This is a genomic window from Halomonas sp. WWR20, assembly GCF_054602495.1.
On sequence record NZ_JBTRHR010000002.1, the window covers coordinates 1 to 57403 of the forward strand.

A 57403-nucleotide genomic window follows, 5' to 3' on the forward strand; every position below is an offset into this window, starting at 1 on the left:
CTTGAAGGTCTTGGTGACTTCTCACCCCTTCGCAGACAAGCGCCCACATGAATTACCTGATCGATTGTTAAAGAGCGTCTCGCTGAAGCGTCTGTCGACATCTTCCGGCCCTGAGGGCCTCGCCGCGAGAGAGGCGTATTCTACCGGGACGGCCGTGTTTGTCAATCCCTTGTGCGCGCTGCGATTCGCGTTCGAATCGTTTGCGGCCCGGGCTGACGGCCGTTCGAGTGGGGCGCATTCTACCGTTTCCGGCGGGCCTGTCAAGGCTTTCGTCGCCTCGCCAACGCTCGGCGAGAAACCCAAAACCCCAACGGCAACAAGGACTTGCCTCACTCTCCACCGCCTGCGACGTGTGCTCGTCGCTGGCAGCGGAGGCGTACTTTACGATCTGGCGGACGCGAACACAAGCCCTGGCGGTGAAAAAAGTTGCCAAGTTTCAGCGCGCCGGTCGGAAGCGCCCGTGGCCCGCCCATCGCCCCGGCGCAATGCAGGCCCTGAAGCCCCGTGGCAATAACGCCAACGCCCGCGCAGGGCGGGCGTTGGCGTTATTGCCTTCCTACTTATGGAAGTATCAGGTCAGTGTGACACGGGCAAAGCGTTTCTTGCCTGCCTGGATCACATAGCTTTTACCGGTTTCGAGCATAAGATCGCGAGCCACCGCCTCGCCGTCGACCTTGACCCGCCCGTTGCCGAGCATATCCTTGGCCTGAGCGCTATTGTTAACCAGATTAGCGCGGTTGAGTACTGCGGCAATCGGGGCCTGGGCGTTGCCTTCGAAATCTACCGTGACTTCAGGCAGGTCCGCGGGTAGCTCCCCTTCGGCCAGTTGATTACCGCTGGCCTTATGTGCATTAGCCGCCGCCGCCTCGTCGTGGTAGCGGGCAATCAGCTCACGGGCCAGGACCATCTTGATGTCACGCGGGTTGGCGCCCTGCTCTACGTCGCGCTTGAGGTTGTTGATCTCCTCGTTGGGCTTGAGCGACAAAAGCTCGAAGTAACGCCACATCATGCTGTCGGGCATCGATACCAACTTGTTGAACATGGCCCCCGGCGCTTCATCCACCCCAACATAGTTGCCCAGCGACTTGGACATCTTCTGCACGCCATCCAGCCCTTCGAGCAGCGGCATGGTAATCACCACCTGCGGCTCCTGACCGAAGTGCTTCTGGATCTCGCGCCCCATCAACAGGTTGAACTTCTGGTCAGTGCCGCCCAGCTCGATATCGGCTTTCAGAGCGACCGAGTCGTAACCCTGCACCAGCGGATAGAGGAACTCATGAATGGAGATCGACTGATTGGCTGCATAGCGCTTCTCGAAATCGTCGCGCTCCAGCATGCGTGCCACGGTACTTTGCGCCGCCAGCTCGATCATATCGGCGGCACTCATCTCGCCGAACCATTCGGCATTGAAGCGCACCTCGGTCAGTTGCGGGTCGAGGATCTTGAATACCTGTTGCCGATAGGTTTCGGCATTGGCCTTGACCTGCTCCTCGGTCAGCGGCTTGCGGGTCACATTCTTGCCGGTGGGGTCGCCGATACGCCCGGTAAAGTCACCGATCAGGAAGATGACCTCATGGCCTAACTCCTGGAACTGACGCATCTTGGTCAGCAACACGCTGTGGCCCAGGTGCAGATCCGGGGCGGTGGGATCGAACCCGGCCTTGATGCGCAGCTTGCGCCCGGATTCGAGCTTCTTGACGAGCTCGTCCTCCACCAGAATCTCGTGCGCCCCGCGTTTGATCAGCGCCAGCGCGCTAGAGATATCGGTCATCGTATCGATCTCCACTGAAACAGTTACCTTGGCCAATGGCCCGGAATGTTAGCATGTCTTGACCTGACGGTTGAGCGCCGTATCGCACGACGAGTTGGAGGAACAATGCCACTATTCATCGGATTGATGTCCGGAACCAGCCTGGACGGAATCGATGCAGCCTTGGTGCGCTGCGGAGAAGGCCGTTCGCAGTTGCTCGAAACGGCGGGAATCGGGATGCCCGAGACGCTGCGCGAGGCGTTACTGACCCTTTGCCAGGCATCGTCCGTCACCTTCGATGAATTGGCCAACGCAGAAATGGCCTTCTGCCAACTCCAAGCCGAGGCGGTCGAGCAGTTGCTGCTCAAGGCCCGCGTCGCACGTCAGGATATCGTCGCGATCGGCAGTCACGGTCAAACCATCGAGCATCAGCCCGAGGCGGCCTCGCCCTATACCTGCCAGCTCGACAACCCCAGCCTGCTTGCCGAGCTGACCGGCTGCCAGGTCGTCGCCGACTTTCGCCGTCGGGATCTCGCCGCGGGTGGCCAGGCCGCCCCTCTGGCACCAGCATTTCATGCGGCCCTGTTCAGTATGCCCAGCGAGTGGCGCATCATTCTCAATCTGGGCGGTTTCGCCAATCTCACATTATTGCCGCCGACCGGACATGAGCAACCGGTGCTGGGTTTCGATACCGGCCCTGCCAACGTGCTGCTCGATGCCTGGCATGCCCGCCATCGCAGCGGACGCTTCGACGAGGACGGCAAGTGGGCCGCCAGCGGCCGAGTCGATGAAGCCTTGTTGGCCCGTCTGTTGGCCGACGACTTTTTCCAGCGTCCCCCACCCAAGAGCACCGGGCGCGAGTATTTCCATTCAGCCTGGCTAGAGGCTCACCTAAGCGGGCATGAAGCGCCGGGGAATGTCCAGGCGACACTGGCCGAGCTGACCGCCGCGAGTATCGCCTTGGGCATCACCCAGGCACTCGCCACGCGCCATGATGCCATGCCCGTCACGCTGATTCCCTGCGGCGGCGGGGCCCGCAACCATGATTTGATGGCACGTCTGGCCCGGCGCCTGCCGGGCGTACAAACCGTCAGTTGCGAATCGCAGGGCTGGCCCGCCGACTGGCTGGAAGCCGGTGCCTTCGCCTGGCTGGCCTGGCGACGCCTCGAAGGCCTGTGGGGCAATCTGCCGGCCGTCACCGGGGCGCGAGGGCCACGAGTTCTGGGCGGCGTCTACGCGCCCTGAGCCGACGCGCCAAACCGCGTTCCAGGCGGGACTAGAAATCGTCCTCGTCGCGCAGGCTCAAGCGCTCGGCGGCACCGTTCGTCTGATCGAGGCCCGGCGCCTGAGCTTCACCGTATTTGATCAACATGCGCAGGTCATTGGCCGAGTCGGCATGCACCAGCGCCACTTCTTCGCTGATGCACCCGGCCTGGAACAACCCATACAGCGCCTGATCGAAGGTCTGCATGCCCAAGTCACGCGAGCGGCGCATGACATCCTTGATTTCGCCGACCTCGCCCTTGCGGATCAGTTCGCTGATTAGCGGCGACTTGAGCAGGATCTCGATAGCCGCACAACGTGTCTTGCCGTTCTGGTGGGGGACCAACTGCTGGGCGATGATGGCGCGCAGATTCAACGAAAGGTCCATCCATACCTGCTCGTGACGCTCCCCCGGAAAGAAATGAATGATGCGCTCCAGCGCCTGGTTGGCATTGTTGGCGTGCAGCGTGGCCAGGCATAGGTGCCCCGTCTCGGCGAAGGTCAGGGCATGCTCCATGGTTTCGCGGCTGCGAATCTCGCCGATCATGATCACGTCCGGCGCCTGACGCAGGGTGTTCTTCAGCGCCACCTCGAAGGACTCGGTATCGATGCCCACCTCGCGCTGGTTGATAATCGCCCGACGGTGGGGATGGATGTACTCGATGGGGTCCTCGATACAGATGATGTGGCCGCCGCTGGTCTGGTTGCGGTACTGGATCATCGACGCGAGCGTCGTCGACTTGCCGGTACCGGTGCCGCCCACCACGAACACCAGACCGCGCTTGAGCGAGGCTAGCTCACCTACCGTCGCGGGCAGTTCGAGTGCGGCGATATCGGGAATGTCGAAGGCGATGCGCCGCACGACCATGGCCGTCTGGCTACGCTGATAGAAAGCACTGACCCGAAAACGCCCCTTGCCCTGCAGGCTCAAGGCGAAGTTGGCCTCGCGTTCGGCCTCGAATCGCGCATGCTGGCCTTCGGGCACCGTGGCCAGGACCAGCTCGCGGACTTGAGCAACCGACAGCGCCTTTTCCCCCAGCGTGACCAGTTGCCCGTTGACCTTCATGCTCGGCGGTGCGCCGGTGGAGATCAGCAGGTCGGAGGCCTGCTTGTCGACCATGATGTCGAGCAACTGCTCCAGCCACTGCGCCGGTGTCATGGTGTCGCCCCTCGGTGCATGTCACCCCGCAGTCCCGTCATGCGCCGAGCCCCATACCATTGCGGGTTCTGGACTGCGCCTCCTGGCGTGCCACGACGCCTTCAGCCACCAGCCGCGACAAGGCGGCATCGAGTGTCTGCATCCCCAGATTGCCGCCGGTCTGAATGGCGGAATACATCTGCGCCACCTTGCCTTCCCGAATCAGGTTGCGGATGGCCGAGTTGGCCACCATGATTTCGTGAGCCGCCACCCGGCCGCCGCCCTCGCGCTTGAGCAGCGTCTGGGAGATCACCCCCTGCAAGGATTCCGAGAGCATCGAGCGGACCATGTCCTTCTCGTCGCCGGGGAAGACATCGATGATGCGATCGATGGTTTTCGCCGCCGAAGTGGTATGCAACGTGCCGAACACCAGATGCCCGGTTTCCGCCGCGGTCAATGCCAGACGGATGGTTTCCAGATCGCGCAGTTCGCCGACCAGAATCACGTCGGGGTCCTCGCGCAGCGCACTGCGCAGCGCCGGGGCGAACCCGCGAGTATCGCGGTGGACTTCACGCTGATTGATCAGGCAGCGCTTGCTGCGATGCACGAACTCGATCGGATCCTCGATGGTAAGGATATGATCGTAACGATGCTCGTTGATGTAGTCGATCATCGCCGCCAGTGTCGTGCTCTTGCCCGACCCGGTGGGCCCAGTCACCAGTACCAGCCCTCGTGGCAGCAGGGCCAGACGCCGGAAGGCTTCGCCCAGGTCCAGGTCCTCCATGCTCAGTACCGTGCTGGGAATGGTCCGGAACACGGCTCCGGCTCCGCGCCCCTGATGGAAGGCGTTGACACGAAAGCGCGATACGCCGGGAATTTCGAACGAGAAATCGGTTTCCAGCGCTTCTTCATAATCACGGCGCTGCTTGTCGTTCATGATGTCGTAGATCAGCTTGCGGACCTCACGATCCTCCATGGCCGGCACATTGAGTCGGCGAACATCACCGTCAACGCGTATCATCGGCGGCAATCCGGCAGAAAGATGCAGATCGGACGCCTTCTGTTTTGCCGAGAACGTCAGCAGTTCGGTAATATCCATGCGTTACTCTCGCTCCGAATAAGGTTGGCCCAGTATGCCAGATGCCCAGGTTTCCGAGTCTCTTCACCACGCGCGTCGTCGCCTGGCGTTGGCGCTCGAGGATGCCGGACGCGCGCCAGACGCCGCGCGCCTGCTCGCCGTCAGCAAGACCAAGCCCGCCACTGCGTTGCGCCAGGCTTATGCCGAAGGGCAGCGAGAGTTCGGCGAGAGCTATCTGCAGGAAGCTCTCGACAAGCAGACCACGCTGGCCGATCTCGAGGACATCGTCTGGCATTTCATCGGTCCGCTGCAATCCAACAAGACGCGCGCCGTCGCCGAGCATTTCCAGTGGGTGCATGGCCTCGACCGTGCCAAGGTGGCACATCGCCTCGCGGAACAGCGCCCCGCGGCCTTGGGGCCTCTGGACGTTTGCCTGCAGGTCAACGTCAGCGGCGAAGCCAGCAAATCCGGCGTCGCCCCCGAACAGCTCTGGTCACTGGCGGATGAGGTCATACAGCTGCCCAACCTGCGCCTGCGCGGGCTGATGGCGATTCCCGCCCCGGCCGACACGCGCGAGGCGCAGCGGCGTCCTTTCGCCACGTTGCGTACGCTCTTTACGCAGTTGCAGCGGCGCCATCCTGATGCCGCGCTGGACACCCTGTCGATGGGCATGAGCGATGATCTCGAGGCCGCCGTGCTGGAAGGCGCCACGCTGCTCCGCCTGGGCAGCGCCATTTTCGGTGCCCGTGAGCCGCGGCCATGAATATGCGCCAACCGCGTCCCACACGCCGATGCGCCCTGAAACTCTTTATCGGCGTGAACTTCGGAGAATTTACCGTATGACAAGCCACGTGACGTTTATCGGCGCCGGCAACATGGCCAGTGCCATTTTCGGCGGCATGATCGAAAGCGGCTACCCGGCCGCGGCGATTACCGCCACCGCTCCTGATGAACCGCATCTTGCGGCGCTGCAAGAGCGCTACGCGATCCATACCACGACGGACAATCACGCAGGGGTGAATCAGGCCGACGTGGTGGTACTCGCGGTCAAGCCGCAGATCATGCGCAGCGTGTGCGAGGACCTGCGCGAGGTCGTGCAGGCGCGCAGACCGCTGATCGTCTCGGTCGCCGCCGGACTCACGGCACAAACCCTCGATAGCTGGCTGGGCGGCGAGCTCGCGGTGATCCGCTGCATGCCCAACACCCCATCATTGGTCGGTGAGGGCGCCGCGGGGCTGTACGCCAATGCGCGGGTCAACGCCGAGCAAAAGCAACTGGCGACCACGCTGCTCGAAGCCGTAGGCTTGGTGGAGTGGGTCGATGACGAGATGTTGCTCGAGGCGGTGACGGCCATCTCCGGCAGCGGTCCGGCCTACTTCTTTCTGATGCTGGAAGCGCTCGAGGATGCCGGAAAACAGCTGGGGCTGCCGGCGGACAGCGCCCGGCGCCTGGCCCTGCAGACGGCCTTCGGTGCCGCCAAGATGGCGCGTCAGAGCGAATTCGAGCCCGCCGAGTTGCGCCAGCGCGTCACTTCGCCCGGCGGCACCACCGAGCGCGCCATCCAGAGCTTCGAGGATGGCGGGCTGCGCCAGCTGGTGGAAGAGGCGACGCAGGCCTGCGCCCTGCGTGCACGCCAATTGGCCGCCGAACTCGGCGACAATTAAGCCATAACACTTATTCGATACGGAGATGCCCATGGGCAGCCAATTGGGAAATGCCGGCCTGATGCTGGTGAACACACTGGTCAGCATTTATTTGTTCGTGCTGATGCTGCGCTTCTTGCTGCAGCTCTCGCGAGCGGACTACTACAACCCGATGAGCCAGTCGATCGTCAAGGTCACGCAGCCGGTCGTGGCACCGCTACAGAAACTGATCCCGCCCATGGGGCGTTTCGATATCGCCACGCTGGTTGCCGGCCTGCTGCTCAAGGCCATCGCCATCATTGTCGTGCTGCAGATCGCCGGTTACGGCATGCCGCCGATCGTGCATGTGGTGCTCGCCGCCCTGGCCGGCGTCGCCAACGCCATCTTAAAGATTTACTTCTTTGCATTGATCGTCATGATCATCCTGAGCTGGGTCGCGCCTCAGGCCAGCCATCCCGGAGCGATCCTGGTGCAGCAGATCGTCGAACCCATCATGGCGCCAGTACGGCGGGTGATTCCTCCGCTGGGCATGATCGACCTGTCGCCGATCGTGGTGTTTATCGCCATCAATCTGGTCGATGGTCTGGTGGTCGGCTCGCTGGCGCGCTCCGCGGGGATCGCCGGGGCCCTGGTCGGCTTTTGACGACGCGTGCCCCGGAACCGGTACAATGACATACCGAGAGCCGCTTATGCGGCTCTCTTTGCTGGATACGAGGAAAAGACACCCCACGATGCCCGAGACGCTTCCTCATGATTCGGTCGGTCTGGTCACTCCCCGGACGGCGCACTTTGATGACCCTCTGGCGCTGGCCTGCGGCAAGACATTGCCGGCCTATCGGCTGATCTACGAAACCTACGGCACGCTCAATGCGGCACGCGACAATGCCATCCTGGTCTGCCACGCCCTGTCCGGCCATCATCATGCCGCCGGTTACCATGCTCCCGAGGAGCGCAAGCCTGGCTGGTGGGATGCCTATATCGGTCCCGGCAAGACGCTCGACACCAACCGCTTCTTCGTCATCTCTCTCAACAACCTCGGCGGCTGTCACGGCAGCACCGGCCCATGCAGCACGAACCCGGCCACCGGCCGTGCCTGGGGACCGGAATTCCCGGTACTGACGGTGGGCGACTGGGTGCATAGCCAGGCGCGGCTGGCCGATCGTCTGGGGATCGAACGCTTCGCCGCCGTGGTCGGCGGCAGCCTGGGCGGCATGCAGGTACTGCAGTGGTCGATGGATTACCCGGAACGTATCGCCAATGCCGTGGTCATCGCCGCCACGCCACGCCTGTCGGCGCAGAACATCGCCTTCAACGAGGTCGCTCGCCAGGCCATCCGCTCCGACCCCGACTTTCAGGACGGCTGGTACGCCGCGCACGGCACGGTGCCCAAGCGTGGCCTCAAGCTTGCACGTATGGTGGGTCACATTACCTACCTGTCGGAGCACTCCATGGGCGCCAAGTTCGGCCGCGACCTGCGTACCGATGAGCTCAATTTCGGCTATGACGTGGAGTTTCAGGTCGAATCCTATCTGCGTCACCAGGGCGATACCTTCTCCACGTCCTTCGACGCCAACACCTATCTGCTGATGACCAAGGCCCTGGATTACTTCGACCCTGCCGCCGTACACGGTGGCGACCTGGCCGCGGCACTGGCCCCGGCGCAATGCCCTTTCCTGGTGGTCAGTTTCACCACCGACTGGCGCTTCGCGCCGGCACGCTCGTGGGAGCTCGTCGATGCACTGATGCGCGCCAACAAGGCGGTCAGTTATGCCAATATCGATTCGCCGCACGGCCATGACGCCTTCCTGCTGCCTCATGCCCGTTATGAGGCCGTATTCGGCGGTTTCATGCAGCGCGTGGCGCGTGAGCTGAACCTCGAGGAGAACGCCTGATGCGTGCCGACCTCAAACTGATTTACGACTGGGTTCCCGACGGTGCCCGCGTGCTCGACCTGGGTTGTGGCGACGGTACCCTGCTCGCCGCCCTGGCGCGCGACAAGCAGGTCAGCGGCTATGGCTTGGAGATCGATCCCGCCGGCATCACCGCCTGTTTGGAAAAGGGCGTCAACGTCATCGAACAGGACATCGATGAGGGGCTCGACAACTTCGTCGACGACGCCTGCGACCTGGTGATCATGACCCAGGCGCTGCAGGCCCTGCGCCGTCCCGACCGCGTGCTCGATGACATGCTGCGTGTCGCCAGCGAGTGCATCATCGCCTTTCCCAACTTCGCCTACTGGCGTCATCGGCTGTATCTGGGGTTCGAGGGGCGCATGCCGGTCTCAAAATCGCTGCCCCACGCCTGGTACGACACGCCCAACATTCACCTGTCGACGTTTCGTGACTTTGAACGCTTATGCCGCGACAAGGGTCTGACGATTACCGATCAAGCGGTAGGCAACGGCGATCACGAAGGCCACTGGAGTTCACGGTTGTGGCCCAACCTGTTTGGCGAAACCGCTATTTTCCGGGTGCGTCGCGGCTCGCAGCGCTGATCGGTCATCGCGATAGCATCTTCTCGTTCACTCATCAGGAGAAACCCCATGTACCCGCGAGCCTCGAAGGGAAAACGCCTGGGATGCTGGGCCGCGTTGCTGTTGCTTCTGGCAATGGTGGGTTCGGCACGTGCCGAGCAAATGGAGCGCGTCGGCGATTATGAGATACACTATAGCGCGGTCAATACTCGCTTTCTGACACCGGAAGTGGCTGCCGCCTACGACATCACCCGCAGCCAGGTGCAAGCGCTGCTGACCGTCAGCGTCCTCAAGCGGCTCGCCGACGGCAGCACGCGCCCGGTCAACGCCATGATCAGCGGTAAGGCGGGCAATCTCGCCGGCCAGACGGCACCGCTGGCGTTTCGCACGGTGCGTGAGGACGAGGCGATCTATCAACTGGCCACCTTTCGCATCATGGAAGGCGAGCCGATGCGCTTCTCGCTGGCGGTGACCTACGATTCCAACCAGCCTCCTGCCGACGTGGCGTTCATTCAGCGCTTCTACAGCGACTGATGAGCGCCTGAGCGGGAGAAGCGCTTGCGCAGGGCGGCGCACATATCGCCGCGTGGATGCGCCGAGGTGAACCATGCCAGGTCGAAAGGCGGTAGTTCATCCACGCTCGTCGGCAAACTATCACGCCAATCGCGCGTCGATGGCGTCACTTCGACCAGCCCCAGCGTCAGAACGGGGCGCTGAGTATAGCGAGCCACGCCCAGATTACGTCGTGCATGACCGCTGCCGCAGATCAGCAGCGCCGTGGCCGGCAAGGCGCCCAACGCCTGGGCCATGGCGCGATCACGGGCGACCTGAGCCGCCAGCATACCGTCGAGCAGCGCCTCGGGCAGCATGCCGCAGTGTCCCGCCATCAATGCCTTGCGCTGAGCGGCGTCAATCGCGAGCGGCAACTCAGGAGCCTGGTTGGCCGCGACGAGTTGCTGAATGGCGGCGCGTGGCAGATTGGCAGCCCGCAGCGGCAGCCCACGTTTCAATACCGTCCTGATCAGCGGGGCGTAGGCGGCCCAGTCCCAGCCACGGTTCCAGTCCAGGGCCGCCGCCAGCGCCGCGTCATCCAGTTCGGCGAGTTGCATCGGAGAAACCGTCAGTCGTGACTGCTGCGATGCGTCGAGCATTTCCATGGCGACGCCCCCCAAGCGGCCCCGTTCCGCCAATTGCGTGATGATCCAGGACTCCAGGCGATGGTGTTCGGGGTTGTCGTGGCGTTCACCGACGATGACCGCCGAGGCCGACTGAAGGCGCTCGAGAAGCTCGGCGGAACTCAACCAGCGATGCTGGTGCAGATCGTATACCCTGCCGACGCTCGACTCCGGCGCGAACGCCCATACGGCAGGCGCCTCAAGCGCGCCCAGTACCGCCCATGCCGCCAGCCCTTTCAAACAATCGCGTCGCTGCATGAGCGTGCTTCTCCATGATCTTGTGGCGCTGCTGTCCGTCGGCTCTCGCCCACGATTCCCGTTGCGTACCTGCGGCGCGCCATTCAGTCGACGTGCCAGGGTATCCCCACCTGACGCGAGAGTGAGACCGGCAGACGCTGCGTCAGGCGAATCTCGCGTGGCATACCTTCATGACAGGACCACTGGCAGCCATAGGCGAGCAGCTCCACGCCTTGATCTGCGGCCTGCCGCAACATCGCGGTATAAGCCGGATCGATATGGCCCGCCGGTGCTACATCGCCGAGCCCCTCATGCGCTGCACAGAATAGCAGCACGGCTCGGTGACCCTCGGCGGCCAGACGTGCCAGGACTTCGAGATGCCGGCGTCCGCGCTCGCTGACGGCGTCCGGAAAATAGCCGTGGCCGTCGACCTCCTTGAGCGTAACCTGCTTAACCTCGACGAAGGCGGTGGCCCGCGGCGGCGCCTCGAGGCGGAAATCCAGCCGCGCATTGTCGACCCGCGCTTCGCGCTTGATCAGGGCATAGCCGCTCAGCTCAGGAATCGCGCCTGCGCGCAGCGCCTCCTCGACGATCGCATTAGTGCGCCCGGTATGCACCGACGCCCGCTCGAAGCCGCCGCGGCCGTCGGGCAGCTCGATCAACTCCCAGGTCCAGGCCAGCTTGCGGGCCGGGTTGGTGCTGGGCGCCAGCCATACGCGGGCGCCCGGCACGTTGACTGCACGCATCGAACCGGTGTTGGGACAGTGGGCCACCACCCTCTCCCCGGTGTCGAGGCGCACATCGGCCAGAAAGCGTTTGTAGCGGCGTTGCAATACGCCGGCGACCAGCGCGGGATATTCCATGATTGGCCTTACTGACGAGAGAGGAAGCGTTCGAGACGTGACATGGCCTCTTCCAGGCGTGCCACGCCGGTGGTGAAAGCGATACGCACATGCGTCTCGCCGCCGTGCACGGCAAAGTCGATGCCCGGCGTGATGGCGACGTTCTCCTCTTCCAGCAGCCGACGGCAGAAATCCTGACTATCCCGGGTATAGCGCGATACGTCCAACCACACATAGAACGCGCCCTGCGGCGGCTGGGAAGGCGCCAGTCCCAGTCGTGCCAACCCGGTCAGCAAGGCATCACGGCGGACATGCAGCTCCCGCCGGCGCCGCTCCAGTTCATCGCGGCATTCGGGAGTGAACGCCGCCAATGCCGCATGCTGGGATAACGTCGGAGCCGCCAGGAACACATTCTGGGCCAACCGCGACAAGGGCTCTATCGCCGCCTCGGGGGCCACCAACCAACCCAACCGCCAGCCGGTCATGCCGAAGTATTTCGAGAAACTGTTGACCACGAAGGCCTCCGGCGCCACGGCGACGGCCGAGAGGGGAGCCTGATCGAAGGTCAAGCCCTGATAAATCTCGTCGACCAACAGATAACCTTCGCGTCTGCGCACCGTGTCGGCGACCGCCGCCAGCCCGGCGGCATCCAGCATATGACCGGTGGGATTGGAGGGCGTCGCCAGCATTGCCATGCGGGTTTGCGCGCGCCAGTGCTGCGCGATCAACGCCGCGTCCAATTGCCAGCCGCTCTCGGGGCCGACCGGGACGACATCCACCTCGGCCTCGGCCAGAGCCATGAAGTGGCGGTTGCACGGGTAGGTCGGGTCGGCCATGAGCACCCGTCGCCCGCGCTCGGCGAGGAGCTGACTGGCCAGCAGCAAGGCGCCGGAGGCGCCTGGCGTCACCAGAATGCGCGCGGGATCGACTGGAGCGTTGAAATGCTCGGCATAGTGATCGGCGATGGCTTCGCGCAGGCGCGGCAAGCCTCCCGCCGGGGTATAGCGCGTCTCACCATTGGCCAATGCCTGTTGCCCGGCACGCATGACCGGTTCGGGAGTCGGGAAATCGGGCTCGCCAACTTCCAGGTGGATCACGTCATGGCCCATGGCCTCGCGCGCCTGGGCCGCTTCCAGCAGCCCCATGACGCGAAAGGGATGTACATGATCGAGGCGGGAAGTCCAGGCCATCCACGGCTCCTGTGGCATGAGTGAGAAACGCGGCAATGCGAAAAAGCGCATTCTAACCGAGACGACAGCCCGCGACAGCGCGTCATCGCGAACAATAGTTGCAATGTGGGGACTTTTTCGCTAAATAAGCAAGGCTTCGGGCGGGCGACCCCTTGCCCCACCCCGGCCGGGCATCGGCCCAAGTCACTTGCGTAACATGAGGCAGCCCCATGCCAGTAGCGGAAAAGAAAGCGGAAGCGCCAAAGAAATTCATCCCGTACGAGCCAGCGCCGGGTGAAGAGTACATGAACGAGAAGCAGCTGGAGCACTTCCGACAGATCCTGCTCGGCTGGAAACAGGATCTCATGGAGGAAGTGGACCGCACGGTGCGCCACCTGCAGGAAGAAGCGAACAACTTCGCCGACCCCGCCGACCGTGCCACGCAGGAAGAGGGATTCAGCCTGGAGCTGAGGACCCGCGATCGCGAGCGCAAGCTGCTCAAGAAGATCAACGAGACCATCGAGAATATCGACGAGGAAGATTACGGTTACTGCGAAGCCTGCGGCGTCGAGATCGGTATCCGTCGCCTCGAGGCGCGCCCCACCGCGACCCTGTGCGTTGACTGCAAGACGCTTGCGGAACTCAAGGAAAAACAGCTCGGCGGCTAAGGCTGCCGGCAGGTCGCAAACGGGCACCCTGGGGTGCCCGTTTGCATTTGTGCCGATCGAATCAGGAGTCGCCATGTCGCCTTATGTCGGCCGCTTCGCTCCGACCCCCTCAGGCCCCCTGCATTTCGGCTCACTGGTGGCGGCGCTGGGCAGCTACCTGGAGGCTCGTCATGCCGGAGGGCGATGGCTGCTGCGCATCGAGGATATCGACCCACCGCGCTGCCCGACGGGCGCCACCGAGACCATACTGCGCCAGCTAGAGGCGTTCGGGTTGTACTGGGACGGCGCGGTACGCTACCAGCACGACCGTCACGCCGCCTATCAGGAGGCGCTCGAGCGGCTGATCGCCTCCGGCATGGCTTACCCTTGCAGTTGCTCGCGCAAGGAGTGGCGCGAACATGCCGTGTATCCCGGCTGGTGTCGTGATGGCCCACGCCGCCCCGAGCGACCGCTCGCCTGGCGCCTGCGCAGCGACAAGGGGCTGCGTCCGGTGACGTGGCAGGATCGCCTGTTCGGAGCCCAGTGCTTCGATCCCGCTCACCTTGGCGACGTGATCCTCAAGCGCAAGGATGGATTATGGGCCTATCAGTTGGCAGTGGTGGTTGACGATGCTGACCAGGGCATCACCGACGTGGTACGCGGCGCCGATCTGCTCGACAACACGCCCTGGCAACGCCAGCTTCAACATGCGCTCGACTTACCGCCGCCGAGTTACCTGCATCTGCCGTTGATCGTCGGCGCCGATGGCCAGAAACTCTCCAAACAGAACCTGGCGCCGGCCCTATCCCTTTGCGACGCGCAGGTTCGGCCGCTGCTGCATCAAGCGCTTCAGGCATTGGACCAAGCGCCGCCTGCCGCGCTGTCCACCGCTCCGGTGCATGAGCAACTCGCTGACGCGCTGGCGAGGTGGGACGTGGCGCGCCTCAACGCCCGTCAGCACCGCCGCGAGCCATAATTCTATTCGACCCAGGTCGTGTTGTGGGACGCCCCGCGGCCTGCCTAGACTCGGACCTCTCACGTTATCCGAGCGCCGTTATGTATGTGTATCGCATCATGCTGTTTCTGGTCTTCGGCGGTTATCTGCTCTCCCCCCTGCTGATGAGCGGCTGGGCGAGCCCAGGCAGCGCCTGGTATCGCCCCTTTCTGATCTGGGGGGTGCTGATCGCCCTGTCGGTGTGGCTGGAACAGAAACGGGCCCTGGATGAACAACGCTAATCTGATCGGCGGTCTGGGACTCGGGCTCGGCTACCTGATGCTGCTGTTCATAGCTGCCGTCGCGGTGGAGCGTCGCCGGGTGCCGGAACGCATCGTTCGTCATCCGGCGGTGCATGCACTGGCGTTGGGCGTCTATGCCAGCGCCTGGGCCACCTACGGCAGTTTGGAACTGGCGGCGGAAGCCGGCTACGGTTATCTCGCCTATTACCTCGGCGTTGCCGGCGCCTTTCTGCTTGCGCCGGTGCTGCTCTCCCCTATCCATCGTCTGACCCGGACCTACCAGCTCGCCTCGCTGGCCGACCTGTTTGCCTTTCGCTTTCGCAGCCGCTGGGTGGGCACGCTCATCACGCTGGTGACCTTCTTTGCGGTCATGCCGTTGTTGGCGCTACAGATCCAGACCCTCGACAATGCTTTAGGACATCTCACCAGCCGCACATTGAGCACCTGGCTGACGGTGCTGTTGTGCCTGGTCAGCGTGCTGTTCGCCATCCGCTTCGGTACCCGCCAGGCGGCCAGCCAACGCCAGGATTCCCTGCTCGCTATCATTGCGCTGGAGTCGCTGGTCAAGCTCGCCGCCATGCTTGCCCTCGGCCTGTTTGCGTTGTACGGCGTATTCGAGGGGCCCGCCGACCTGCAAACCTGGCTCGACGGTGCCGGCCAGACATATCAACATGACGTGATGCGCCTCGACGCCGGTCAGTGGCGAACCTTGCTGCTGCTGTTCTTTGCGGCGGCCTTTCTCATGCCGCACATGTTTCACGTGGTCTTTACCGAAAACCCCTCGCGTCAGGCGCTGTTCCGGGCCAGTTGGAGCCTGCCCCTCTATCTGCTCGGCATGGCGTTGCCGATTCCGTTGATCTTGTGGGCCGCCCAGCGCCTCGGCATGCAACAGGGTGCCGCTTACGCCGGCTTCATGCTGTCCGATGCCTGGTGGGTCGATGCCCTGGTATTTCTCGCCGGGCTGGCCGCTGCTAGCGGTACGCTGATCCTCGTCTCGCTGTCGCTGTCCGGTATGCTGCTCAATCATCTGGTGCTCGTCGCGCATCCTCCCGACAACCGCGACAACCTGTATCGCTGGCTGCACTGGCTGCGCTGCGCGCTGGTGGCTGCGGTCATCTTCTGCGGCTGGCTCTTCTACCGCCTGGTCGGCATTCATCATGATCTTGCGATGCTGGGGATCAACGCCTTCGTGGGCATGGCTCAGTGCCTACCGGGGATGCTCGCCGTGCTCTACTGGCCGGGAGCCAACCGCAAGGGCATGGTAACCGGCTTGCTGGCCGGTACCGCCATCTGGCTGCTGGGGCTGTGGTTGCCGCTACTGGCCGGGGATGGACTGTGGGTATCGGCGCCCATCGCGCTGGGAGCACTGGATATCCAGACGGACGGGTACGCCGTGACCTTGCTCTCGTTGACGGTGAATATCGTGAGTTTCATTGCCGTGTCTCTGATCACACGGACATCGGAGGGCGAGCGCGCCGCGGCGGAAGCCTGCTCGGTGGATGCCGTCATTCACTCCAAGCGCTTGCCCCTGGCCGCGCATAACGGCGACGATATCCGGCGGCGGCTCGTTCCGGCGCTGGGCGCCGAGGTGGCCGACCGGGAGGTGAAGCGGGCGCTGGCCGAGCTTGACCTGTCACCGTTGGACGCACGGCCCTATGTCTTACGCCGCCTGCGTGACCGCATCCAGGTCAATCTCTCGGGTCTGATGGGCCCCGCGGTGGCGCAGGACATCGTCGACCGCTCACTGCCCTACCAGCCGAGTGCTCGCCCCGCCAGCGATGATATCTACTATGTGGAGAGCCGCCTGGAGGCCTACCGGTCACGACTGCGCGGCTTGTCGCGTGAGCTGGACAGCCTGCGCCGCTATCATCGCCGCACGCTGGCTCAGCTACCGGTGGGCCTGTGCGCCTTCAGCGACGAGGGCGAGCTGCACATGTGGAACGACGCCTTGGCAAGCCTCTCCGGCATTGCCGGCAACAGCGTCATCGGCGCGCGGCTCGATAACCTGCCGGCCCCCTGGGGAGAACTGCTGGGAAGGATTCTGCAGGCCGACGACGCCCAGCTGTACAAGCAGGGCGTGACCCTCCAGAATCGCCAGCGCTATCTGACCCTGCACAAGGCGACGCTGCTGGCCATCGAAGGCGAACGCGGCGGAGTCGTCATCCTCGTCGAGGACCACAGCGAAATGAAGTGGCTGGAGGACGAACTGCGTCACGCCGAACGCTTGGCATCCATCGGCCGGCTTGCGGCAGGTGTCGCACATGAAGTCGGCAATCCCGTCACTGGCATCTCCTCGCTGGCGCAGAACCTGCGCTACGATACCGAGGATCCGGTTATTCTCGAGACGGCGGAGCAGATGCAGCAATTGACGGCGCGCATCTCACGCATCCTGCAATCGCTGACCGCCTTCGCCCATGGCGGACGGCATGCTCAGCCAGCCAGCCACGAAGCGGTCGAGCTACGCGAGGTCACCGAACAGGCCCTGCACTTGATCCATCTCGCCCGCTCGAGTCAGGATATCAGCTATCGCAATCGTTGCCCCCAAGGCCTGAGTGTGACGGGCAATGCCCAACAACTGACCCAGGTACTGGTCAACCTGCTCGGCAATGCCCGGGATGCTAGCCCCTTGGGGGGTGAAGTCACCATCGAGGCTTACCCGGAGGAGGGGCATATATGCCTGAGCGTCACCGACACGGGTCAGGGCGTCGCAGCGCAGGTTCGCAACCACCTGTTCGAACCGTTCACCACGACCAAACCGCCCGGCCAGGGCACCGGACTCGGCTTGTCCTTGGTCTATAGCATCGTTCAGGAGCATCACGGACAGATCCACATCGACTCGCCGCCTGCGGGACAAGCATGCGGGACGCGTGTCACGGTGTGGTTTCCCTTCACTCAAGACAAGGGCGAAAGATCTCATGAGCCGGATATTGATCGTTGAAGACGAAGGCGTCATTCGTACCGCGCTCAAGCGCCTGCTCGAGCGTAACGGCTATCTTGTCAGCGAGGCTGAATCGGTCGACGCGGCACGCACACTCGACCCGGGCAGCTTCGATCTGGTCATCAGCGACCTGCGCCTACCCGGCGAGCCCGGCACTGCAATGATCGGCCTGGCGGCTCCGGCACCGGTATTGATCATGACCAGCTATGCCAGCTTGCGCTCGGCGGTGGAAGCGCTGAAGCTCGGCGCGGTGGACTATATCGCCAAGCCTTTCGATCACGACGAGATCCTCGCCACCATCGGACGTGTGATCGATGCCCATCATGGCCAGGCGGCTGGCGTTGGCGAGACTGTCGGACACCGAGCACCTTCCGAGATGATTGGCGAGTGTGCGGCCATGCAGCCCGTCTATGAACGCATCCGCAAGACGGCCCCGGCCCATGTCACCGTCCTGATTCAGGGCGAATCGGGGACCGGCAAGGAACTGGTGGCCCGCGCCATTCATCGCCAGAGCCAACGCGCCCAGGCGCCGTTGATCTGTGTCAATTGTGCCGCCATTCCCGAGACGCTGATCGAATCGGAACTGTTCGGCCATGAAAAGGGGGCCTTCACCGGCGCGACCAGCGCTCGCACCGGTCTGGTAGAAGCGGCCGACGGCGGCACGTTATTCCTCGACGAAATCGGCGAACTGCCTCACGACGCCCAAGCCAGGCTGCTGCGCGTGCTACAAGAAGGCGAGATTCGCAAGGTGGGCTCGGTAGAGACGCGGCATGTGGATGTCCGGCTGATCGCTGCAACTCACCGCGACCTGTATACCCTGTCGCGCACCGGAGAGTTCCGTCTCGATCTTTACTACCGGCTCAATGTCATGCAGATCGACCTGCCCCCCCTGCGCGAGCGTGAAGACGATATCCTGCAGATCGCCGATGTCCTGCTCGCCATGACCTGTCAGCGTCACGGCCGGGAGGGGTTGCGCCTATCGCGCAACGCCCGTCGCGATATCCGCGACTACCCCTGGCCAGGTAACGTTCGCGAACTCGAGAACGCCCTGGAGCGAGGCGTCATCCTGGCCGAAGGGCACCTCATTCACCCCCACGACCTAGGCCTGCCCGATATGCCTTGTCGGCGCCCCCCTCCCAGCACGCCATTGTCTCCTCAGGAAACAATGGCCGCCGACGTCGAGGAAGACCTGTCGCTGGAAGACTACTTTCAGCATTTCGTGATCGAGCATCAGGATCAGATGAGCGAAACGGAGCTCGCCCAGAAACTGGGGATAAGCCGCAAATGCCTGTGGGAACGTCGGCAACGCCTGGGCATCCCGCGCAAAAAGCCTACACGGCAACGCTCCGCCTGAAGACATGAGGCACGCTACCGGTACCCGACCCAGGACTGCGACCATGGTCTACCTGTCACCCTCACATCTTTACTACTGCCCGATAGCCGTCAAGCGGACCTATTTTGCACCAGTTGTTACCATCTCACCCAGCCAATGCTCCGTTATGCTCCACCCTGGGTAACACCCCGCAGGCACACGACTAACGGAACCTTGCCCATTAAAACTAAACACTTGTTATTAAACAAAAAATCATCAATTGGCACGCACCCTGCTCTAAGTTAATCCAAGAAAAACAACAACCGGACATCATCGTACCGCCACCAAAAACAACAACGCGCTACGAGGGTGCATACCCGACACCACAATCACAACGACAACAGTGGCGGGCATGTTCACGTATCTCAGGGGCTAAATAACAATAATCCCCAGAATGCGAGTCGACCATCAACAATAACATCAGGGTCGGAATCCGGACGTAACCAGGACGCGACGTTCCCAGCGCGAGCCCTATAAGAATAATGCTCAGCCAGAGGAACACTCCCGTAAACAACAATAAAACTCTGGGAGTAGGCTATGCCGTCGTGGTTGGATTATTGTTTTGAATACGAGACGGTCTCCACCAGGGAAGAATGCCAATAACAAGAACACTGCTTGCCTGCCATTTCCTATTGGGACTGTGGTGCGTATTCAAGGCGATGCGCCATCACGAAGAAGAAACATCAGCAGGGATGCTGAACAGAATGCTTCAAGGGAGGTCCTAATGGACCTCCCTTCTCTACGTCAGCCCTCCTTGCGTCGACCCTCTTTTAGCCACAAGGGTGGCTTATCCGCGTCACTCCTCACGTTATACCTGCCATTCACATTGAATATGCCTCTTGAGAGGTAGATGGCTTTGCAAGGCATAGGCGGTCAGCTACACTGGAGACCCTGCATATTGCGAATCGATATCGCCGCATGTTCAAAGGATTTAACCGCTTTTTTCAACGCCCTGGTGAACGCTTGAAAACCCTGTTCGGACCTCAGGACGCCATAGACGATAGCGCTCCCTCATTACGCGTCATTCCACGGGAAGAACATTCTGTCTCGCGTAAGCTGTTCAGCGAGAACGCTTTGAAAGTGCTCTATCGCCTGCATAATGCTGGCTTCGAGGCCTATCTGGTCGGAGGCTGCGTACGCGACTCGCTGTTGGGAAAAATTCCCAAGGATTTCGATATCGCGACCAATGCCACACCGGAAGAATTGCGTGACCTTTTCCGTAATTCGCGCATCATCGGGCGTCGTTTCCGTATCGTACATGTGCGTTTCGGGCGCGAAATCATCGAGGTCACGACCTTCCGCGGCCGACCGGAAGATCATCACGATGAGACGTTGTCCCACCAGTCGCTGGACGGGCTGCTGCTGCGCGACAATGTTTGGGGCAGCATCGAGGAAGATGCCTTGCGCCGTGACTTCACCATTAACGCGCTCTACTACAATATTGCCGATTTCTCGATTCACGACTGGGCCAACGGCCTGCGGGATCTCGAAAAGCGCACACTGCGTCTGATCGGCGACCCGGCGACCCGCTACCGTGAAGATCCGGTACGCATGCTGCGAGCCATGCGTTTCGCCGCCAAGCTCGATTTTAGCCTGGACACGGCCACCGAGGCTCCGATTCGCGAGCAAGCGCCGTTACTGCTGCAGATTCCGCCTGCACGCCTGTTCGAGGAGGTTCTCAAGCTCTTTCTCTCCGGCCAGGCTGTCGCCACATTCCATCTGCTGCGGGAATACGGCCTGTTCGCCATGCTGTTTCCAGAAGCCGATGAAGTCATCAATGCCAGACCCTGGGCCGGAAAGCTTATCGAGCAGGCCCTCGCCAATACCGATCAGCGCATCCAGCAGGAGCGCCCGGTCACGCCGGCCTTCCTGTTTGCCGCCCTGCTATGGCCCGGCATGCGGGCTCGGGCCGAGCATCTCGAAGCGCAGGGTATGCCGTCTGTACCGGCCCAGCAGACCGCCTCTCAACAGGCCATATCGCGCCAGCTTCAACATACCTCCATTCCCAAGCGCTTCAGCCTGCCGATGCGCGACATCTGGGACTTGCAGTTGCGACTGCCCAAGCGTCGTGGCAAGCGGGCCTTCCAGACACGCGAGCATCCGCGTTTTCGCGCCGCCTACGATTTCCTGCTGCTTCGTGAAGCTGCCGAGGAAATCCCGCCCGGACTCGGCGACTGGTGGACGGCCTTTCAGGAAGGCGACGATCATGACCAGCGCCGTCTGCTAAGCAAGGTCGATAGCGAGCCGGCAGGAGCGCCGAGTGGACGTAAGCGGCGCCCACGCCGTCGCCGTCGCGGCACGGCCGATACGTCAACGCCCCCCTCCCACGATGAATGACGCACGCCGGGCCTACATCGGGCTCGGCAGCAATCTCGACACCCCGCAGCGTCAGCTGGAACAAGCTCTCGTGGAACTGGGCCAGCTGCCACTGTCGCACTTGGTCAGGCACTCGACACTGTTTGTCAGCGCCCCGGTGGGGCCGCAGGATCAGCCCGACTATGTCAATGCCGTGGCTGAACTTGATACGCATCTGTCTCCCCTGGCCCTGCTCGATCAGCTCCAGGCGTTGGAGCAGCGTCACCGGCGTGTTCGTCAGCGACGTTGGGGACCGCGCACGCTCGATCTCGACCTGCTACTGTTCGATGAGCAGCACTGGGACAGCCCGCGCCTGCGACTCCCCCACCCGGAGATGCATCTTCGGGGCTTTGTCCTGGTGCCGCTGGCGGAATTGGCCGGTGAGCGCCGCCTGCACGGACGGACGATTGCCGACCTGGCCCAAGCGCACCAGAGTAATGACTTGCGAGCACTGCCACCCCAAAGGTAGAGTTGCCACCTCGGTGTTACCGTTCCACACTTCACACCTAGCCAGTAACAACCGAAGTAACACTGCACCGCCTCTCGCAAGCTTCGGGCGCGTGCGACTATACGAGACGCCCTCATGAAAACCGTCACCTTGAGCACGCTTATCGCGCACAAGCGCGCCGGCGAAACGTTCAGTTGTCTGACCGCTTACGATGCAAGCTTCGCCCATGCCGCCGACAGCGCCGGCATCGACGTGTTGCTGGTAGGGGATTCTCTGGGAATGGTGCTGCAGGGACATTCCAGTACCTTACCGGTCACTCTCGATGATATCTGCTACCACACCCGCTGCGTGGCACGCGGCAAGCAGCGCAGCCTGCTGATGGTCGACCTGCCCTTCATGAGCAATGCTTCTGTCGAGCAACTGCTGCACGACGCCGGAACGCTGATGCGCGCAGGCGCCGAACTGGTCAAGATTGAGGGCGAAGCCTGGATGGCCGAGGGCGTCCGTGAACTGACACGGCGTGGCGTGCCGGTGTGCGCCCATCTGGGCCTGACGCCCCAGACCGTTTACCAGTTGGGAGGCTATAAGGTTCAGGGCCGCGAGGAGGCGCGCGCACGCCAGATCCTCGATGACGCCCGTACGCTGGTGGATGCGGGGGCCTCGGCGATCCTGCTTGAGTGTGTTCCGGCGAGTCTGGGGCGTGCCGTGCGCGATGCGCTCGATGTCCCGGTGATCGGTATCGGTGCCGGCCCCGACACTGACGGTCAGATCCTTGTCATGCACGATGTGCTCGGGGTGACGCATGGGCGTACCCCCCGTTTCGTCAAGAACTTTCTGGCCGAAGGCGGGTCCATCGAACAGGCATTTCGCACCTACCATGACGATGTCAAAGCACGCCGGTTTCCGGCCGAGGAGCATTGCTTCTGATGCGTACCTTCCAGCGAATCAATGAGCTACGCCAAGTACTCAACGACTATCGCCGCTCGGGGCAGCGAATCGCGCTGGTGCCTACCATGGGCAACCTGCATGAAGGTCACTTGGCATTGGTGGCAGCGGCCCGCCAGCATGCGGATATCACCGTGGCGAGCATTTTCGTCAATCCCATGCAGTTCGGCCCCGGCGAGGACTTAGATGCCTACCCGCGCACCTTGGACGAAGATCGGCGCAAGCTGAACGAGGCCGGCTGCGATCTGCTGTTCACTCCTGCCGCCACGGACCTCTATCCTCGCGGTCTAGAGCTTCAGACCTCGGTGCATGTGCCCGAGGTTTCGGCGGGCCTCTGCGGTGCCAGCCGTCCTGGTCATTTCGAGGGGGTGGCAACCGTTGTGACTCTGCTGTTCAATCTGGTGCAGCCCGATGTCGCCTGCTTCGGTGAGAAGGATTACCAGCAGCTCGCGGTTATCCGCAAGCTGGTCGACGACCTGCATTTCCCCATCGAGATTGTCGGTGTTCCCATCGCCCGCGCCGAAGACGGCCTGGCACTGTCGTCTCGCAACGGCTATCTAAGCGAGACAGAGCGTGCCAGAGCACCGGCGCTGTATCGTACGCTGCAAGAGATGCGTGCCTCGCTCGAAGGCGGAGCCGCACCCGATCAGGCAATCCGCACCGCACTGGCACAGCTGAGCGAACATGGCTTCAAGCCGGACTATCTCGAATTACGACGTGCCCATGACCTGAAGCCGGTTGACAGCGCTACCGTTGAGGCTATTATCCTCGCCGCTGCGCATCTAGGGCCTGCACGCCTGCTCGATAACCTGACGGTCACCCTGCCGCGCTGAAGCGCGGTGATGTAGAGAGGAAATTCATGCATACCATCATGCTCAAGGCCAAGCTGCACATGGCCCGCGTCACCCATGCCGTGCTCGAATACGAGGGTTCCTGCGCTATCGACGGCGACCTGCTAGACATGGCGGGCATCCGCGAATACGAGCAGATCCAAATCTACAACGTCGATAACGGCAAGCGTTTCACCACGTATGCCATTCGCGGCGAAGAGGGCTCGAAGATCATCTCGGTCAACGGAGCGGCGGCGCATCAGGCCAGCGTCGGGGATCGCGTGATCATCTGCAGCTATGCTCATTACAGCCAGAACGAACTCGAGTTGCATAAGCCCTCCCTGATTTACCTCCAGGAAGGCAACACGGTTAGCCACACCAGCCACGCCATTCCCGTCCAGGTCGCCTGACCTGCTGGCCCCGTAACCGTCTTGCGCCGTTACGGGGCCGTCTGCTTCGTGCCCCACGATCACCGCGCTAGTCCGGTGACGATATTGTCGGGTTACTGCAGGATTGCTGATTGCCTGCACAGTCCAGTTCCAACGAAAAACGCCCCACCGAGGTGGGGCGCTATACCGCAGGTTACTGGTTCGGCTTATTCCACCAGTGTCGCTTCGAAAGCGGCCTTCTCTTCCGCGGTTACTTCCTTGATGGAAAGTTTTACGCGGTTGCGGTTGTCGATATCGAGCACCTTGACGGTGACGTCATCGCCTTCATTGAGGAAGTCGCGCACGTCGTTGACCCGCTCCGGTACGATCTGCGAAATGTGTACTAGACCATCGGTTCCCGGCATGAAGTTGACGAAAGCGCCGAAGTCGGCGATCCGCACTACCTTGCCGCGATAGAGCTTGCCGATCTCCGCTTCGGCAGTAATGCCGAGGACGGTATCGATCGCTCGCTTGGCAGCTGCCTTGTCTTCCGCATAGATACGCACGGTGCCGCTGTCGTCGATATCGATCGAGGCGCCGGTCTCCTCGCAGATGCTCCGGATGGTTGCACCGCCCTTGCCGATGACATCGCGGATCTTATCGGGAGAAATCTTGATCGTCGCCATGGACGGCGCGTTGACCGAAACTTCTTCACGGCTTGCGGAGATGACGTGGTTCATCTGCTCGAGAATCTGCAGGCGGGCTTCGTGCGCCTGCTGCAAGGCGATCTCCATGATCTCCTCGTTGATTCCCTCGATCTTGATATCCATCTGCAGGGCCGTGACACCTTGCGCAGAGCCGGCCACCTTGAAGTCCATGTCGCCGAGATGATCTTCGTCACCGAGGATGTCGGTCAGTACCGCGAACTTGTCCTCATCCTTGACCAGCCCCATGGCAATACCCGCCACCGGCGCCTTGAGCGGGACCCCGGCGTCCATCAAAGCCAGCGAGGAGCCGCAGACCGAGGCCATGGAACTCGAGCCGTTGGACTCGGTGATTTCGGAGACGACGCGGATGGTATACGGAAACGCCTCTTCGCTAGGCAGCATCGCCTGGACGCCACGGCGCGCCAGACGGCCGTGGCCAATCTCGCGACGCTTGGGCCCCCCCATGAAGCCGGCTTCACCGACGCTGTACGGAGGGAAGTTGTAGTGCAGCAGGAAGCGATCCTTGCGTTCGCCTTCCAGCGACTCGATCAACTGGGCATCACGCAGCGTGCCCAGGGTCGCGATGACAATCGCCTGGGTCTCGCCACGCGTGAACAGCGCCGAGCCATGAGTCTTGGGCAGCACGCCGACCTGGATATCCAGCGGGCGCACGGTTTTTTGATCGCGTCCGTCAATACGCGGCTCGCCATTGATTACCCGCTCGCGCACTACACGCTTCACCAGGCTGGCAAAAGCGTTCTTGACGTCTTCCTCTTTGAACCGGTCTTCGGCCTCGCCTGCCAGTTGCTCAATGGCCTTGGCCTTGAGTTCGGCCAGAGCATCCTGACGCGCCATCTTGTCGGTGATGCGGTAGGCATCGCCGATGCCGGCCTCGAAGGAGGACTTGAGAGCGTCCTTGAGAGCCATGTTTTCGCCGACCGGCTGCCAGTCCCACTTCGGCTTGCCCGCATCGCGCACGAGTTCGTTGATGGCCTGGATCGCTACCTGCATTTCCTGATGGGCGAACAGCACGGCGCCGAGCATTTCATCTTCGGAAAGCTCCTTGGCCTCGGACTCGACCATGAGCACGGCTTTATCGGTACCGGCCACGACCATGTCGAGCTCGGAAGTTGCCAGCTCCTCGACACTGGGGTTGAGGTAATAGCCGCGCTCCTCGGTAAACGCCACGCGCGCGGCGCCCAGGGGGCCACTGAAGGGAACGCCGGAAATCGCCAGCGCCGCGGACGTGCCCAACATCGCGGCAATGTCCGGATCCTGGTTGCGGTCTGCGGAGAGCACGGTGCAGATCACCTGAACTTCGTTCATGTAGCCCTTGGGAAACAGCGGGCGGATCGGGCGATCGATCAAGCGGGACGTCAGGGTTTCCTTCTCGGTGGGACGCCCTTCGCGCTTGAAGAAGCCCCCGGGAATCTTGCCTACGGAATAGGTCTTTTCTTGATAATGGACGGACAGCGGGAAGAAATCCTGCCCCGGCTTGAGATCCTTTCTGGCGACCACCGTGCACAGGACAACCGTATCATCCATGGTGATCTGCACGGCACCAGTGGCTTGCCGGGCGATGCGCCCCGTCTCGAGGGTGACGGTACTTTGACCGTACTGGAATGTCTTTTTGACCGGATTCACGGCGACGTCCTTTGACTTTTTCAGTTTCGTATATGCTCGGCGGCCATATTAATGCGTACCGGGGGACAATAAAAGAACAAGCAACCCGAGGGTTGCTTGTTCGAAAGGCGCTGTTCTGACAGTAGCCGGGTCGGCTTAGCGACGCAGCCCCAGGCGCTTGATCAGCGACTGATAACGGTCGAAATCCTTGCGCTTTAGGTAGTCCAGCAGCTTACGGCGCTGGTTTACCATGCGGATCAGGCCACGACGTGAATGGTGATCCTGCTTGTTGGTCTTGAAGTGATCCTGCAGACCATCGATATTGGCGCTCAGCAGTGCGACCTGGACTTCGGGGGAGCCAGTATCGTTCTCACCACGGCCGTATTCGTTAACGATCTCGGCCTTCTTTTCAGCGGTCAATGCCATCTGTTTCTCCAGTAAGCAATATGCCTAAATGATGAATGTCGAAGACCACGCATATTTGCAGTCTCCAGGTAACCCGCGATTGCGGGCGCTATCGGGAAACCATCGCTGCATTTCCCGACCCATGCTGCCGCTTCAGCAACGCCAGCATGTTTCCTAAAAGCTTGTCGTCGCTTGGCTCAGCTCATCAATGAAGTGTCGACAAGCCGGCGAGGGGCAATCTCCCCGGGCGCGGTCACCTTGACCAGTCCCAGAAAGGCGGTGTCGCAATAGAGCCGCGCCACGTCTTCCTCACCCAGCCCGAGGGTATCCACCGCAGCCCGCTGTCCGTGCAGCAGACGACCCGCTGCACTCTGCTCAACGCACAAGCGGGGCAGGTGCGCCAGCATGACGTCGATGGGCAACAATACCGCGTCGCGCCCCGGCAGATCCAAGCTATCGAGAACCTCGAGGGACCGCATGTCCTGAGCCGTAAACGGTCCCGTCTTGAGACGACGCAGCGCGGTAATATGCGCTCCGCATCCCAGCGCACGACCGATATCCTCGGCCAGAGTACGAATATAGGTCCCCTTGCTGCAGGAAACCTCGAGTTCGAACCCTGTCGTGTCATGGCTCAGAAGGCGCGTATCATAAACCTTCACACGCCTGACTGCACGCTCGACGACTTCTCCCTTGCGGGCCAGTTCGTAGAGTGGCCGACCCTGGTGCTTGAGCGCCGAATACATCGGCGGTACCTGCTCGATCTCTCCGCGAAAGCGGGCCAGCACCGTCTCGATATCCTGCGCCGAAAGCGTCGGAACGGCCATACTTTCGGTAACTTGTCCCTCGGCATCGCCGGTATCGGTCACCTCGCCCAATTTCACCCGGGCCCGGTAGACCTTATCCGCCTCCAGCAGATACGAGGAGAACTTGGTTGCTTCACCAAAGCATACCGGCAGCAGACCGGTGGCCATGGGATCCAACGTGCCGGTGTGTCCGGCCTTCTGCGCCTGGTAGACACCACGCGCCTGCTGTAGGGCCCGATTGGAAGAGACACCCTGCGGCTTATCGAGCAGCAGAACACCATGCACCGCCCGGCCGCGACGCCGTCGCGCCATCAGCGCTCGTCCTCGTGTCCGGGCGAGTCGACGTCGTCTACGTCTGGCTGGCGCAACCGATCCTGGGCGACCGCCTCATCGATCAGCGAGGAAAGCCGCTGACCGCGCACCACGCTCTCGTCATAGTGGAAGCGCAACTCGGGCACATGACGCAACTTGATCCGTCGAGCGATCTGCGAGCGCAGGAAACCGGCGGCACGCTTCAATACCGCCATGTTCGCCTTGACGGTTTCGGCATCGTTCTCGCCCAGCAGAGTGACGTAAATATCGGCATAACCCAAGTCGCGACTGACGGTGACCGAACTGACGGTCACCATTCCCAGGCGCGGATCCTTGATCTCACGCTGGATGAGAACCGCCAGTTCCTGCTGGAGCTGGTCGGCTACCCGGTCGGTACGCTTGAATTCGCGCATCATACACTCCTGCAGCGACTCGCTGATAACATGAGGACCGATGAGACCCAGTTCCGCCGTCGGCTGTCTTTTGCATGCCGGTTTAAAAAAATGCCGACCTGCCAGACAGCCAGCGCATCGCTGGGCTCAACCGGATCTTGCGTGGCCTTACAGGGTCCGCTCGACCCGCACCTGATCGAAGACCTCGATCTTGTCGCCGACCTGCACATCGTTGTAGTTCTTGACACCGATGCCGCATTCCATGCCGTTGCGAACTTCGTTGACGTCATCCTTGAAGCGACGCAGGGATTCCAGCTCGCCTTCGTAGATGACCACGTTCTCGCGCAGAACACGGATCTTCTTGTTGCGGTGTACGGTGCCTTCCACCACCATGCAGCCGGCCACGGCACCAATCTTGGGCGCACGGAAGACGTCACGAACCTCGGCGATACCGATGATATCTTCACGCCACTCCGGTGCCAGCATGCCGCTCATGGCCTGCTTGACTTCATCGATGAGCTGGTAGATGACGCTGTAGTAGCGCAGATCCAACCCTTCCCGCTCGATGATCTCGCGTGCGGAGGCATCGGCACGCACGTTGAAGCCGACCACGATCGCTTCACTGGCAAGCGCCAAGTTGGCATCGGTTCCGGTAATGCCACCGACACCCGAGGACACCACCGCCACCTTGACTTCATCCGTGGAGAGTTCCTCGAGCGCGCCGCGAATGGCTTCCAGCGAGCCCTGCACGTCAGCCTTGAGCACGATGTTGACCTTGGCCACCTCATCCTGCCCCATCTGGCTGAACATATTCTCCAGCTTGGCTTTCTGCTGGCGGGCCAGACGCACATCGCGGTACTTGCCCTGACGGAAGTTGGCCACTTCACGCGCTTTCTTCTCGTCGGCCACCACGGTGAATTCCTCACCGGCTTCCGGCGTCCCGTCGAGCCCTTGGATCTCGACCGGCATGGACGGCCCCACGGAATCGACCTGCTTGCCGAGCTCGTTGACCAGCGCGCGCACACGGCCATAATGCAAACCGGCCAGCACGATATCGCCCTTCTTCAAGGTGCCGTTCTGCACCAGCACGGTGGCTACCGGCCCCCGACCGCGATCGAGACGGGACTCGACGACCACGCCCTTGCCCGGCGCTTCCGGCACAGCCTTGAGTTCCAGTACCTCGGAGACCAGCAGCACGGCTTCGAGCAGGGCATCGATGCCCTCCCCGGTCTTGGCCGAGACGTGGACGAACTGGGTATCGCCGCCCCACTCCTCGGAGATGACGCCGTGCTGGGACAGCTCGTTGCGGATACGATCGAAATCGGCGCCTTCTTTATCGATCTTGTTGACCGCGACGACCATCGGCACTTCGGCAGCCTTGGAGTGCTCGATCGCCTCGACGGTCTGCGGCATGACACCGTCATCCGCCGCCACCACCAGAATCACCACGTCCGTGGCCTTGGCACCGCGTGCACGCATCGCAGTAAACGCCGCGTGACCGGGCGTATCCAGGAAGGTCACGCCGCCATGCTCATCCTCGACATGGTAGGCGCCGATGTGCTGGGTGATACCTCCTGCCTCACCGGTAGCAACCTTGGTGCGCCGAATGAAGTCGAGCAGCGAGGTCTTGCCGTGGTCGACGTGGCCCATCACCGTGACCACCGGCGAGCGCGTAATCTCCTCGCCTTCATAGGAGATGCCCTCAAGCACCTCGGTCTCCAGTGCGTCGTCCTTGATCAGCTTGGGCTTGTGGCCCATTTCCTCGACAAGAATCGCCGCGGTGTCCTGATCGATGGTCTGGTTGATAGTGACCGCCGCACCCATGGTGAACATGATCTTGATCACTTCCGCGGCCTTGATCGACATCTTGTCGGCAAGTTCGGCGACACTGATCGACTCAGGAATAGAGACTTCACGCACGATCGGCTGGGTCGGCCGCTGGAAGCCATGCGCGTTGTCACGTCCTCCACGACGGGTGCCGCGGCGTTCAGAACGCTTGACCTTCTTGGCGGCACCGCCACGACGACGCTCGTTGCGTTCGCTACGATCATCGTCGTCACGCCCGCCACCGCTTCTGCGCCCGCCGGTCGCCCGCCGGTCGGCTTCTTTTTTCTGGCCACGACGATTGTCGTTGCGCGGCTCCTTGGGTGGGGCTTCGACGAACGGCTCCGAGGTGCTGGGCACATCATCAGCGATAACGTCGGGCTGCGGTTCGCTGGCAGGCTTGGCCGTCTGCTTGCGCATTTCGGGCGCCGCTTCGGGCTTGGCCTGTTCGCGCGCCGCCTCTTCAGCGGCAATACGCTCACGTTCCGCCTGCTCGCGCTCGGCCTGATCGCGTTCCGCCTGTTCAGCCGCGGCACGAGCCTGATTGGAATTGGCCATGTCGCCCACCAGTTGCACCGGCCCGGAATGGGTCTGTGCGGCTTCCTGGGGCGCCTCTTCCTCGGCATCGCGCTTGACGTAGGTCCGCTTCTTGCGCACCTGAACTTCAATCGTCTTGCCCCGACCGTCACCGGAACGAATCCGGCTCTTGGTGTTGCGGGTCAGGGTGACGCGGTTCTTGACACCACGCCCGCTACCATGACTCTTGGTCAGATGGTCGAGTAGGCGCTGCTTGTCTTCCTCGGACACCGCGTCGCCTTCCGCCTTGTGCGGAAGCCCCGCTTCATGCATTTGCTCCAGTAGACGGGACACGTCGCGCCCCACCTTGACTGCAAAATCTTTCACTGTCATTTCTGACATTACGACCCTCCTGAGCCCGTGACCTAGTTACTGTTCGCTCTCGAACCAAGGCGCACGGGCAGTCATGATCAGTGCCGCAGCGCGCTCCTCGTCCACTTCTTCGATGTCCTTCAGGTCATCGATGGACTGCTCGGCGAGGTCCTCCATGGTGACAATGCCCTTGCTGGCCAGGATAAAGGCCAGGTGGCGATCCATACCGTCCATCTCGAGGAGATCTTCGGCAGGTTGAGCCCCATCAAGCACCTCCTCGGAGGCAATGGCCAGGTTCAATAGCTCATCCTTCGCTCGAGCACGCAGTTCCTCGACAAGATCCTCGTCGAAATCTTCAATCTCAAGCATCTCCTCGAGTGGCACGTAGGCCAGCTCCTCGAGCGAAGTAAAACCTTCATCAATCAAGACACGGGCCAGCTCTTCGTCAATTTCCAGATGATTGATGAAGTACTCGACCAGGTTGTCGACTTCCTGCTCACGCTTGCCTTCGGCTTCATCGACAGTCATGACGTTCAACGTCCAGCCGGTCAGCTCCGACGCCAACCGTACGTTCTGGCCGCTACGCCCGATCGCCTGTGCAAGATTATCCTCGGCGACAGCGACGTCCATGGAATGGGCGTCCTCATCGACGAGAATGGAAGCGACATCGGCCGGCGCCATGGCATTGATCACCAACTGTGCGGGATTGTCGTCCCACAAGATGATATCCACCCGCTCGTTGCGCAACTCGTTGGACACCGCCTGGACGCGTGAACCGCGCATGCCGACACAAGCGCCAACCGGGTCGATACGCCGGTCATTGGTCTTGACCGCTATTTTAGCCCGCGCACCGGGATCGCGAGCCGCACCCTTGATCTCGATGAGTTGTTCGGCGATCTCCGGCACCTCGATCTTGAACAGCTCAATGATCATTTCAGGACGAATGCGCGACAGAATCAGCTGCGAACCGCGCGTCTCGGGGTCCACTTTCCACAATAGCGCACGGACCCGTTCATTCATTCGGTAGCGTTCGCCGGGAATCATCTCACTGCGCGGCAGAAAGCCTTCGGCATTCTCCCCCAGATCGATGATCAGCCCATCCCGCGTCGTCTTCTTGACAATGCCGGCCACCAGTTCGCCTTCGCGCTCGGTGTACTGACGCACGATCTGCGCACGCTCAGCTTCGCGAACCTTCTGGACGATGACCTGCTTGGCGGTTTGCGCCGCGATCCGCCCAAACGCGACAGACTCGATCTGCTCTTCGACCACATCGCCCAATGCCAGCGGTGGATCGCGCTGCTCGGCATCGGATAACGCAATTTGGCTGTCGGGATTCTCGAACTCTTCATCTTCGACCACCGTCCAGCGGCGGAAGGTGTCGTAATCACCCGTGGTACGGTTGATCTTTACGCGAGCGCTGACCTCTTGGCCTTCGAAGCGCTTGCGCGATGCACTCGCCAGTGCGGCTTCGACCGCCTCGAAGATCACCTCACGGGGAACGCCCTTTTCATTCGAGATCGCATCAACGACCAGCAGAATCTCTTTGCTCATGCCTTTGCCTCGCCAGAAAACCTGTCCTTAATCATCGAACCGCGGCACGACGTGCGCTTGATCGATGCTTTCGATGGGAAAGCAGTATTCCTCTTCACCGAGATGCAACAGCACCTCATCCCCTTCGATACCGGCCAGACGCCCTTGGAACTTGCGGCGCCCATCGAACGAGGTACGCAGCTTGAGTTTCACGTCGCTGCCCTTGAAGCGCTCGAAGTGATCAAGGGTAAAAAGAGGCCGGTCCATACCGGGAGAAGACACTTCCAACCGGTATTCGCCGGGAATGGGGTCTTCGACATCGAGCACGCCACTGACTTGCCGGCTGACGCTGGCACAGTCATCGACATTGATACCGTCGGGATTCTCGATGTAGATCACCAATCGGGAATGCTTGCCCTGGGCGAGATAGTCGATTCCCCAGAGTTCAAAGCCCATGGCCGAGACCACCGGCTCGATGAGCGCATACAGCGCAGCGTCCTTGATTGCCACAGACGAGGCTCCTACAGCAGTTGCATCAGGCACCTGACCGGGAGTATAGAAGGAAGCTAGGTGGCTGATTGGCGTTGTCGTCAACAGGATAAGCTGCTAACAAAAGGCCCCTTCACTGGAAGGGGCCTTTCGTAAGAAAAACTTGGTAGCGGGGGCCGGATTTGAACCGACGACCTTCGGGTTATGAGCCCGACGAGCTACCAGACTGCTCCACCCCGCATCATAGGCTGGCGATTCTACGCGCCGTTCCTGCTTGCGTCAACAGTGCCTACTGTCGCCGCATCTTGCCAATCGAACTTCTCATCAGCGCCAAACGTTGCCGATGAAGAATGGTGCCGAAGGCGGGACTTGAACCCGCACGACCGTAAGGTCACTACCCCCTCAAGATAGCGTGTCTACCAATTCCACCACTTCGGCATCAGGGGGAGGGCACTTTTTTCCATGTATCTCCACTTCACGCTGGTGAAGATTCCATGGGAAGCCATGCCCAACTCTTGGCAACTCAGACTCGAGAAGCCTGGCTAACACACTCGATCCCGGCGCTTACTGCTCGCTTTCCTCGAGTGCTGGCGCCGTATTATTCCCATTATTGCTATCTTCGTCAAGGGTAGGCAGCGTATTTTGCTGTTCAACTACCGTAGCATCGGGAATACCGGCTTCCGGCGCCTCCCCTGTCTGGGACGCGAAGTATGCCAAGGTTAGGGAAGTGGCAAAGAAGGCCGCCGCCAAAACCCCGGTCAGCTTGGCAAGAAAGCCGCCACTACCGCGCGAACCAAAGACCGTCTGTGACGAGCCGCCACCGAAAGAAGCGCCCGCCTCGGCCCCCTTGCCCTGCTGCAACAGGACCAGAGCGACCAGTGCAATGGCGATCGCCACATGAATCATAAGAATGGCAACTTGCATGTTTTTAACCTGCTGACTGACAAATGGCTAGAAAATCGTCGACCTTGAGTGAAGCACCGCCCACCAGGCCGCCGTCGATATCCGGCTGGGATAATAACTCAGCCGCATTGCTGGCATTCATGCTGCCGCCATAGAGCAGGCGCAGCCCTGCCGCCAGGTCACGATCAAAACTGGCCTGATAATCGCGAATGGCCGCCATGACCTCCTGCGCCTGATCCGGGGTAGCGGTGCGCCCGCTCCCGATCGCCCATACCGGTTCGTAGGCGATTATTACCCTGGCGCGCTGTTCTGGCTCAAGTCGCGCCATCGCGTGGCCGACCTGACGCAGCACAACGTCGTTGGTACGCCCGGCATCGCGCTCTTCAAGCGTCTCGCCGACACATAGAATGGGGCGAATATCGGCGCTGAGCGCCGCCAGCAGGCGATCATAGACGTCTTCATCGGCTTCGCGGTAAAGACTCCGCCGCTCGGAGTGGCCGACAAGCGCATACTCGACCCCGAACTCCTTAAGCATTCTACCGCTGACTTCGCCGGTATGCGCCCCGGAGTGCAGCGGGTTGAGCGTCTGGGCACCGAGCCGTAGCGAGGTTTCGGAAAAGGCACGACGCGCCACTTCGAAATAGGGAAACGGCGGAAAAATGGCGATATCCAGCGATGCTGGAAGTGCGGCGTCGGCAAATGCCCGGCCGAAGGCTTCTACCAGCTCAGCCGAGCCGTTCATCTTCCAGTTACCGGCAATCAGCGGCGTGCGCATGAGCGAACCTCTTCTCGAAGTGGTGCGAAATGGTATAGGAGCACTCTTGACAAGACAACCGAAAACCCAACCTGCGCATGACAGGCCAAGGCTCCGGCTGACATTCTTGCTCCTGTCTGCTAATTCATCTGTGCTTCGACACTGGCTGCAATGCGTCGCGCCATGGCCGACACGTCAAAACGTGGACGCCCCTCCACCATGACCCGGATCAGCGGCTCGGTGCCGGAGGCCCGCAACAGCACCCGGCCTTCGCCCTGCAGATCCCGCTCCACACCGGAGACGGCATCCTGTACCACATCGCTGCCCAGCACTGCGCGCTTATCGGTACTAGGGGTCAAGCGCACATTGATCAAGGCCTGAGGGACCTTTTCGAGCCCCTTGAGCAACTCGGCCAGAGGCGCCCCCTCGCGAATCATGATCGCCAGCACTTGCAACGCCGAGACAATGCCATCCCCGGTCGTTTGCACATGGCCACAAACGATATGACCCGACGACTCCCCGCCAAGCTGCCAATCGTTGGCCGCCAGACGCTCCATCACGTAACGGTCGCCGACCTGGGCTCGCTCGAAGGGAATTCCCATCGACTCGAAAGCAGCCGCCAAGCCGAAATTGGACATTAAGGTGCCGACGACTCCGCCCTTCAGCACGTCACGGCCATGCCGGTCCCGGGCAATCATGTAGAGAATATCGTCGCCATCGATTTCACGACCGTCGGCATCGACCAGGACGACACGGTCACCATCGCCGTCGAAGGCCACTCCAAGATCGGCCCCGCGCTCAATGACAGCCGCGCGCAGCGACGCAGGATGGGTAGACCCTACCAGATGGTTGATATTCAGCCCATCCGGCTGCACCCCTACCAGGCTGACATCGGCGCCCAGCTCGCGAAACACGTTGGGCGCGATGTGATACGTCGCACCATGCGCGCAGTCGAGCACCACCTTGAGCCCATGCAGGCCCAGACGGTGGGGTATGGTGGACTTGCAAAATTCAATATACCGGCCCGCCGCGTCATTGATGCGCACTGCCTTGCCGAGACAATCGGACGAAACGGTTTCCAGCGGCTTGTCGAGCTCGGCCTCGATTTCCTGCTCGACGCTGTCAGGCAACTTGGTGCCTTCGGCCGAGAAGAACTTGATGCCGTTATCCTGAAACGCGTTGTGCGATGCGGAAATGACAATCCCTGCATCGGCACGAAACGTCCGAGTGAGATAAGCGATGCCCGGCGTTGGCATCGGCCCCAGTAGAGAAACGTCGGTACCTGCAGCGGAAAGCCCAGCTTCCAGTGCCGCTTCGAACATGTACCCCGACAAGCGTGTATCCTTACCGATCAGCACCTTGGCCCGCGCCTGACGCGAGCGGGCAGTCAGCTTACGCGACAGCACTCGCCCCACCGCCCAGCCCAGCTTGAGCATGAAATCCGCCGTGATCGGGTATTCGCCTACGGTGCCCCGGATGCCATCAGTCCCGAAATATCGTCTTGTCATTCCTCAACGCCTTCCTTTAACACGGCCCAGGTCATATTCAGCGCATCCACGGTAGGCCCGACATCATGCACGCGCAGAATGCGCGCCCCCCGCTCCACTGCTAACACGGCAAGCGCCAGCCCGCCGGCCAGTCGATCCTCCACGCAGCGCCCAAGCACTTGGCCAATCATGCTTTTACGCGACACTCCGACCAATAGCGGCAACTCGAAAACCTCAAGCGCCTCCAACCGGTTAAGCAGGCGTAAATTGTGTGCGACACTCTTGCCGAACCCGAAACCGGGATCCAGAATCAAGCGCTCCCGCGGAATTCCGGCGCCAACGCAGGCGGCGATACGTTCTTCGAGATAGCGAGCGACAGCCTGCTCCACCGGAACATCATAGTGCGGCGCGTCTTGCATATCGCCGGGTTCGCCGACCATATGCATCACGCAGACGGGCAGGCCGCTCTCTGCTGCAGCACGCTGCGCCCCAGGCAAGCGCAGCCCCCGTACATCGTTGAGCATGCCAGCGCCCAGCCGGGTCGCTTCGGTCATGACTTCAGGCTGACTGGTATCCACCGAAACCAAAGCGCCCAGTTCGGAAACCAGGCGCTCGACCACCGGCAGAACGCGCTCGAGCTCCTCCTCGACCGGGACTCTCGCAGCGCCGGGGCGGGTCGACTCCCCGCCCACGTCGATGATCGATGCCCCCTCCGCCAGCATTCGCTCGGCATGGCGCAGCGCCGCCTCGGTAGTGTCATGGCGACCGCCATCGGAAAAGGAATCGGGGGTAACGTTGAGAATCCCCATGACATGGGGACGGGAGAGATCGAGCCTATGCGGCCCACAAAGCAACGAGGCGCGTGATTCAGTGTCAGTCATTCCAGCCGTTATCCGCTCGAAAGCCTTCACTGTAACACGCGCCTCATCTGGTGCAAGGCGCCGGGCGGCGCCTTAAATCAATGCCCCGCAGGGCCTCCCAGCGGATCGGAAGGACGACGGCGAGTATCGTCATCCTCGTCGCTGCCGCTTTCCGGTGCAGGCTCGACCGGCTTGGGATCGCTCGGCGTGCCGCGCCCCGCAGTGGGACCATCGCCATCCCAATCCTTGGGCGGGCGGGGCTCACGACCCTCCATGATGTCCTTGAGCTGATCGGCATCGATGGTTTCGTACTGCATCAATGCCTCGGCCATCGTGTCGAGCTTGTCGCGGTTTTCCTCGAGAATCTGACGCGCCTTGGCGTAGCATTCATCGATGATTCTGCGTACCTCTTTGTCGAGCCGGGTCGTGGTTTCGCCAGACTTGAGCTTGCCGCCGCCCTGGCCCGGGCCGCCGAGGAACTGGTGCGATTCATCCTCGTCGTACATCAGCGGCCCCATCTCCTCGGAGAGACCCCACTTGGCGACCATATTGTGGGCCAACTCGGTCGCGCGCTTGATGTCGTTCGAGGCACCGGTCGTGACCCCATTGGGTCCCAGGGTCATCTCTTCGGCGATACGCCCTCCGAACAGCGAACAGATCTGGCTGATGAGCTGCTGACGCGAGAGACTGTAACGATCCTCCTCCGGCAGGAACATGGTCACGCCCAAGGCCCGTCCACGCGGAATGATCGTCACCTTGTAGACCGGATCGTGCTCGGGCATGACCAGGCCGATAATCGCGTGGCCAGATTCATGGTAAGCCGTATTGAGCTTCTCTTTCTCGGACATGACCATGGACTTGCGTTCGGCGCCCATCATGATCTTGTCCTTGGCCAGCTCCAGCTCCTCCATGCTGACCAGGCGCTTGTTGCGCCGCGCGGCGAACAGGGCCGCCTCATTGACCAGGTTGGACAAGTCTGCGCCCGAGAACCCCGGGGTGCCGCGTGCGATCAGGCTGGGCTTGACGTCTTCACCCAGCGGCACCTTGCGCAGGTGGACACCAAGGATATGCTCGCGGCCACGAATATCCGGCAAGCCAACCGTAACCTGACGATCGAAGCGGCCAGGGCGCAACAGCGCGGGGTCGAGCACATCGGGACGGTTGGTCGCGGCAATCACGATAATGCCGTCATTGGCCTCGAAACCGTCCATCTCGACCAGCAGCTGGTTCAAGGTCTGCTCGCGCTCGTCGTGCCCACCGCCCATGCCGGAGCCACGATGACGGCCTACCGCATCGATCTCATCGATGAAGATGATGCATGGCGCCTGCTTCTTGGCCTGTTCAAACATGTCACGCACACGCGAGGCACCGACCCCCACGAACATCTCAACGAAGTCGGAACCGGAGATGCTGAAGAACGGCACCTTGGCCTCGCCGGCGATGGCCTTGGCCAGCAATGTCTTACCCGTTCCCGGCGGCCCCACCATCAATACACCACGAGGGATCTGACCGCCCAGCCGTTGGAATCTGCTCGGATCCTTCAGGAAGTCGACCAACTCCACGACCTCTTCCTTGGCCTCATCACATCCAGCGACATCGGCGAACGTCGTCTTGATCTGATCCTGGCTGAGCAGCTTGGCCTTGGACTTGCCGAAACTCATCGGCCCGCCTTTGCCACCGGCGCCGCCCTGCATCTGACGCATGAAGAAGATGAAGATGGCCAGAATGATCAGGATCGGGAAGCTGGCGATCAACAGCCGCGTCCACAGGCTCTGCTCCTGCGGCTCCTTGCCTATCACGGTCACGTCATTGGCCAGCAGATCATCCATCAGCTTGGGGTCCTGCGCCGCGGGACGAATGGTCTGAAACTGCGACCCGTCGTCACGCTCCCCGGTGATGGTGTAACCATCGATGGTCACACTGCGGATTTGGTCGTTCTGCACCTGCTGGACGAACTGGGAATAGTTCATCGTCTGCGGCGAGCTATCGACGCTGAAATTGTTGAACACCGTCAGCAGTACCGCTGCGATGACCAACCAGAGAATCAGGTTCTTCGCCATGTCGTTCAAGGGAGTACCCTCATTGCATGAATCTGTCTGCCAAGCGTGCCCAACAGTTTGACATTACACCACATGGGGGTGCTCAACCATGGTTGCAAGCTCAGCCATGAAAACCTTCCGCCAGCAGGTACACCTCTCTCGAGCGTGAACGCGAAGCCTCCGGTTTGCGGGTCATTACCTTACTGAAGCTGGTCCGCAGCTCCTTGAGATACGCATCAAACCCTTCTCCCTGGAATACCTTGGCCAGGAAGCACCCGCCAGGCGACAGGGTCTGCCGGGCAAGATCAAGAGCCAATTCAACGAGATACATGGCCTGGGGCTGATCAATCGCCGACATGCCGCTCATGTTGGGCGCCATATCCGACATCACCATGTCGACCCGGCGTCCACCGATGACCGCCAGAATCGACTCCAGCACCTCGTCTTCAGTGAAATCGCCCTGAATGAAGTCGACCCCGGCCAGCGCATCCATCTCGAGGATATCCGAGGCGATGATTTTTCCCTGGGGTCCCACTTTCTCGGCGGCGATCTGGCTCCAGCCGCCAGGCGCAGCTCCCAGGTCAATCACCGTCATTGCGGGTTTGAACAAGCTGTCCTTGGCATCGATCTCGAGCAGCTTGTAGCTTGCCCGCGAACGATACCCGTCCTTCCATGAGCGCTGGACATACGGATCATCGAAGTGTTCCTTAAGCCAGCCGCCACTACTTTTGCTGGAGTGCGAGGAGCGTGCCACGGCATCACCTGATAGCATAGATATAGAACGAAGTTCTAGAGGGGAAGTGTAAACTTTGGTCGGAGTGCCCGGCTTCAGGGAAGCGTGACTTTCCAAGCAGTCGCTTTCCTCGTACTATGGCGCGTTTAGCGGCTCACAACTTCTATTGGAGTCGTCCGCTTGAAATTCGTTCCGTTCGCTACGGCGAGCCAGGCTTTATTCAACCCTGATCCTTCAAATCCCAGCCTCGGCACCACTTGCGTGCCGGGACGTACGCCAACCGGGAACTGTCAGAATACCATGAGCTTACCATCGGCACAAAAGAAAGCATTTCGCAGCATCGGCCATCACTTGGACCCCGTCGTGACGGTATCGGAAAATGGCTTGTCCGAAGGCGTCATGGCCGAGCTCAACCGAGCGCTTGCCGATCATGAATTGATCAAGGTAAAAATTGCGGTAGGCGACCGGGATGCACGCCGCCAAGTCAGCGAGCAGCTCGCCGAGCAGACGCACGCCGAGCTGGTTCAGGCGATTGGCAAGGTCGCCCTGCTCTATCGCCGCAATCCGCAGGCTAAACCCAACCTTTCCAATGTTACACGCTTTAGCGCAAGCAGATAGACCGCTCCCGTTCAGATATCAGACGAGCGCCGCCCTAGGCGGCGCTGTATCATCCAAAGCATACGATGCGGCATGTCAGCGGTGATGCACCTCGCCGATTTCATACTCGACATCTCCACCGGGCGTTCTGACCAGCACGGTGTCGCCCTCTTCTTTGCCGATTAGCGCACGCGCGATCGGCGAGGTCACGGAGATCTTGCCGGCCTTGATATCGGCCTCGTCCTCGCCGACGATCTTGTAACTGACTTCGTCGTCAGTATCGAGATTGACCAGCTCGACGGTCACGCCAAAGATCACCTTACCCGTCTTGGGCACCTTGGTGACATCGATCACCTGGGCCACCGACAGCTTACCTTCGATTTCCTGGATTCGCCCTTCGATGAAGCCCTGCTGCTCGCGGGCGGCATGATATTCGGCATTCTCCTTGAGATCACCATGCGCGCGCGCCTCAGCAATGGCATTGATCACGCGTGGACGCTCGACGCCCTTGAGCTGATCCAGCTCTTCCCGCAGGCGGGCCTCGCCTGCGACGGTCATCGGGACCTTGTTCATGGCTTTACTCCTGCATGCATGTCCTGAAGCCGCCGTACGGTAATCTCGCTACCATATTCAAGCGCCATGCACACTGCCTTGGCCCCCGCCAGCGTCGTGGCATAGGGAACCTTTCTGGCAAGCGCAGTACGGCGAATCACGGAAGAATCATTGATCGCCTGGCGGCCTTCGGTCGTATTGACGATATAAGCAACGTCATCATTCTTGAGCATATCGACGATGTGCGGACGCCCCTCGAAGACCTTGTTAACGGTTTCGACAGGCAACCCAGCATCTTCAAGCGACCTGGCGGTGCCGCGAGTCGCGATCAGATTAAAGCCTAATGCTAGCAGAGATTTTGCCACCTCGATAACGCCGGCCTTGTCGGGGTCGCGCACCGACAGGAACGCCGTGCGCTCGCCCTCAAGATGAGGGATCGCCTCTCCAGCGCCGAGCTGCGCCTTGTAGAAAGCCTCGGCAAAGGTCTCGCCGCTCCCCATCACCTCACCCGTGGACTTCATTTCTGGCGACAGGATCGGGTCCACACCGGGGAACTTGTTGAACGGGAACACCGCCTCCTTGACGCTGAAGCTGCCTGGAATCACCTCCTGCGTGAAGCCCTGGGCCGCCAGCGTGGTGCCGGCCATGCAGCGCGCGGCAACCTGCGCCAGCGAGGTGCCGATGCACTTGGAGACGAACGGCACGGTACGCGAGGCGCGCGGATTGACTTCGATGATGTAGATCTCGCCATCCTGCCAGGCCAACTGGACATTCATCAGCCCTATCACGTTGAGCTCGACCGCCATACGTCTGACCTGATCTCGCATTTCATCCTGCACTTCCTTGGGCAGCGAGTAGGGCGGCAGCGAACAGGCCGAGTCGCCGGAATGCACGCCGGCCTGCTCGATATGCTGCATGATGCCGCCGATGACCACCTGCTGACCGTCGGAGACTGCATCGATGTCGATCTCGATGGCCGCATTGAGGAAATGATCGAGCAGGACCGGCGAGTCGTTGGACACCTTGACCGCATGGGTCATGTAGTTCTCGAGTTCGGAGGCGTCGTAGACGATCTCCATGGCGCGCCCGCCGAGTACATAACTCGGCCGTACCACCAATGGGTAACCGATCTTCTCGGCCTTGGAAAACGCCTCGTCGAAGCTGCGGGCAGTGGCGTTGGGCGGCTGCTTGAGGCCCAGCTTGTCGATCATCTGCTGAAAGCGCTCACGATCCTCGGCACGGTCGATGGCGTCCGGAGTGGTGCCGATGATCGGCACGCCGGCGGCCTCGAGTTCGCGGGCCAGCTTGAGCGGTGTCTGACCGCCAAATTGCACGATCACGCCGACCGGCTTTTCCTTGTCGGCGATCTCGAGCACGTCCTCCAGCGTCACCGGCTCGAAGTACAGCCGGTCCGAGGTGTCGTAATCGGTGGAGACGGTCTCCGGGTTGCAGTTGACCATGATGGTCTCGTAGCCGTCGTCCCGCATCGCCAACGCGGCATGCACGCAACAGTAATCGAACTCGATACCCTGGCCGATGCGGTTGGGGCCACCCCCAAGCACCATGATCTTCCGGCGATCGCTGACGTTGGCTTCGCATTCCTCCTCATAGGTGGAGTACATGTACGCCGTGTTGGAAGCGAACTCCGCGGCACAAGTGTCGACACGCTTGTAGACGGGCCGGATGCCCAGCTTTTGGCGGGTCTTGCGGAACTCCTTTTCGGAGACGCCCAGCAACGTGGCCAGCCGAGCATCGCCAAATCCCTTGCGCTTCAATCGGAACAAGGTCCGCGCGTCCAGCTCGCCCAGCGAACGCTTGCTCACCTCGGCCTCGGTGAGGATCAGATCTTCGAGCTGGACCAGGAACCAGCGGTCGATATTGGTCAGCGCGAAGATATCGTCGACGCTCATACCCGCACGCATGGCGTCGGCAATGAAGAAGATGCGCTCGGCACCGGCGGCCTGCAGCTCCCCCTTGATCAGCGCCAGGTTGGCATCACTGAACTCGCCGGGTTTGCAATCGGGAAATTTGGGGTCAAGACCGTCATTGCCGGTTTCCAGCCCACGCAATGCCTTCTGCAGCGATTCCTGGAAAGTCCGGCCGATCGCCATCACTTCACCGACCGACTTCATTTGCGTGGTCAACCGGTCGTTGGCCTGCGGGAACTTCTCGAAGGTAAAGCGCGGGATCTTGGTGACGACATAGTCGATCGACGGCTCGAACGACGCCGGCGTGATACCCCCAGTGATGTCGTTCGACAATTCGTCCAGGGTATAACCCACCGCCAACTTGGCGGCGATCTTGGCGATCGGGAAGCCGGTCGCCTTGGAGGCCAGCGCGGACGAGCGACTGACGCGCGGGTTCATCTCGATGACCACCATGCGCCCGGTATTGGGGTCCATGCCGAACTGCACATTGGAGCCGCCGGTCTCGACGCCGATCTCGCGCAGCACCGCAAGTGATGCGTCGCGCATGATCTGGTATTCGCGGTCGGTCAGCGTCTGGGCCGGCGCCACGGTGATCGAGTCACCGGTATGCACGCCCATGGGATCGAAGTTCTCGATGGCGCAGACGATGATGCAGTTATCGTGCTTGTCGCGCACGACCTCCATCTCGTATTCCTTCCACCCCAGCAGCGACTCGTCGATCAGCAGCTCATGGTTGTTCGAAAGTTCGAAGCCACGCTGGCAGATCTCGTCGAACTCTTCCTTGTTGTACGCCACGCCACCGCCGGACCCCCCCATGGTGTAGGAAGGCCGGATAATGGTCGGAAAGCCCAGCTCGGCCTGGATCTCCCAGGCCTCTTCCATCGAATGCGCAATCTTGGCCTTAGGACACTCCAGGCCGATGCTTTTCATCGCTTTGTCGAAGAGATCGCGATCCTCGGCCTTGTTGATGGCATCGGCATTGGCGCCGATCATCTCCACGCCGTACTTGGCGAGCACGCCGTGCTTATCAAGGTCCAGCGCGCAGTTGAGCGCCGTCTGTCCGCCCATGGTCGGCAGCAACGCGTCCGGACGCTCCTTCTCGATGATCTTCTCCACCGTCTGCCAGGTGATCGGCTCGATGTAGGTGGCGTCGGCCATCACCGGGTCGGTCATGATGGTGGCGGGGTTGGAGTTCACCAGGATGACCCGGAACCCCTCCTCGCGCAGCGCCTTGCAGGCCTGGTTGCCAGAATAGTCGAACTCGCTCGCCTGGCCGATGACGATGGGCCCGGCGCCGATGATAAGGATACTCTTGAGGTCAGTACGTTTGGGCATGACGATTCCCGCAGCTTATTCGGTAGTGGTCGAGCGTCTTGGTTCGGTGGTCGAGTCCGTCAATTCTTGTGCTTGCGCATCAACGTGATGAACCGGTCGAACAGCGGCGACACGTCGCGTGGCCCCGGGCACGCTTCGGGATGCCCCTGGAAGCTGAACGCCGGACGGTCGGTCAACTCGAGGCCTTGTAGCGAACCATCGAACAGCGAGCGATGCGTGGCGCGCACATTGATCGGTAGCGTCGTCTCGTCGGCGGCGAAGCCATGGTTCTGGCTGGTAATCATCACACGACCGGTATCGATATCCTGTACCGGGTGGTTGGCGCCATGGTGGCCATGGTTCATCTTCACCGTCTTGGCCCCGGCCGCCAGGGCCAGCAGCTGATGCCCCAGACAGATGCCGAAGACCGGCGTGTCGGTGGCGAGAATCTCCTGGGTGGCCTCGATGGCATAGGTACACGGCTCGGGGTCGCCCGGCCCGTTGGCCAGCAATACTCCGTCGGGATTCATCGCCAGCACCTCACGTGCCGGCGTTTGTGCCGGCACCACCGTCAGTCGACATCCCCTCGACACCAGCATGCGCATGATGTTGCGCTTCACACCGTAGTCATAGACCACCACGTGGAACTCGCGCTCACGCTGCCGGCCGTCCTCGAAGCCCCTGCCCAGGGCCCACTCGCCTTCCGACCACTCATATGGCGCCTTGCAGGACACCTCCTTGGCCAGGTCCATTCCCTTCAGGCCAGGAAAGTCCCGCGCCGCTGCCAGGGCGCGCTCGACACCCTCTTCACCCTCGGCCTCCGGCCCCGCCAGGATCGCGCCGTTCTGGGCGCCCTTCTCGCGCAGAATTCGCGTCAGGCGACGGGTATCGATATCGGCGATACCCAACACCTTCTGACTTTTCAGATAGGCGTCGAGAGACTGCTCACTACGGAAACTGCTGGCCAGCAGTGGCAGGTCGCGAATCACCAGGCCGGCCACGAAGATGCGATCGGACTCCACATCCTCGCTATTGGCACCGGTATTGCCAATGTGAGGATAGGTCAGTGTCACAATCTGTCGGGCATAGGATGGGTCGGTAAGAATCTCCTGATAGCCGGTCATGGCGGTGTTGAATACCACCTCGCCACTGGTTTGCCCATCGGCGCCGATGGCGATGCCATGAAATACGCTGCCGTCTTCCAAGGCCAGTATCGCGGGTCTGTTCAACGCAACGTCCTCCCCTGCTCGTCGTGACAAGTCTCGATGATATTGTCCGGCCATTGCCGGACCTGTTCATCCTGAGTAAGGCAATGACAGGTCGTAAAAAAGCGGGACGAAACCCGGAGTGGAAACCGGTTTCATCCCGCTTGTTGTCATTCGCTCGGAATGCTAGGGCCATTCGCGACAAGCGTGCGGCCAAATTTTCGGAATGCTACATGATTCTCTGCTCCGATACTAGCCCTCGGCAGCCGAATCCTTGAGCCCCAACACGTCCTGCATGTCGTAGCGCCCTGCCGACCGGCTCGAGAGCCAGTTCGCCGCGCGCACGGCGCCCCTGGCGAAGGTCATGCGACTGCTCGCCTTGTGGGTAATCTCGATACGCTCGCCTTGAGTGGCGAACATCACCGTATGCTCACCCACGATATCGCCGGCACGCACGGTGGCGAAACCGATTTCCTTGTCGGTACGCGGCCCGCATTGCCCCTCTCGGCTGAACACGCCGTGTTCCTCGAGGCTACGCCCCAGCGACTCAGCCACCACCTCGCCCATCTTCAGCGCCGTTCCGGAAGGTGCATCGACCTTATGGCGATGATGCGCCTCGATGACCTCGATATCGTAGCCTTCGTCCCCCAGCGCCCGTGCCGCCGTTTCCAGCAGCTTGAGCGTTAGGTTGACGCCCACGCTCATGTTAGGGGCGAATACCATTGGCACCCGCTCGCGGTAATCGTCCAGCGCGGACAGCTCTTCGGCATTGAGGCCAGTCGTACCGATCACCATGGCCTTGCCATGCTCGGCACAGAATGCCAGATTGCTCAGCGTGACCTGCGGCGAAGTAAAATCGATCAGCACGTCGAAGCGATCGACAATTTCTCGCAGCGACGCGACTGCGCTCAGGCCCAGCCGCCCTTGTCCCGCCAGCTCGCCGATATCGGCGCCTACCAGCGAGCTATCCGGCTCGACGACGCCACCGGCCAGATTCGCCTGCGCATCCTGGTCGACAGCCGCCACCAAGGTGCGCCCCATACGACCAGCCACTCCCATAATGGCGATCCGGGTCATATTGCCCCCTCCAGTAGGATATCTGCGCGAGAGTATACCAGAGCCGGCCCCACATCCGGCCATGCAGCCTCACGCGCCTTGCACTAGGCTGGATAACAGCTTGTTTGCATTCGCCTTCCTGGAGACTTTATCGGGCATGCCGCGTCTACTCTTCTGCTGTCTGCTGGCCGCCCTGAGCGGCTGCACTGCGGTTCCCCGCCAGACCTCTCTGGCGTCAAACACACTGCTGGAGTCCACCTCTCATCTGCATTGGTGCGGCACGCTGGCGCTGCCCGGCAAATGGCACAACGAGACTCCGGCAGGCGGCCTGTCGGCACTGGGTTGGGACCACGACGAGTCTCTGCTCTACATGTTATCCGACCGCGGCTGGCTGCATCGCGCCCGACTCGAATTCCGCGGCGGCAAGCTGGTGGGTCTGGAGCCCCTGGAAACCTATGCCCTGCGCGGTGCCGACAATGCGCTGCTTGGCTCGCCGGACAATGACGCCGAATCGTTGCTCCTGCAGCGAGCGGACAACGGGATTCGCGGCGATACTACGCTATTGATCGGTTTCGAGCAGAACGCACGCCTCCAGCGCTTTCTTCCCGATGGCAGTCCACGCGGAAACGCCATGACGCCTCCCGGCCTGCGCGGCGCCCAATCCAACGGCGGCCTGGAGGCGCTAGGCCGGCATGGTCGCGAAGGCGTGATTGCCGGCCTCGAACATCCCCCGCAAGGCATGGCCGAAGGCACGACACGGCTATTCGCGCTGGCCAGCGGCGCCGAATGGACCTATCCCCTAGCCGATGCCTACCACAGCGGCCTTACCGCGCTGGAGATACTCGACGACGATCTGCTCGCCCTGGAGCGCGCCTATGCTCCGCCGGCCTCGCTGACCATTACGCTGCGCCGTGTCAGCCTGGGCGCCAACGGCGATCTCACCGTCAAGACGTTGGCTCGGCTGGAGACGGGTGCAGGCTGGTCGGTGGACAACTTCGAAGGGCTGACACGTTTGGCCGACAATCGCTACTTGATGGTCAGCGACGACAATTTCAGCCTGCTGCAGAAGACCCTGTTGAGCTGTTTCGAGGTTACGTCCGACGGCTGAGGGTATCCCGTCGCAGCAACAGAGCGATGGCAGTCACCACCAGCAAGCTGCCGGGCAGCCATACCCAGTCGATCCGCTGCGGATGCTGGGCGAACAGCAGCAGCATCGAGACGAACGGCACGAGATAACCATAGGCGGTTACCGCCGCCGGGGTCAGCGCGGCTGTGGCCCGCTGCTGCAGCCAGAACGTCAGGGCACTGGAAAACAGACCCAGATATACCAGCAGCAGGCCATCCAGAAGCGTCATGCGCCGCAGTGCCGCCGTCGTTTCTACCCCCATGCCCAACAGACCAATCAGTCCGCCGCCCAACAGCAGGCTCCAGAAGGTACGCTGAGCCGCGGAATTCGGCAGCCAACGGCGTGCCAACCCCCATTTGGTCAGCACCGGATAAAACGCCGAGGCCACGCAACCGGCAAAGAACACCCCTTCTCCGCGACCCAAGTGCAAGGCGGCGAGGTTACCCCCCGACTCGGCCCAGGCCAGCCCCAGCGCCCCAAGCGCACCCAACCCCAGAATCCCCAACAATCCCCAGGCGCGCTGCTCCACACGCAGCGCCAACCCCAAACAATACGCCATCAACGGCACACTGACGAAGAGCGTCGACATGCTCAACGCACTGGCCCGATGCGCGGCCCAGAACATCGCCCCAAAGAAGCCCGCCAGGCACGCTCCCATCGCGACGTACAACCCCAGCCCGCGAGCTCCCGGCCAGGCCCCAGCCTCGTGAAATGCCAAAGGCGCCAGCGCCGCCGAGGCGATGGCAAAGCGTATGGCCGTGAGCAACATTGGTGGCAGCCCCTCGCTCAGCAGCCCCACCGCCGGAAAGGAAAACCCCACCAACAGCGCCCATATCAGCATGCCGGCATGAGCCCGCCGCACGGGGGGCGGAGCATTATCTTTCCTCGAAGGTCTTCGTCCCGCCGGCAACGCCGCCTCCTGCCTACCGCGAGGCATTCAGCAACCCATGCATTCCCAACCCGGCCAGCAATCCGCCTCCCAGGCGCTGCACCAGGCGTGATGAGCCTTGCTGACCCTGCAGCCACTTGCGCAGCGGCACCGCCAGCAGTACCACGACCACGTCCGCCGAGGAGAACAGGAAGTTGGTGGCAATCCCCAGCCACAGCAATTGCCAGGCAACCGGCATGGAAGCTTCAGGCTGTACGAACTGCGGCAGGAAGGCGACGAAGAATAACGCCGTCTTGGGATTGAAGACTTCGACGATGATGCTATCGCGCAGGGCGTGGCGCGCATGACGGCTGACCGCCGATGACGCCTCCGCCTCTGCGGCCCCCAGGCCCAGACGCCAAATGCGCCAACCGGCCCACAGCAGATAGACGCCCCCGACAACCTTCATCGCTACATAAGCCGGCGGTACCGCTGCAAATAGCGCGGCCAGACCAAGCGACGCGGCCACAACGTGTGCGTAACATCCCAGGTGCACGCCAAGCACTGCCAGCCATCCCGCCCTGCGACCCCGGGCCAGTGTCTGTGCAGCGGTGTAGAGCATGGCGGGCCCAGGCAAGAATGCGAAGCCCAACGCGGCGATGACAAAAGTCCATGAATTCAAACTCGGCACTCCCTAGCAAAAGCTCCCTGAACAAAGCAGCGTACTTCACCGATTGCCGATTCACCACTGGCAGGCGCCAAATGCAAAAGCCCCGAGACCGTGTGGCCCCGAGGCTCTTCATTTTCAGGCAGGAAGCGCTTCTTACGGCTTCATATCCTCGAAGAACTTCTTTACGCCATCGAACCAGCCATCCTTCTTTGGCGAATGGCTGTTGCTTCCGCTCAGGCTGTCCTGGAGCTGACGCATCAGGTCTTTCTGATGCTCGGTCAGGTTGACCGGAGTTTCCAGCACCACCTTGCACAACAGATCGCCCGCCGGGCCGCCGCGCACCGGCTTGACGCCCTTGCCGCGCAGACGGAACAGCTTGCCGGTCTGGGTTTCGGGCGGGATCTTGAGCTTGACCCGGCCTTCCAGCGTAGGGACTTCCAGCTCGCCACCCAGGGCGGCATCGACGAAGTTGATCGGCACTTCGCAGTGCAGATGACGGCCGTCACGCTCGAATATGGCGTGCGGCTTGATTGCCACCTGAACGTAGAGATCGCCGGGAGGCCCGCCATTGATGCCGGCTTCGCCCTCGTTGTTGAGGCGAATGCGATCCCCGGTATCCACCCCGGCGGGAATCTTCACCGACAGGGTGCGTGTCTCGCGCACGCGGCCTTCGCCGTGACACTTGCGGCACGGCACCTTGATGACCTCGCCCCGCCCATGACAGCTTGGACAGGTCTGCTGTACGGCAAAGAAGCCTTGCTGCATGCGCACCTGCCCCATGCCATGACAGGTCGGGCAGGTATCCTTGCTCGAGCCGGGCTCGGCGCCATGGCCATCGCAGTGCTCGCACTCGACATGGCGCGGCACACGGATATCGACGGTAGTGCCGGTCACCGCATTTTCGAGATCGAGCTCGAGGTTATAGCGCAAATCCGAGCCACGCTGCGGCGCATTCGGGCTGCGCCGGCCACCGGCACCGCCGAAGATATCGCCGAACACATCGCCGAAAATATCGCTGAAGCCACCGGCCCCGGCCCCTGCGCCGAACCCACCGCCCGCCTGACCATCCACGCCGGCATGGCCGAACTGGTCATAGGCCGCGCGCTTTTCGTCGTCGGACAGGACTTCATAAGCTTCGGACACCTCGCGGAACTTCTCCGCTGCAGTGTCATCGCCCGGATTGCGATCCGGGTGGAATTTCTGGGCGAGACGACGATAAGATTTCTTGATCTCTTTCGAATCAGCGCCGCGCTCGACACCCAGTACTTCGTAATAGTCACGCTTGGACATGGATCGGTCCGCCTCCGTGTCTGAACCTCGGAAACAGCGACGCGGGAGTCATCTTGGCCCCCGCGCCGCCGGCTTCCGTGGTAACGTCAGACGTCCTGGTTACTGCTTCTTCTGGTCGTCGTTGACTTCTTCGTATTCTGCGTCAACCACGTCGTCTTCCTTCTTCTCGCCGGCTTCGGCCTGCCCTTCGCCCGGCTGAGCGCCATCGCTCTGCTCGGCATACATCTTCTGGGCCAGTGCGCCGGAAGCTTCGGTCAGCGCGTCGAGCTTGGCCTGGATGACCTGCTGATCGTCACCCTTCAACGCCTCCTCGAGTTCGCTGATCGCAGACTCGATCTTCTCCTTATCGCCGGCATCGGCCTTGTCGCCGGCCTCGGTCAGAGTCTTGCGCGCCGCGTGGATCATGCCGTCGGCCTGGTTACGCAGCTGGACCAGTTCCTCGAATTTCTTGTCCTCGTCAGCATGCGCTTCGGCATCGCGGACCATCTGTTCGATTTCTTCATCGGACAGACCGGAAGAGGCCTTGATGACGATCGACTGTTCCTTGCCGGTCGCCTTGTCCTTGGCGGACACATTCAGGATACCGTTGGCATCCAGATCGAAAGCGACCTCGATCTGCGGCACACCACGCGGCGCCGGCGGAATGTCGGCCAGATCGAAGCGGCCCAGCGACTTGTTCTGACCGGACTGCTTACGCTCACCCTGCAGTACGTGAATGGTCACGGCCGTCTGGTTGTCGTCCGCGGTCGAGAAGGTCTGGGTCTTCTTGGTCGGGATGGTAGTGTTCTTCTCGATCAGCGGCGTCATCACGCCACCCAAGGTCTCGATACCCAGGGTCAGCGGAGTAACGTCAAGCAGCAGCACGTCCTTGACATCGCCACCCAGCACACCGCCCTGAATGGCGGCACCGATGGCCACGGCTTCATCCGGGTTGACGTCCTTGCGCGCATCCTTGCCGAAGAATTCCGCAACCTTCTTTTGCACCATCGGCATGCGCGTCTGACCGCCGACCAGAATCACGTCGTCGATCTCGGAAGAGGACAGCCCGGCGTCGGCCATCGCAGTCTTGCACGGACCGAGGGAGCGCTGCACCAGATCCTCGACCAGCGACTCGAGCTTGGCACGGGTAATCTTGACGTTCAGGTGCTTGGGACCGGTGTTGTCCGCCGTAATATACGGCAGGTTGACTTCGGTCTGCTGGGCGCTGGACAGCTCGATCTTGGCCTTCTCGGCGGCTTCCTTGAGGCGCTGCATGGCCAGGGAATCACCGGACAGGTCGATGCCGCTGTCCTGCTTGAACTGGCTGACCAGATAGTCGATCAGCTTGAGATCGAAATCTTCACCGCCCAGGAAAGTGTCGCCGTTGGTGGCCAGTACCTCGAACTGGGTCTCGCCATCGACATCGGCCACCTCGATGATCGAGATATCGAAGGTACCACCGCCCAGGTCGTAGACGGCAATGGTCTTGTCGCCACGCGACTTGTCCATGCCGTAGGCCAGCGCGGCCGCTGTCGGCTCATTGATGATGCGCTTGACTTCAAGACCGGCGATACGTCCGGCATCCTTGGTCGCCTGACGCTGGGAGTCGTTGAAATAGGCCGGTACGGTGATGACCGCTTCTGTGACTTCCTCGCCCAGGTAGTCCTCGGCGGTTTTCTTCATCTTCTTGAGCACTTCGGCGCTGATCTGCGGCGGAGCGAGCTTCTTGCCCTTCACCTCGATCCAGGCATCGCCATTGTCGGCTTCGGCGATACCGTAGGGCACCATCTTGATGTCCTTCTGGACCACGTCATCCTTGAACTTGCGCCCGATCAGTCGCTTGACGGCGTACAGCGTATTGGTCGGGTTGGTGACCGCCTGGCGCTTGGCCGCCTGACCGACCAGCGTCTCGCCATCGTCGGTATAGGCGATAATGGAAGGTGTCGTACGGCCGCCTTCAGCGTTCTCGATTACCTTGGCACTGTCGCCATCGAGTACGGCGACACAGGAGTTGGTGGTTCCCAAATCGATGCCAATAATGCGTCCCATGAGAATACCTCGAAATCGTTGCTTGCCTGTTCATTGCGGCCTGCGCCGCCTGCTTGTCATCTATGTGGGGGCGCAGCGGATCCTTTCAAGGGCTTCCGTCGCGTCCCGCTGGGAAAGTTTCATCAACCGGGTGTGACGAAACTTTCAAGGGCGCCCCATCAACTCGCGGCTTGACTGACCACAACCATCGCCGGGCGCACCAGGCGACCATTGAGCAGATAGCCCTTCTGCATCACGTCCATCACTGTATTCGGATCCAGCTCGGGGTTGGGCACCATGGCCATCGCCTCGTGGTACTGCGGGTCGAACGGTTCGCCCTGCGGCTCCACCGGCTCGACGCCAAACTTGCCCAGCACATCGAGCTGCAGCTTGAGCGTCATGGCGACCCCTTCGCGATGCACCTCGCTGGCCTCTTCGCCCATGGCGTCCAGCGCCTTCTCCAGGCTGTCGACTACCGGCAGTAGCTCCTTGACGAACTTCTCCAGCGCGAACTTGCGCGCCTTTTCCACGTCCTGCTCGGCACGCCGGCGCACGTTCTGCGCTTCGGCCGCCGCACGAATGGCTTGATCCTTGGCGTCGGCCAGCGACTGCTCGAGCTCTTCGACGCGCGCCGCCAGCGTTTCCGCCTCGGGGTTCACCATGATGCCGTCATCGACTTCGGCCTGCTCGGCCGCTCTAAGCGTGTCCTCCAATTCGCCCTCTAGCGCCTCGTCGTCGAGCGATTGCGGCTCGTCGTCACGCGCAGGCGGGACCGCTTCTTCATCGGTGGGAGTCTGGGGATCTTTGGTCATGTGCAATCTCCTGAAATCATGAAACGGCCCACGGGCCGCGATTAGCAAAGAGTTGCCCCTTATATGGGGATGCCAATAACGATCTCAAGCCGCAAGTACAGATGTTACCCATGGGGAATTGAAGCAGGTGTCGCCCTACTGTATAAACAGCCAGAACAGAGGCGCCGACACCCACCGGCGCGAGACATGCCGGAGGTAGCCATGCTGATACAGCTTGCGATTCGCGATTTCGCCATCGTCGACGCGCTCGACCTGGACCTGCGCAGCGGTATGACGGCGATTACCGGAGAAACCGGTGCCGGTAAATCGATCCTGCTCGGCGCACTGGGATTGTGCCTGGGCGAGCGCGCCGATGCCGGGAGCGTACGCCACGGTCGCGACCGCGCCGACCTCACCGCCCGCTTCGACATCACTCGGCTGCCGAACGCCCGCGCCTGGCTGGAATCCCGCGAGCTGCCCACCGAAGACTGCCTGCTGCGGCGTACGGTATCCGCCAACGGCCGCTCCAAGGCTTGGATCAATGGTCAACCCAGCACCGTGGCCGACCTCAAGGCGCTGGGCGAGAATCTCATCGAGATCCATAGCCAGCATGCTCATCAGACACTGCTCCACGAAGACATGCACCTACGCCTGCTGGATGATTTCGCCGGACATTCCCAGGCTGTTACGGAGCTGCAGGATGGTTTCCGGCACTGGCAGGCGCTACGGCGCAAGCTCAAGCGCCTGGCCGAAGATGGCGATGAGCTGCAGGCCCGGCGGCAACTGCTGCGCTACCAGGTCGAGGAACTGGATCAGCTGGGCCTGGGCGAGGAGGAACTGAGCGGCCTCGAGCAGGAACAGGAACAACTCGCCCACGCCGAGGAATTGATCACCGAGGCTCAGTTTGCGGCGGAGTGCTGCGATAACGACGAAGGCGGAGCACTGCATCTGTTGACACAGGCGATGACCCGCCTGTCGCAACTGCCGGGTAGCGAGCATGGCGCCTTGGCCAACGCGCTGGGCATGCTCGGCGATGCTCAGATCCAGGTCGAGGAGGCGGCACGCGAGCTGCACCGCTTTGCCGAGAATACCGAGCTCGACCCCCAACGCCTGCTTGAGGTGGAATCGCGTCTCGCCGAAGTCCACCGCATCGCCCGCAAGCACCACGTCATGCCCGAGGAACTGGTCGAACTTCACCAGCGCTTGCGCGATGAACTCGTCGGACTGGAAAGCGGCGACCATGACCTGGAAGCCCTGACGGCTGAAGTCGAGGCCCTGCGTGACAATTATCGCTTGCGTGCGCGTGCGATCAGTGCCGCCCGCTGCGAAGCCGCCACTGCCTTTGGCCGGGAGGTTCAGGACCAGTTGGCGTTCCTGGCCATGGGCAAGGCGACCTTCGAAGTCGAGGTGGAAAGCCGAAACGCCCCTCAACCCAACGGCCTGGATCAGGTGCGCTTTCTCATCAGCGCCAACCCGGGGCAGCCGCCACGCCCTCTGGCCAAGGTCGCCTCGGGTGGCGAGCTGTCACGCATCAGCCTGGCCATTCAGGTGGTCGCGGCTATCCATTCGACCATTCCCACGCTGGTCTTCGATGAAGTCGATGTCGGCATTTCGGGGGCTACCGCAGAGATTGTCGGGCAAATGCTGCGCCGGCTCGGCTCTCAGGGGCAGGTCATGACCGTGACACATCTGCCGCAAGTCGCCGCCCAGGCCCATCAGCACCTGCACATCGAAAAGCAGGTGCATGACGACACAACCCTGACCCAGATGGCACTACTCGATACTTCCGGCAGGGTGCGTGAACTCGCGCGCATGCTGGGCGGCGTTCACCTCTCCGACCGCACCCTGGCCCATGCCCGCGAGATGCTGGACGCCAGTCAGCATGCACACCACTGACGGCTGAAGCCAGCGCGGGACAAACAGCTCAAGGACGCAAAAAAGCCACGGACGGAACGTCGTGGCTTTTTCTTCAAAAGTAGCGTGCTAAAAAGCAGCGTTTATCACCGATAGCGACTAGCGACGATGACCACCACCTTCCTGGCGGCGGGTCGCTGTCGAGCCCTTGGGGCGTACGTAAAGTACCAGCGCATGATCGACCAGCTCAAAACCCCGCTCTTCGGCGAGTTCACGTTGGCGACGCTCGATTTCAGCATCGTAGAACTCGACCACTTCCCCGGTCTCCAAGCACAGCATATGATCATGGTGCTCTTCCTGGGACATTTCGAATACCGCATGACCACCGTCGAAGTTGTGACGGACGACGAGACCCGCTGCCTCGAACTGCGTCAGCACGCGATAGACGGTTGCCAGGCCCACATCCTCGCCTGCATCCAAAAGCGCCTTGTAGACGTCTTCAGCGCTCATGTGCAGGTCTTCTTCGCGAGTCGCCTCCAGGATTTGCAGTATCTTGACTCGGGGCAAGGTGACCTTTAGACCTACCTTGCGTAATTCCTGGTTTCTATCGGCCATAGTTGCTCTTCGCAGTAACTTGTTGAGTCGGGTATGATCGACCAAAGCAAACGATAGTGAAAGATAGGCGCAAATGCAAAATCTGATTAAAACAGTGACTTTTTCCGTTGCCCTGACCCTGGTCAGCGGCTGTAGCTACTTCGGCGTGTATAAGCGCGACTTGCCCCAAGGCAACCTGATAACTCAGGACATGCTGGAACAGCTCAAACCCGGAATGACCCGTGAACAAGTGCAGTACATCATGGGCAGTCCTTTACTGGAGACCCCGTTCGCCCGCGATCAGTGGGACTACGTCTTCTATCTCGACGAGGCGTATGGCGGCACCGTGCAGAAAAGAGTGACGCTAAGCTTTCAGGGAGAGCGTCTAGCCGATATCAGCAAGTCCGGCGATATCGACGCAGACGTGGAAATGACCTCCGATACCGGCCCCGGCCCGGCGACGGAAACCACCGACGCGCTGCCCAACCTGATCCCCAGCGGCCCCTCCAATGCCCCGCGTGGCGGAGCGCCTTCCAGTACGCCGACCGACAGTGAACTGCCCTGAAGCCTTGGGCCTGAAACCCTCGAATCAGGCCTTGTGGCTGATCCGAGCGGCGCGCTCGGCGCGTGCCTGCTTGGGGTCAATCTTCAGTGGCCGGTAGACCTCGACACGGTCGCCGGCACTCAGCGTGTATGCCTCGGGATCACGCAGCAGTTTACCGAAAACCCCTAAGTTCGCCCGTTCGAACAGCGTCGCTGGCAAATCGGGAAAATATCCCGGCAAGCCAGCACGTTCCACGGCCTCGCGAGCGGTAGTCCCCGGCGGCACGTGCAGCGGCACGATCCGCTGCCGGTCAGGCAAGGCAAACGCCACCTCGACGGTCATGAACCCCTTCGAACCCAGCGTCTCAGGATCGCCCATATAGCTCGTCTGCACGCTGTGTAAAGGAGGCCACCAATTGGCCCGCAACCTGCTGGAACAGCTTGCCAAACGCCATGCCGAGCAGGCGATTGGAGAACTCGAACTCCAGCTCCAGGCTTACCCGACAAGCCTGCTCCCCCATGGGCGTGAATAACCAGCGCCCCTGCAGACGCTTGAAAGGGCCGCTGGCCAATGTCAGGTCAATTCGCTCGGGAGGATGCAGCTCATTGCGCGTCGCGATACTTTGCTCTACGCCGCCCTTGGCCAGCGTCATTTCCCCGACCAGGTAAGACTCCCCTTGATCGAGAACACGGGCCCGTTTGCAACCGGGCAGGAATTCCGGATAGCGTTCGAAATCGTTGACAAGATCAAACATGGCCCTGGACGAGTGCTTTACCAGGGCAGATCGATTGACAGTGGGCATGGACTCTCCGCTGACTTCGTCGCGCCTTGCGCGTATCATAATCGGTTATTTCGCCAATACCTTGAATGATATCACGCTTCACCCCATCTCGGAGGGGACGAGAAGGTAGGGCATATCGAGACTGAGGATTCATGGCCAAGAAAAAAACTAACGCGCCCGGCAATAGCGTCATCGCCCAGAACAAGAAGGCACGCTTCGAATACCATATCGAAGACACCTTCGAAGCCGGCTTGGCGCTAGCGGGCTGGGAAGTCAAAAGCCTGCGTGCCGGCAAGGCGCAGCTCACCGACACCTATATCCTGATCAAGGATGGCGAGGCATGGCTGCTGGGAAGCCATATCATGCCGCTGAATACCGCCAGCACGCATGTCATCGCCGACCCGACGCGCACGCGCAAGTTGCTGCTGCACCGCAAGGAAATCGCCAAGATCTTTTCCCGCACCCAGGAGAAAGGCCATACCTGCGTGCCGCTCAAGCTCTACTGGAAAAAGAACCTGATCAAGTGCGAGCTGGCGCTGGTGACCGGCAAGAAGCTGCACGACAAACGCG

General features: G+C 61.5%; 53 protein-coding genes and 2 tRNA genes (1 of these 55 cut by a window edge). 22 read left to right on the plus strand and 33 right to left on the minus strand.

Features of this window, described 5'->3' with window-relative positions; translation table 11 throughout:
- Positions 1–571: 571 nt before the first annotated feature.
- Positions 572–1771 (minus strand): tyrosine--tRNA ligase, encoded by a 1200-nt coding sequence (gene tyrS / locus ACW4DH_RS03300; RefSeq protein ID WP_459634938.1) that lies wholly within the window; start codon positions 1769–1771, stop codon positions 572–574.
- A gap of 105 nt (positions 1772–1876) precedes the next feature.
- On the opposite strand from tyrS, the gene ACW4DH_RS03305 reads away from it, so the two are divergent.
- Positions 1877–2995 carry an anhydro-N-acetylmuramic acid kinase gene (locus ACW4DH_RS03305; RefSeq protein ID WP_459634939.1) on the plus strand — a complete coding sequence of 373 codons (1119 nt, stop codon included), beginning with the start codon at positions 1877–1879 and terminating at the stop codon, positions 2993–2995.
- Between the two features lie 31 nt (positions 2996–3026).
- On the opposite strand, the gene ACW4DH_RS03310 is transcribed toward ACW4DH_RS03305, so the two are convergent.
- Positions 3027–4172 (minus strand): PilT/PilU family type 4a pilus ATPase, encoded by a 1146-nt coding sequence (locus tag ACW4DH_RS03310; protein ID WP_459634940.1) that lies wholly within the window; start codon positions 4170–4172, stop codon positions 3027–3029.
- Between the two features lie 37 nt (positions 4173–4209).
- Complete coding sequence (locus ACW4DH_RS03315) at positions 4210–5250, minus strand: type IV pilus twitching motility protein PilT (protein ID WP_459634941.1); 1041 nt, start codon at positions 5248–5250, stop codon at positions 4210–4212.
- A gap of 34 nt (positions 5251–5284) precedes the next feature.
- Between ACW4DH_RS03315 and ACW4DH_RS03320 the strand changes: the two genes are divergently transcribed.
- The 6 genes from ACW4DH_RS03320 to ACW4DH_RS03345 all read left to right on the plus strand — a co-directional run bounded on the left by ACW4DH_RS03320 (position 5285) and on the right by ACW4DH_RS03345 (position 9879).
- On the plus strand, positions 5285–5992 hold the full coding sequence (locus ACW4DH_RS03320) for a YggS family pyridoxal phosphate-dependent enzyme (protein WP_459634942.1): 708 nt from the start codon (positions 5285–5287) through the stop codon (positions 5990–5992).
- 76 nt (positions 5993–6068) lie between these two features.
- Entirely contained in the window at positions 6069–6893 is an 825-nt protein-coding gene (gene proC, locus ACW4DH_RS03325; protein WP_459634943.1) for a pyrroline-5-carboxylate reductase, read from the plus strand.
- 31 nt (positions 6894–6924) lie between these two features.
- Entirely contained in the window at positions 6925–7515 is a 591-nt protein-coding gene (locus ACW4DH_RS03330) for a YggT family protein (RefSeq protein ID WP_459634944.1), read from the plus strand.
- An 88-nt stretch (positions 7516–7603) separates the two neighbouring features.
- Positions 7604–8764, plus strand: a complete 1161-nt coding sequence (gene metX, locus ACW4DH_RS03335; RefSeq protein WP_459634945.1) for a homoserine O-succinyltransferase MetX — start codon at positions 7604–7606, stop codon at positions 8762–8764.
- Positions 8764–9366: a methionine biosynthesis protein MetW gene (metW, locus tag ACW4DH_RS03340; RefSeq protein WP_459634946.1), complete on the plus strand. Its 603-nt coding sequence runs from the start codon at positions 8764–8766 to the stop codon at positions 9364–9366. Before metX ends, metW begins: the two co-directional genes overlap by 1 nt.
- A 48-nt stretch (positions 9367–9414) precedes the next feature.
- Entirely contained in the window at positions 9415–9879 is a 465-nt protein-coding gene (locus ACW4DH_RS03345; protein WP_459634947.1) for a DUF4426 domain-containing protein, read from the plus strand.
- On the opposite strand, the gene ACW4DH_RS03350 is transcribed toward ACW4DH_RS03345, so the two are convergent.
- From ACW4DH_RS03350 to ACW4DH_RS03360, 3 genes are all read right to left on the minus strand, one after another.
- Positions 9867–10778 (minus strand): ChaN family lipoprotein, encoded by a 912-nt coding sequence (locus tag ACW4DH_RS03350; protein WP_459634948.1) that lies wholly within the window; start codon positions 10776–10778, stop codon positions 9867–9869. The genes ACW4DH_RS03345 and ACW4DH_RS03350 overlap by 13 nt on opposite strands.
- An 83-nt stretch (positions 10779–10861) precedes the next feature.
- On the minus strand, positions 10862–11620 hold the full coding sequence (gene sfsA, locus ACW4DH_RS03355; protein ID WP_459634949.1) for a DNA/RNA nuclease SfsA: 759 nt from the start codon (positions 11618–11620) through the stop codon (positions 10862–10864).
- Positions 11621–11628: 8 nt separating this feature from the next.
- Positions 11629–12789 carry an aminotransferase class I/II-fold pyridoxal phosphate-dependent enzyme gene (locus ACW4DH_RS03360; RefSeq protein ID WP_459634950.1) on the minus strand — a complete coding sequence of 387 codons (1161 nt, stop codon included), beginning with the start codon at positions 12787–12789 and terminating at the stop codon, positions 11629–11631.
- Between the two features lie 209 nt (positions 12790–12998).
- On the opposite strand from ACW4DH_RS03360, the gene dksA reads away from it, so the two are divergent.
- From dksA to panD, 10 genes are all read left to right on the plus strand, one after another.
- Positions 12999–13436, plus strand: a complete 438-nt coding sequence (gene dksA / locus ACW4DH_RS03365) for an RNA polymerase-binding protein DksA (protein WP_459634951.1) — start codon at positions 12999–13001, stop codon at positions 13434–13436.
- Positions 13437–13509: 73 nt separating this feature from the next.
- A complete protein-coding gene (gene gluQRS / locus ACW4DH_RS03370) occupies positions 13510–14391 on the plus strand; it encodes a tRNA glutamyl-Q(34) synthetase GluQRS (protein WP_459634952.1) in 882 nt (293 codons plus the stop codon).
- 80 nt (positions 14392–14471) lie between these two features.
- Positions 14472–14651, plus strand: coding sequence for a hypothetical protein (locus ACW4DH_RS03375; protein WP_459634953.1), 180 nt, complete (start codon positions 14472–14474; stop codon positions 14649–14651).
- On the plus strand, positions 14638–17589 hold the full coding sequence (locus ACW4DH_RS03380; protein WP_459634954.1) for an ATP-binding protein: 2952 nt from the start codon (positions 14638–14640) through the stop codon (positions 17587–17589). Before ACW4DH_RS03375 ends, ACW4DH_RS03380 begins: the two co-directional genes overlap by 14 nt.
- Complete coding sequence (locus tag ACW4DH_RS03385; RefSeq protein ID WP_459634955.1) at positions 17567–18943, plus strand: sigma-54-dependent transcriptional regulator; 1377 nt, start codon at positions 17567–17569, stop codon at positions 18941–18943. The genes ACW4DH_RS03380 and ACW4DH_RS03385 overlap by 23 nt, the downstream gene beginning before the upstream one ends.
- A gap of 936 nt (positions 18944–19879) precedes the next feature.
- Positions 19880–21298, plus strand: a complete 1419-nt coding sequence (gene pcnB / locus ACW4DH_RS03390) for a polynucleotide adenylyltransferase PcnB (protein ID WP_459634956.1) — start codon at positions 19880–19882, stop codon at positions 21296–21298.
- Positions 21291–21785, plus strand: coding sequence for a 2-amino-4-hydroxy-6-hydroxymethyldihydropteridine diphosphokinase (folK, locus tag ACW4DH_RS03395; protein WP_459634957.1), 495 nt, complete (start codon positions 21291–21293; stop codon positions 21783–21785). The genes pcnB and folK overlap by 8 nt, the downstream gene beginning before the upstream one ends.
- A gap of 114 nt (positions 21786–21899) precedes the next feature.
- Positions 21900–22691, plus strand: coding sequence for a 3-methyl-2-oxobutanoate hydroxymethyltransferase (panB, locus tag ACW4DH_RS03400; protein WP_459634958.1), 792 nt, complete (start codon positions 21900–21902; stop codon positions 22689–22691).
- Positions 22691–23542, plus strand: a complete 852-nt coding sequence (panC, locus tag ACW4DH_RS03405) for a pantoate--beta-alanine ligase (protein ID WP_459634959.1) — start codon at positions 22691–22693, stop codon at positions 23540–23542. Before panB ends, panC begins: the two co-directional genes overlap by 1 nt.
- A gap of 26 nt (positions 23543–23568) precedes the next feature.
- A complete protein-coding gene (panD, locus tag ACW4DH_RS03410; protein WP_459634960.1) occupies positions 23569–23949 on the plus strand; it encodes an aspartate 1-decarboxylase in 381 nt (126 codons plus the stop codon).
- 185 nt (positions 23950–24134) lie between these two features.
- Here panD and pnp read toward each other — a convergent pair whose 3' ends face one another.
- The 15 genes from pnp to rlmE form a co-directional block, all read right to left on the minus strand.
- Entirely contained in the window at positions 24135–26258 is a 2124-nt protein-coding gene (pnp, locus tag ACW4DH_RS03415; protein WP_459634961.1) for a polyribonucleotide nucleotidyltransferase, read from the minus strand.
- Between the two features lie 135 nt (positions 26259–26393).
- Positions 26394–26663, minus strand: coding sequence for a 30S ribosomal protein S15 (gene rpsO, locus ACW4DH_RS03420; protein WP_459634962.1), 270 nt, complete (start codon positions 26661–26663; stop codon positions 26394–26396).
- A 176-nt stretch (positions 26664–26839) separates the two neighbouring features.
- The gene (gene truB, locus ACW4DH_RS03425; protein ID WP_459634963.1) at positions 26840–27757 is read right to left on the minus strand and encodes a tRNA pseudouridine(55) synthase TruB; all 918 of its coding nucleotides are present in this window, start codon (positions 27755–27757) and stop codon (positions 26840–26842) included.
- Positions 27757–28170, minus strand: a complete 414-nt coding sequence (gene rbfA / locus ACW4DH_RS03430) for a 30S ribosome-binding factor RbfA (protein WP_459634964.1) — start codon at positions 28168–28170, stop codon at positions 27757–27759. The genes truB and rbfA overlap by 1 nt, the downstream gene beginning before the upstream one ends.
- 147 nt (positions 28171–28317) lie before the next feature.
- Entirely contained in the window at positions 28318–30891 is a 2574-nt protein-coding gene (gene infB / locus ACW4DH_RS03435; RefSeq protein WP_459634965.1) for a translation initiation factor IF-2, read from the minus strand.
- 27 nt (positions 30892–30918) lie between these two features.
- Complete coding sequence (gene nusA / locus ACW4DH_RS03440; RefSeq protein ID WP_459634966.1) at positions 30919–32412, minus strand: transcription termination factor NusA; 1494 nt, start codon at positions 32410–32412, stop codon at positions 30919–30921.
- A 27-nt stretch (positions 32413–32439) separates the two neighbouring features.
- Positions 32440–32901, minus strand: coding sequence for a ribosome maturation factor RimP (gene rimP / locus ACW4DH_RS03445; protein WP_459634967.1), 462 nt, complete (start codon positions 32899–32901; stop codon positions 32440–32442).
- A gap of 143 nt (positions 32902–33044) precedes the next feature.
- A tRNA-Met gene (locus tag ACW4DH_RS03450) sits at positions 33045–33121 on the minus strand.
- A 110-nt stretch (positions 33122–33231) separates the two neighbouring features.
- Positions 33232–33318: transfer RNA gene (locus ACW4DH_RS03455), tRNA-Leu, on the minus strand.
- A 126-nt stretch (positions 33319–33444) separates the two neighbouring features.
- Entirely contained in the window at positions 33445–33804 is a 360-nt protein-coding gene (gene secG, locus ACW4DH_RS03460; RefSeq protein ID WP_459634968.1) for a preprotein translocase subunit SecG, read from the minus strand.
- Positions 33805–33808: 4 nt separating this feature from the next.
- On the minus strand, positions 33809–34558 hold the full coding sequence (tpiA, locus tag ACW4DH_RS03465; RefSeq protein ID WP_459634969.1) for a triose-phosphate isomerase: 750 nt from the start codon (positions 34556–34558) through the stop codon (positions 33809–33811).
- Between the two features lie 119 nt (positions 34559–34677).
- Positions 34678–36045: a phosphoglucosamine mutase gene (glmM, locus tag ACW4DH_RS03470; protein WP_459634970.1), complete on the minus strand. Its 1368-nt coding sequence runs from the start codon at positions 36043–36045 to the stop codon at positions 34678–34680.
- Positions 36042–36905, minus strand: coding sequence for a dihydropteroate synthase (gene folP / locus ACW4DH_RS03475; RefSeq protein WP_459634971.1), 864 nt, complete (start codon positions 36903–36905; stop codon positions 36042–36044). Before folP ends, glmM begins: the two co-directional genes overlap by 4 nt.
- Before the next feature lie 77 nt (positions 36906–36982).
- Complete coding sequence (gene ftsH, locus ACW4DH_RS03480) at positions 36983–38953, minus strand: ATP-dependent zinc metalloprotease FtsH (protein ID WP_459634972.1); 1971 nt, start codon at positions 38951–38953, stop codon at positions 36983–36985.
- Between the two features lie 91 nt (positions 38954–39044).
- Positions 39045–39695, minus strand: a complete 651-nt coding sequence (gene rlmE, locus ACW4DH_RS03485; RefSeq protein WP_459634973.1) for a 23S rRNA (uridine(2552)-2'-O)-methyltransferase RlmE — start codon at positions 39693–39695, stop codon at positions 39045–39047.
- A gap of 261 nt (positions 39696–39956) precedes the next feature.
- Between rlmE and yhbY the strand changes: the two genes are divergently transcribed.
- Complete coding sequence (gene yhbY, locus ACW4DH_RS03490) at positions 39957–40274, plus strand: ribosome assembly RNA-binding protein YhbY (protein ID WP_459634974.1); 318 nt, start codon at positions 39957–39959, stop codon at positions 40272–40274.
- Between the two features lie 75 nt (positions 40275–40349).
- On the opposite strand, the gene greA is transcribed toward yhbY, so the two are convergent.
- The 4 genes from greA to dapB all read right to left on the minus strand — a co-directional run bounded on the left by greA (position 40350) and on the right by dapB (position 46329).
- Positions 40350–40826 carry a transcription elongation factor GreA gene (gene greA, locus ACW4DH_RS03495; protein ID WP_459634975.1) on the minus strand — a complete coding sequence of 159 codons (477 nt, stop codon included), beginning with the start codon at positions 40824–40826 and terminating at the stop codon, positions 40350–40352.
- On the minus strand, positions 40823–44068 hold the full coding sequence (carB, locus tag ACW4DH_RS03500; protein ID WP_459634976.1) for a carbamoyl-phosphate synthase large subunit: 3246 nt from the start codon (positions 44066–44068) through the stop codon (positions 40823–40825). The genes greA and carB overlap by 4 nt, the downstream gene beginning before the upstream one ends.
- A 59-nt stretch (positions 44069–44127) precedes the next feature.
- Positions 44128–45276: a glutamine-hydrolyzing carbamoyl-phosphate synthase small subunit gene (gene carA / locus ACW4DH_RS03505; RefSeq protein WP_459634977.1), complete on the minus strand. Its 1149-nt coding sequence runs from the start codon at positions 45274–45276 to the stop codon at positions 44128–44130.
- Between the two features lie 228 nt (positions 45277–45504).
- A complete protein-coding gene (dapB, locus tag ACW4DH_RS03510; protein WP_459634978.1) occupies positions 45505–46329 on the minus strand; it encodes a 4-hydroxy-tetrahydrodipicolinate reductase in 825 nt (274 codons plus the stop codon).
- Between the two features lie 100 nt (positions 46330–46429).
- Here dapB and ACW4DH_RS03515 point away from each other — a divergent pair, with 100 nt between their 5' ends.
- A complete protein-coding gene (locus tag ACW4DH_RS03515; RefSeq protein WP_459634979.1) occupies positions 46430–47416 on the plus strand; it encodes an esterase-like activity of phytase family protein in 987 nt (328 codons plus the stop codon).
- Here the strand turns inward: ACW4DH_RS03515 and ACW4DH_RS03520 are convergent.
- The 5 genes from ACW4DH_RS03520 to grpE all read right to left on the minus strand — a co-directional run bounded on the left by ACW4DH_RS03520 (position 47400) and on the right by grpE (position 53081).
- Positions 47400–48275, minus strand: a complete 876-nt coding sequence (locus tag ACW4DH_RS03520) for an EamA family transporter (RefSeq protein ID WP_459634980.1) — start codon at positions 48273–48275, stop codon at positions 47400–47402. The two genes, ACW4DH_RS03515 and ACW4DH_RS03520, sit on opposite strands and share 17 nt — an antisense overlap.
- 82 nt (positions 48276–48357) lie before the next feature.
- The gene (locus tag ACW4DH_RS03525; protein WP_459634981.1) at positions 48358–48984 is read right to left on the minus strand and encodes a LysE family translocator; all 627 of its coding nucleotides are present in this window, start codon (positions 48982–48984) and stop codon (positions 48358–48360) included.
- Positions 48985–49125: 141 nt separating this feature from the next.
- Positions 49126–50262 (minus strand): molecular chaperone DnaJ, encoded by a 1137-nt coding sequence (dnaJ, locus tag ACW4DH_RS03530; RefSeq protein ID WP_459634982.1) that lies wholly within the window; start codon positions 50260–50262, stop codon positions 49126–49128.
- Between the two features lie 99 nt (positions 50263–50361).
- Entirely contained in the window at positions 50362–52290 is a 1929-nt protein-coding gene (dnaK, locus tag ACW4DH_RS03535; RefSeq protein WP_459634983.1) for a molecular chaperone DnaK, read from the minus strand.
- A gap of 158 nt (positions 52291–52448) precedes the next feature.
- Positions 52449–53081, minus strand: coding sequence for a nucleotide exchange factor GrpE (gene grpE, locus ACW4DH_RS03540; RefSeq protein ID WP_459634984.1), 633 nt, complete (start codon positions 53079–53081; stop codon positions 52449–52451).
- A 201-nt stretch (positions 53082–53282) separates the two neighbouring features.
- On the opposite strand from grpE, the gene recN reads away from it, so the two are divergent.
- The gene (gene recN, locus ACW4DH_RS03545) at positions 53283–54956 is read left to right on the plus strand and encodes a DNA repair protein RecN (protein WP_459634985.1); all 1674 of its coding nucleotides are present in this window, start codon (positions 53283–53285) and stop codon (positions 54954–54956) included.
- Positions 54957–55073: 117 nt separating this feature from the next.
- Here recN and fur read toward each other — a convergent pair whose 3' ends face one another.
- Positions 55074–55529, minus strand: coding sequence for a ferric iron uptake transcriptional regulator (gene fur / locus ACW4DH_RS03550; protein WP_459634986.1), 456 nt, complete (start codon positions 55527–55529; stop codon positions 55074–55076).
- Positions 55530–55602: 73 nt separating this feature from the next.
- Between fur and ACW4DH_RS03555 the strand changes: the two genes are divergently transcribed.
- A complete protein-coding gene (locus ACW4DH_RS03555) occupies positions 55603–56073 on the plus strand; it encodes an outer membrane protein assembly factor BamE (protein ID WP_459634987.1) in 471 nt (156 codons plus the stop codon).
- A gap of 24 nt (positions 56074–56097) precedes the next feature.
- Here ACW4DH_RS03555 and ACW4DH_RS03560 read toward each other — a convergent pair whose 3' ends face one another.
- Together ACW4DH_RS03560 and ACW4DH_RS03565 are read right to left on the minus strand one after the other, a co-directional pair.
- A complete protein-coding gene (locus ACW4DH_RS03560) occupies positions 56098–56430 on the minus strand; it encodes an RnfH family protein (protein WP_459634988.1) in 333 nt (110 codons plus the stop codon).
- Positions 56417–56854, minus strand: a complete 438-nt coding sequence (locus ACW4DH_RS03565; protein ID WP_459634989.1) for a type II toxin-antitoxin system RatA family toxin — start codon at positions 56852–56854, stop codon at positions 56417–56419. The genes ACW4DH_RS03560 and ACW4DH_RS03565 overlap by 14 nt, the downstream gene beginning before the upstream one ends.
- A 131-nt stretch (positions 56855–56985) precedes the next feature.
- On the opposite strand from ACW4DH_RS03565, the gene smpB reads away from it, so the two are divergent.
- Positions 56986–57403 carry the 5' portion of an SsrA-binding protein SmpB gene (gene smpB / locus ACW4DH_RS03570; RefSeq protein ID WP_459634990.1) on the plus strand. Its footprint extends 68 nt past the window's final position, so only the first 418 of its 486 coding nucleotides appear in the window; its start codon is at positions 56986–56988; its stop codon lies beyond the right edge, outside the window.

Bases quoted from the DNA above. Each gene is read 5' to 3' on its own strand.
- grpE (WP_459634984.1), bottom strand. From the start codon at position 53,081: ATGACCAAAGATCCCCAGACTCCCACCGATGAAGAAGCGGTCCCGCCT.
- rbfA (WP_459634964.1), bottom strand. From the start codon at position 28,170: ATGCGCGAATTCAAGCGTACCGACCGGGTAGCCGACCAGCTCCAGCAG.
- dapB (WP_459634978.1), bottom strand. From the start codon at position 46,329: ATGACCCGGATCGCCATTATGGGAGTGGCTGGTCGTATGGGGCGCACC.
- dnaK (WP_459634983.1), bottom strand. From the start codon at position 52,290: ATGGGACGCATTATTGGCATCGATTTGGGAACCACCAACTCCTGTGTC.
- folK (WP_459634957.1), top strand. From the start codon at position 21,291: ATGAATGACGCACGCCGGGCCTACATCGGGCTCGGCAGCAATCTCGAC.
- panD (WP_459634960.1), top strand. From the start codon at position 23,569: ATGCATACCATCATGCTCAAGGCCAAGCTGCACATGGCCCGCGTCACC.
- secG (WP_459634968.1), bottom strand. From the start codon at position 33,804: ATGCAAGTTGCCATTCTTATGATTCATGTGGCGATCGCCATTGCACTG.
- ACW4DH_RS03350 (WP_459634948.1), bottom strand. From the start codon at position 10,778: ATGCAGCGACGCGATTGTTTGAAAGGGCTGGCGGCATGGGCGGTACTG.
- ACW4DH_RS03320 (WP_459634942.1), top strand. From the start codon at position 5,285: ATGCCAGATGCCCAGGTTTCCGAGTCTCTTCACCACGCGCGTCGTCGC.
- greA (WP_459634975.1), bottom strand. From the start codon at position 40,826: ATGAACAAGGTCCCGATGACCGTCGCAGGCGAGGCCCGCCTGCGGGAA.
- tyrS (WP_459634938.1), bottom strand. From the start codon at position 1,771: ATGACCGATATCTCTAGCGCGCTGGCGCTGATCAAACGCGGGGCGCAC.
- ACW4DH_RS03385 (WP_459634955.1), top strand. From the start codon at position 17,567: ATGAGCCGGATATTGATCGTTGAAGACGAAGGCGTCATTCGTACCGCG.
- sfsA (WP_459634949.1), bottom strand. From the start codon at position 11,620: ATGGAATATCCCGCGCTGGTCGCCGGCGTATTGCAACGCCGCTACAAA.
- rlmE (WP_459634973.1), bottom strand. From the start codon at position 39,695: ATGCTATCAGGTGATGCCGTGGCACGCTCCTCGCACTCCAGCAAAAGT.
- ACW4DH_RS03330 (WP_459634944.1), top strand. From the start codon at position 6,925: ATGGGCAGCCAATTGGGAAATGCCGGCCTGATGCTGGTGAACACACTG.
- glmM (WP_459634970.1), bottom strand. From the start codon at position 36,045: ATGACAAGACGATATTTCGGGACTGATGGCATCCGGGGCACCGTAGGC.
- panB (WP_459634958.1), top strand. From the start codon at position 21,900: ATGAAAACCGTCACCTTGAGCACGCTTATCGCGCACAAGCGCGCCGGC.
- ACW4DH_RS03380 (WP_459634954.1), top strand. From the start codon at position 14,638: ATGAACAACGCTAATCTGATCGGCGGTCTGGGACTCGGGCTCGGCTAC.
- ACW4DH_RS03310 (WP_459634940.1), bottom strand. From the start codon at position 4,172: ATGACACCGGCGCAGTGGCTGGAGCAGTTGCTCGACATCATGGTCGAC.
- dnaJ (WP_459634982.1), bottom strand. From the start codon at position 50,262: ATGTCCAAGCGTGACTATTACGAAGTACTGGGTGTCGAGCGCGGCGCT.
- proC (WP_459634943.1), top strand. From the start codon at position 6,069: ATGACAAGCCACGTGACGTTTATCGGCGCCGGCAACATGGCCAGTGCC.
- yhbY (WP_459634974.1), top strand. From the start codon at position 39,957: ATGAGCTTACCATCGGCACAAAAGAAAGCATTTCGCAGCATCGGCCAT.
- folP (WP_459634971.1), bottom strand. From the start codon at position 36,905: ATGACTGACACTGAATCACGCGCCTCGTTGCTTTGTGGGCCGCATAGG.
- ACW4DH_RS03315 (WP_459634941.1), bottom strand. From the start codon at position 5,250: ATGGATATTACCGAACTGCTGACGTTCTCGGCAAAACAGAAGGCGTCC.
- truB (WP_459634963.1), bottom strand. From the start codon at position 27,757: ATGGCGCGACGGCGTCGCGGCCGGGCGGTGCATGGTGTTCTGCTGCTC.
- ACW4DH_RS03360 (WP_459634950.1), bottom strand. From the start codon at position 12,789: ATGGCCTGGACTTCCCGCCTCGATCATGTACATCCCTTTCGCGTCATG.
- tpiA (WP_459634969.1), bottom strand. From the start codon at position 34,558: ATGCGCACGCCGCTGATTGCCGGTAACTGGAAGATGAACGGCTCGGCT.
- nusA (WP_459634966.1), bottom strand. From the start codon at position 32,412: ATGAGCAAAGAGATTCTGCTGGTCGTTGATGCGATCTCGAATGAAAAG.
- metX (WP_459634945.1), top strand. From the start codon at position 7,604: ATGCCCGAGACGCTTCCTCATGATTCGGTCGGTCTGGTCACTCCCCGG.
- panC (WP_459634959.1), top strand. From the start codon at position 22,691: ATGCGTACCTTCCAGCGAATCAATGAGCTACGCCAAGTACTCAACGAC.
- rpsO (WP_459634962.1), bottom strand. From the start codon at position 26,663: ATGGCATTGACCGCTGAAAAGAAGGCCGAGATCGTTAACGAATACGGC.
- pcnB (WP_459634956.1), top strand. From the start codon at position 19,880: ATGTTCAAAGGATTTAACCGCTTTTTTCAACGCCCTGGTGAACGCTTG.
- ACW4DH_RS03375 (WP_459634953.1), top strand. From the start codon at position 14,472: ATGTATGTGTATCGCATCATGCTGTTTCTGGTCTTCGGCGGTTATCTG.
- ACW4DH_RS03565 (WP_459634989.1), bottom strand. From the start codon at position 56,854: ATGCCCACTGTCAATCGATCTGCCCTGGTAAAGCACTCGTCCAGGGCC.
- ACW4DH_RS03305 (WP_459634939.1), top strand. From the start codon at position 1,877: ATGCCACTATTCATCGGATTGATGTCCGGAACCAGCCTGGACGGAATC.
- metW (WP_459634946.1), top strand. From the start codon at position 8,764: ATGCGTGCCGACCTCAAACTGATTTACGACTGGGTTCCCGACGGTGCC.
- ACW4DH_RS03520 (WP_459634980.1), bottom strand. From the start codon at position 48,275: ATGCTGATATGGGCGCTGTTGGTGGGGTTTTCCTTTCCGGCGGTGGGG.
- ACW4DH_RS03345 (WP_459634947.1), top strand. From the start codon at position 9,415: ATGTACCCGCGAGCCTCGAAGGGAAAACGCCTGGGATGCTGGGCCGCG.
- carB (WP_459634976.1), bottom strand. From the start codon at position 44,068: ATGCCCAAACGTACTGACCTCAAGAGTATCCTTATCATCGGCGCCGGG.
- ACW4DH_RS03555 (WP_459634987.1), top strand. From the start codon at position 55,603: ATGCAAAATCTGATTAAAACAGTGACTTTTTCCGTTGCCCTGACCCTG.
- fur (WP_459634986.1), bottom strand. From the start codon at position 55,529: ATGGCCGATAGAAACCAGGAATTACGCAAGGTAGGTCTAAAGGTCACC.
- infB (WP_459634965.1), bottom strand. From the start codon at position 30,891: ATGTCAGAAATGACAGTGAAAGATTTTGCAGTCAAGGTGGGGCGCGAC.
- gluQRS (WP_459634952.1), top strand. From the start codon at position 13,510: ATGTCGCCTTATGTCGGCCGCTTCGCTCCGACCCCCTCAGGCCCCCTG.
- ACW4DH_RS03560 (WP_459634988.1), bottom strand. From the start codon at position 56,430: ATGGGCGATCCTGAGACGCTGGGTTCGAAGGGGTTCATGACCGTCGAG.
- recN (WP_459634985.1), top strand. From the start codon at position 53,283: ATGCTGATACAGCTTGCGATTCGCGATTTCGCCATCGTCGACGCGCTC.
- dksA (WP_459634951.1), top strand. From the start codon at position 12,999: ATGCCAGTAGCGGAAAAGAAAGCGGAAGCGCCAAAGAAATTCATCCCG.